We start from the raw sequence: 56,820 nt of genomic DNA on the forward strand, positions 1-56,820 counted from the left end.
GGGCTTGTCGCACGGTTCCCCGCGCCCCCGGGGTGGTGCGGTCCGTCCGCACACGACGGCGGGTGGCGGGTTGCTCGCGCCGTTCCCCGCGCCGCTGTATGGCGCCGCCCTACGCGGCAAGTAACCCCGGCCCCGCGGCAGCGGAGGCGTACCCGCCGACGCCACGGCGCCCCGGCCCCGCGGCAGCGGAGGCGCAGGGCGGCCCGGGCGCTGCGCACCGACCTGGATCGCGGGTACAGGCGGAAGCCCAGATTCGGAACTTCCGCCAAGTCGGCGCCAATACCCGGGGGAACCCCTACGCTTTTCCCACAGCGCCGGTGGGGGCCGGCGTTCATCAGGGGGCGAGACGCACGGGATTCGGCACCCGTGCCCGGGGCGGCGGCCCCGTCACGGGTGCCGGATCCCACGCGGTGGCGCCCCGCCACTGGGGGAGTGCCGTACACCGGGAGTGGTGTCCGTGGGACGAATTCGCGTTCTCGTCGTCGATGACCATCGCATCTTCGCCGAGTCGCTCGCCGCCGCACTGGCGGCGGAACCCGACGTCGACGTGTCGGCGGCCGGCAGCGGCCCCGCCGCCCAGCGCTGCCTGGACCGCGCGGCGGTCGACGGCCGGCGTTACGACGTACTGCTGGTCGACGCCGACCTGGGCACAGGTCCGCGGGACCGGCCGCAACTGGCCGCCGTACCACCGCTGTCGGAGCAGCGGCCGGCCGAGCCGCGCGACCCCGTCATCGACGGCCTCGCGCTGGTCGAACGGGTTCGCGCCGAGCACGCCGGCACCCGTACGGTCGTGCTGGCCGAGCGGGACGATCCGGTGCGGGCGGCCGGCGCGCTGCAGGCCGGGGCGTCCGGCTGGGTCGCCAAGGACTGCTCGCTGTCCCGGCTGCTCGCCGTCGTGCGCGGGGTGCTGCGGGACGAGACGCATCTGCCGCCCGCGCTGCTGACCGGCGTCCTGCGGGAGCTGACCGCGGCCCGCAGGCACCGCACCGAGAGCGAGCAGCTGGTCGAGTCGCTGACGCCGCGAGAGCAGGAGGTGCTGCGCTGTATGGTCGCCGGGCTCGGCCGCAAGGCGGTCGCGGAGCGGCTGTTCCTGTCGCCGCACACGGTGCGTACCCATATGCAGAACGTGCTGGGCAAGCTCGGAGTGCACTCGACGCTCGCGGCCGTGGCGCTGGCCCGGCGGGCGGGGGTGGGGCCGGTGGAGCTGGTCCCGTCAGGTGGGGACGTTGTCGAAAGGCGCGGTCAGCTGTCGTAGCAGCGCCGCCAGCTCGGCCCGCTGGGCCCGGCTCAGCTCGCCCAGGATGGCGCGTTCCTGGGCGAGCAGGCCGGCCAGTGCCCGGTCGGCGCGGTCCTGGCCCGCCGGGGTGAGCCTGACCAGCACCCCGCGCCGGTCGAAGGGGTCCGGGAGCCGCTCGACCAGCCGCTTCTCGGCGAGCCTGTCGATCCGGTTGGTCATCGTGCCCGAGGTGACCAGGGTCTGGGTGAGCAGCTGCCCGGGAGAGAGCTGATACGGGGTGCCCGCCCGCCGCAGCGCGGTGAGCACGTCGAATTCCCACGGCTCCAGGCTGTGCTCCGCGAAGGCCAGGCGCCGGGCCCTGTCCAGGTGCCTGGCCAGCCTGCTGACCCGGCTGAGCACCTCAAGCGGTTCGACGTCGAGGTCGGGGCGCTCTCGGCGCCATGCAGCGACCAGCCGGTCGACCTCGTCCTCCATGGAGATCAGTGTAATAGGTCTGTCGATATGAAGTCTCTTGACATCAAGATATCCACAGGAGGAGCCTGGAAAGGGGGCAGAATCCCGCCCTCCGATTCCGGCAGCGGTTCCGTACCACCAGGGAGTACGAACGATGCACGCAGCACCGACGTGGGACCCTCACCAGTATCTCCGGCACGCCACCCACCGCACGCGCCCGTTCCTCGACCTGCTGGCCCGGGTGCCCGGGCTGCCCGGCGGGGACGCCCCGCATATCGCGGACATCGGCTGCGGTCCCGGCAATGTCACCGCGCTGCTCGCCGACCGCTGGCCCGCCGCCCGTATCACCGGCTTCGACAGCTCCCGCGAGATGCTGGCCTCGGCGGCGGACCGCGCGGGAGCCACCGCGGGAGGCGGCTCCCTGGACTTCCGCCTCGCCGACGCCGCCGTGTGGACCCCCGGCGAGCCGTACGACCTGATCGTCTCCAATGCCGCGCTCCAGTGGGTGCCCGGCCACGCCGACCGCTTCGGCGACTGGCTCGGCCACCTCACCCCCGGCGGCACCCTCGCCTTCCAGGTCCCGGGCAATTTCACCGCCCCGAGCCACGCGCTGCTGGCCGAGCTGTGCGACACCCCGCAGTGGCGCGCCCGGCTCGACGGCCACGGCCGCCGCTATGTGCACATCCTCAGCCCGGCCGACTATCTGGAGCGCCTGACGGTGCTCGGCTGCGAGGTGGTGGACGTCTGGGAGTCCACCTATGTGCAACTGCTGGAGGGCGAGGACCCGGTGCTGGAATGGACCAAGGGCACCGCTCTGCGCCCGGTCCTGACAGCCCTGGAGGGCGACCCCGCCGCGGCGCGGGAATTCGTCGGGCAATACCGCGACCTGCTGCGCAAGGCGTATCCGCCGGGGCTGCACGGCACGGTCTTCCCCTTCCGCCGGATCTTCGCCGTCGCCCGCACCGCCGGGAGCGCCCGCTGACCGCCTGACGCGCCCCTTGCGCCCGGCTACAGGGTGAGGAAGGCGCCGGCCAGCAGCGCCGCGCCGCAGGCGGCGAGGGTCCAGGCGGTGCGGCGCATCCGCAGGCCGCCGGCGAGGACGACGGCCGCCAGCAGCAGGGCGCCGCCGAAGGGCACCCAGGCGAAGAGGACACCACCCCAGCCGGCCCTGACGACCTTGTCGGTGCCCGGCTGGACGGCGACCGGGATCCTGGCGCCCGGGGTGTGCCGGATCGGCAGGCTGATGGTGACCCGCGGGCGCGCCACTGCGGTGCCCTTCGGGGCGAAGGGTCCGGTGCATATGGTGTCGCCGCAGTCTGCCAGCGTCATCGTGCCGTGCTCGTGGCCCTTGGTGAGCATCACGTGCTGCGCGGTCCGCCAGGAGTCCCAGGCGCCCGACACCAGCAGCAGCGCCGCCACGGCGGTCACACCGACCACCCGGGCCAGCAGCACAAGTCCCCAAGCGCCCTCCGCCAGGCGGCGGGAACGGCTCCGTTTGACCATGCGGGCGATCTTTGGCCATGGCATGCCGTCCGGTCAACCTGGCGGCACCGCGCTGCCGTGCTCAGCTGTTGTACGTGCTCTGCGCGCGCTCCAGCCCGTCGGCGATCAGCGCCTCGACGGCGTCGGCGGCCCGGTCCACGAACCAGTCCAGCTCTTTGCGCTCGGCCGCCGAGAAGTCCTTGAGCACGAAGGCGGCCACGTCCATCCGCCCGGGCGGGCGGCCGATCCCGGCCCGTACCCGCAGATAGTCCGCGCCGAGCGACTTGGTGATCGACTTGAGCCCGTTGTGGCCGTTGTCGCCGCCGCCGAGCTTGAGCCGCAAGGCGGCGTAGGGGATGTCCAGTTCGTCGTGGACGGCGATGATCCGCTCGGTCGGCACCTTGTAGAAGTCCTTGAGCGCGGTCACCGGGCCGCCGGACAGGTTCATGAACGTCATGGGCTTGGCCAGCACCACCCGGCGGCTCAGGGGTCCCGGCGGGCCGAGCCGGCCCTCCACGACCTGGGCCTGCGCCTTGCCCGACCGCTTGAAGTGCCCGCCGATCCGCTCGGCCAGCAGGTCGGCGACCATGAAGCCGATGTTGTGCCGGTTCGCCGCGTATTCCGGTCCCGGATTGCCCAGGCCGGCCACCAGCCAGGGCGCTGTGCTGTCGGTCATCCACGTCTCCAGGTGTCGGGGCGGGGTCCGGCCCGCCGCGGTTCCCGCGGCGGCGGAACGCACGGCCGCCGCCGCACCCCGCAGGGTGCGGCGGCGGCCGGGAGTCGCCTGGCCGGCGACGCCGGATCAGGCCTCTTCCGAGGCGGCTTCCTCGGCGGGAGCGGCGTCCTCGACGCCCGCCTCGTCCTCGGTCTCGTCGGCGGCCTCGGCCTGCGCGGACACGACCTGGATCACGACGGCGTCCTCGTCGACGGCCAGCGTGGTGCCCTTCGGCAGCGCGATGTCCTTGGCGAGGATGGAGGCGCCGGCCTCCAGGCCCTCGACGCTGACCGTGACGCCCTCGGGAATGTGGGTGGCCTCGGCCTCGACCGGCAGGGTGTTGAGCACGTGCTCCAGCAGGTTGCCGCCCGGGGCCAGCTCGCCCTCGGCGGTGACCGGGATCTCGACGGTGACCTTCTCGCCGCGCTTGACCGACAGCAGGTCGACGTGCTCGATGAAGCCGCGCAGCGGGTCGCGCTGCACCGCCTTGGGGATGACCAGCTCGGCCTTGCCGTCGATGTCCAGCGAGATCAGGACGTTCGCGGTACGCAGCGCGAGCAGCAGCTCGTGGCCGGGGACCGAGACGTGCTGGGGGTCGGCGCCGTGGCCGTAGATGACGGCGGGGACCTGGTTGGCACGGCGGATCCGGCGGGCGGCGCCCTTGCCGAACTCGGTGCGCTGCTGAGCGGCGATCTTGACCTCGGACATGAGGTTCACTCCTCGTGGTGGCAGACGGTACGGTCGCCCGGCCCCGACGGGCCGATCCACAGTTACGAGGAGCGCGTCGATAACGGAGCCGGGTCCGGACCGACAGACGTCCGGGGCCTCCCTCGCCGAGCAACGCGGACAGCGTAACCGGCGGGAAGGCCCCGGACGAAATCGATCTCCCGGTACATCCTGTGATGTACCGATTCTGCGGCGTCGTGCCCCGGCGGGGTGGGAACAGGCCGAGGACGGGCCGAGGTCAGGCCGAGGTCAGTGCGAGTCCTCGAACAGGCTGGTCACCGAGCCGTCCTCGAAGACCTCGCGCACGGCGTTGGCGATGGTCGGCGCCATCGACAGCACGGTGATCTTGTCGAGTTTCAGCTCGTTGGGGGTCGGCAGGGTGTCGGTGAGGATGAACTCGCTGACCCGGGAGTTCTTCAGCCGGTCGGCGGCCGGCCCGGACAGCACGCCGTGGGTGGCGGTGACGATGACGTCCTCGGCGCCATTGGCGAACAGCGCGTCCGCGGCGGCGCAGATCGTACCGCCGGTGTCGATCATGTCGTCGACCAGGACGCAGACCCGGCCCTTGACGTCACCGACGACCTCGTGGACCTTCACCTGGTTGGCGACGTCCGGGTCGCGGCGCTTGTGCACGATGGCCAGCGGCGCGCCCAGCCGGTCGCACCAGCGGTCGGCGACCCTGACCCGGCCGGCGTCCGGCGAGACCACGGTCAGCTTGTCGCGGTCCACCTTGGCGCCGACGTAGTCCGCCAGGATCGGCAGGGCGAAGAGATGGTCGACAGGGCCGTCGAAGAAGCCCTGGATCTGGTCGGTGTGCAGGTCGACGGTCAGGATGCGGTCGGCGCCCGCGGTCTTGAACAGGTCGGCGATCAGCCGGGCCGAGATCGGCTCGCGGCCGCGGTGCTTCTTGTCCTGCCGTGCGTAGCCGTAGAAGGGGACGATCACGGTGATGCTGCGTGCGGAAGCCCTCTTCAGGGCGTCCAGCATGATCAGCTGCTCCATGATCCACTGGTTGATGGGGCGGGTGTGGCTCTGGATCAAAAAGCAGTCGGCGCCGCGCGCCGACTCCTGGAACCGCACATAGATCTCGCCGTTGGCGAAGTCGAAAGCCTTGGTCGGCACCAGCTCGACTCCGAGTTCCCGTGCCACCGCCTCCGCCAGATCGGGGTGGGCGCGGCCGGAGAAGAGCATCAACTTCTTCTCACCGGTCGTCTTGATCCCGGTCACTGCACCGTCTCCTTGGTGTTCGACTGGTGTTCGACACAGCGACGCCCCGAAGAGGGCGTGCTGGCGGAATTGTGTGCACCCCACACGGTACGCCCCCTCCGGCGCATCTGTGCACCTCGGAAGGGCTGATGAGACGGCCCTCACTCACCCGTTCGGCAACGCGTGCGGGACTCGGGGAAAGGCGCGGCTCACTCGTTCGAAGACCTGCCGCGCCGAACGCCGCCAGGTGCTATTCGTCCCGCTTGGCGCGTTCCGCGGCATGCGCGGCGGCGCTGCCCGGGCGCTTGCGGGCGACCCAGCCCTCGATGTTGCGCTGCTGCCCGCGGGCCACCGCGAGCGACCCGGCGGGCACGTCCTTGGTGATCACCGAGCCGGCCGCCGTGTAGGCGCCGTCGCCGACCACCACCGGTGCGACGAACATGTTGTCGGAGCCGGTCTTGCAGTAACTGCCGATCGTGGTGTGGTGCTTGGCCTCGCCGTCGTAGTTGACGAAGACGCTGGCCGCGCCGATGTTGGTGTGCTCGCCGATGGTGGCGTCACCCACATAGCTCAGGTGCGGCACCTTGGTGCCGTCGCCGATCGAGGCGTTCTTCATCTCGACGTACGTGCCCGCCTTGGCGCCCCGGCCGAGCTTGGCGCCGGGCCGCAGGTACGCGTACGGGCCGACGCTCGCCTCGGGGCCGATCTCCGCCTCCTGCGCCACGGTGTTCGACACCCGGGCGCCCGCGCCGACCACTGTGTCGGTGAGCGTGCAGTTCGGGCCGACCTCGGCGCCCTCGGCCACCCTGGTGGCGCCGAGCAGTTGCGTGTTGGGGTGGATCAGGGTGTCGGGCTCCAGCACCACGTCGGCGTCCAGCCAGGTGGACGCCGGGTCCACCACGGTGGCGCCGTCCAGCATGGCGCGGTGCAGCAGCCGGTCGTTGAGGACCCGGCGGGCCTCGGCGAGCTGCACCCGGTTGTTCACCCCGGCGATCTCCTGGTGGTCGGCCGCCGTGTACGCGCCTACCCGGTGCCCGGCCTCGCGCAGGATCGCCAGAGTGTCGGTCAGATACTCCTCGGCCTGCGCGTTGTCCGTGGTGATCCTGCCGAGCGCCTCGGCGAGCAGGGCGGCGTCGTAGGCGTAGACCCCGGAGTTGATCTCGGTGATGGCCTGCTGGTCGGGCGAGGCGTCCTTCTGCTCGACGATCGCGGTGACCTGGCCGTCGGTCAGGTCCCGCACGATCCGCCCGTAGCCGTTCGGGTCGGGCACCTTCGCGGTGAGCACCGTCACCGCGTTGCCGTCGGCCTGGTGCGCGGACACCAGGGTGGCCAGGGTCTGCGCGGTCAGCAGCGGCGTGTCGCCGTAGGTCACCACGACGGTCCCGTCCGGGGTGACGCCCTGCTCGGCCAGCTCGCCGAGGCCGACGCGGACCGCGTGCCCCGTGCCGTTCTGCTCGTCCTGCACGGCGGTCAGCGCCGCCGGGTCGGCCGCCGCCAGGTGCTCGGTGACCTGCTCGCGCCCGTGTCCGACGACCACGACCAGCTGCTCCGGGTCCAGGGCGCGGGCGGCGGCGACCACATGGCCGAGCAGCGTACGGCCGCAGATCGGGTGCAGGACCTTCGGGGTGGCCGACTTCATGCGTGTGCCCTCACCCGCGGCGAGGACGACGACGGCAGCCGGGCGTGTGGGGCTCACGGGGGAGACTCCTGGGCTTTCGAGTGCAGGACAACCCGCAGGATACCGAGGGCTTCCCCGATACGACCGCGTACAGCTCCGCCGCCAGGATTCGAACCCGGACTTAAGGCACCAAAAGCCCCAGTGCTGCCATTACACCACGGCGGATCAACTCGGCCCTCCCGTTGTCGCGTCGGGATGGCCGGGCAGTCGGTCCCATCATGCCGTACCCGGCGGGGTGGACGCGACGGAGATCCGGGTAGAGATCGTTCGGCGGGCGACGGCCACGGTCCTGTCGTCCGCCGTGCACCGCTGCAATACTTACGGCGGCGTAGGTTACGGACGTAACCCTAGATACAGCCCCCCACTTCCACATCCGCAAGGGACACACATGACCACACAGACGGACGTGATCACCGAGTCCCGGGAACCGGACCCCGGGACGCCAGGACAGGAGTCGCCGTATCTCGGCACCCTCGGTGGCGAGAGCAAGCGCTCGATCGAGCAGATCGCGCTCCTGCTCTTCATCTGCATTCCCTTCGTCGCGCTGGCCGCCGCGGTGCCGCTGGCCTGGGGCCGCGGCATGAGCTGGCTCGATGTCGGCCTGATGGTGGGTATGTACTACCTGGGCTGCCACGGCATCACCATCGGCTTCCACCGGCACTTCACCCACGGCTCGTTCAAGGCCAACAGGCCGCTGAAGATCGCGCTGGCCATCGCCGGCTCGATGGCCGTCGAGGGCCCGATCGTGCGCTGGGTCGCCGACCACCGCAGGCACCACAAGTTCAGCGACGCGGAAGGCGACCCGCACAGCCCGTGGCGGTACGGCGAGACGCTGCCCGCGCTGATGAAGGGCCTGTGGTGGGCGCACATGGGCTGGCTCTTCGACGAGGAGCAGACCTCGCAGGGCAAATACGCCCCCGACCTGGTCAAGGACCCGGCGATCCGGCGGATCTCCCGCGACTTCTGGCTGTGGACGGTGATCTCCCTGATGCTGCCGCCGCTGGTGGGCGGCCTGGTCACGATGTCCTGGTACGGCGCCTTCACCGCGTTCTTCTGGGGGTCGCTCGTTCGGGTGGCCCTGCTGCACCATGTGACGTGGTCCATCAACTCCATCTGCCACGCGGTCGGCAAGCGCCCGTTCAAGTCGCGGGACCGCTCGGGCAACGTGTGGTGGCTCGCGGTGCTGTCCTGCGGCGAGTCGTGGCACAACCTCCACCACGCCGACCCCACCTCCGCCCGGCACGGCGTCCTGCGCGGCCAGGTCGACTCAAGCGCCCGCCTCATCCGCTGGTTCGAACTCGCCGGCTGGGCGACCGACGTGCGCTGGCCGTCCGCCGAACGGATCGCCGCCCGGCGTAAAGAAGGCATCAGTGAAGCGGCATGATTGAGCAGTGAGCGACGGCAGAGACGACAGGGCGACGACGACCCCCCCGGCCCCACCGGTCCCACCCGATCCGGCCGCCTCTGGCCAGGCCAGGCCTGACACCGCCCCCGCACCCGCCGTGCGCCGCGCTCGCCGGGTCCGTATGACCGGCAAGGAGCGCCGCGAGCAACTGCTCGACATCGGTCGGACGCTGATCGCGGAACGCGGCTTCGAGGGCACGTCGGTCGAGGAGATCGCCCACAAGGCCGGCGTGTCCAAGCCGGTGGTCTACGAGCACTTCGGCGGCAAGGAGGGCCTGTACGCCGTCGTGGTCGACCGGGAGATGCGCCGGCTGCTCGACATGGTCACCGGCGCCCTCACCGGCGGCCATCCGCGTGAACTCCTCGAACAGGCCGCCTTCGCGCTCCTCGACTACATCGAGCAGTACACCGACGGCTTCCGCATCCTGGTGCGCGACTCGCCTGTCGCCCAGTCCACCGGCACTTTCGCGTCGCTGATCAGCGACATCGCCACCCAGGTCGAGGACATCCTCGGCCACGAGTTCAAGCAGCGCGGCTTCGACCCCAAGCTCGCCCCGATGTACGCGCAGGCCCTGGTCGGCATGGTCGCGCTGACCGGCCAGTGGTGGCTGGACGCCCAGCGCCCCGACAAGTCCGAGGTGGCCGCCCACCTGGTCAACCTGTCCTGGAACGGCCTGTCCGGCCTCGAACCGCGCCCACGGCTGATCGGCCACCGCAAGAACTGACAGGTCCGCCCCCGGCCCGGACGGGCACGGGGGCGGACCTGCCGGTGCGGGGCCGGGCTCAGCCGGTGTTGCGCAGGCCCGCCGCCACGCCGTTGACCGTCAGCAGCAGCGCGCGGGACAGCAGCGGGTCGGGGGTCTCGCCGCGTGCGGCGGCTTCCCGCTGGCGGGCCAGCAGGGTGACCTGGAGGTAGGAGATCGGGTCGAGGTACTGGTCGCGGATGTGGAAGGTCTGCGCCAGGACCGGGCTGGCGGCGAGCAGCTCCGACTCGCCGGTCAGCCGCAACACCTCACGCACGGTCAGCTCGTGCTCGGCCTCGATCGTTTCGAAGACGTGCTTGAGCTCGTCGGGCACCAGGCTGTCGACGTAGTGGCGGGCGATCCGCAGGTCGGTCTTGGCCAGCGTCATCTCGACGTTGGACAGGAAGTTGCGGAAGAAGTGCCACTGCCCGTGCGCCTCCTCCAGGACCGAGTCAAGGCCCGCCTCGCGGGCCGCCTTCAGGCCCGTCCCGACGCCGAACCAGCCGGGGACGATCTGCCGGGACTGCGTCCAGCCGAAGACCCATGGGATGGCGCGCAGCCCGTCCAGGCCCGCCCCCGAGTCGGGGCGGCGCGACGGGCGCGAGCCCAGGTGCAGCTCGCCGAGCTGGTCGACGGGGGTGGAGGCGAAGAAGTACGGCGGCAGGTCGGGGTCCTCGACCAGCGTGCGGTAGGCGCCGTGGGCGGCCTCCGAGACGATGTCCATCGCCGCGTCCCAGCGGGCCAGCGCCTCGTCGGACTGCCGGGGCGCGGTGTGCAGGGCGGACGCCTGGAGCGTGGCGGCGACCGTCAGCTCCAGGTTCTCCCTGGCCAGCGACGGGATCAGATACTTGTCGGAGATGACCTCGCCCTGCTCGGTCACCTTGATCTCGCCCTCCAGAGTGCCCCACGGCTGGGCGAGGATCGCGGTGTGCGAGGGGCCGCCGCCGCGGCCGACGGTGCCGCCGCGGCCGTGGAAGAGCCGCAGCCGCACCCCGTGCCGGTGCGCCACGTCGCGCAGCCGGCGCTGGGCCCGGTGGATCTCCCACTGCGAGGTGGTGATGCCGCCGAACTTCGAGGAGTCGGAGTAGCCGAGCATCACCTCCTGCACATCGCCGCGCAGCGACACCAGCCGCCGGTAGGACGGGTCGGACAGCATCTCGTCCAGCAGCTTGTCGGCGATCTTCAGCTCGTCGGTGGTCTCCAGCAGCGGCACGATGCCGATCTTCGCGACCCCGGTGTGCAGGTCGATCAGCCCCGCCTCGCGGGCGAGCACGGCGGCGGCGAAGACGTCGTCGGAGCCCAGGCACATCGAGATGATGTACGACTCCACGACCTCCGGGCCGAAGCGCACGAAGGCCTCGCTGATGGTGTGGAAGACGCCGAGCGTCTTGGCGCCCGCCTCGTCCAGCGGCGCCGGGGTCGGCGCCAGCGGGCGGCGCGAGCGCAGCTCCTTGGCGAGCAGCTTGCGGCGGTAGTCGCGCGGCATGTCCGCGTACCGCCAGGACTCCTCGCCGAGCCGGTCGAAGAGCTGGCCCAGCGCGTGGTGGTGGGCCTCGGCGTGCTCGCGGACGTCCATCGTGGCCAGTTGCAGGCCGAAGGCCGACAGGGTGCGGATCGTCCGGTCCATCCGGCCGTCGGCGATCAGGCCGCCGCGGTGGGCGCGCAGCGAGTCCTGGATCTGCTGGAGGTCCTCCAGCAGGCCCGCGGTGCCCAGGTAGTCGCGGCCCGGGACGTGCGGGGTGCCGCCTGCCAGCCGCTCGCGGGTGTTGATCAGCTTCTGCCGGATGCAGGTGGCCTTGAGCCGGTAGGGCTCCTCGGCGTTGAGCCGCTTGTAGCGCGGGCTGATCTCGGGCAGCGCCACCAGGTCGGTGGCGAGCGAGTCGAGCAGCTCGCTGCTCGCGCCGGAGTTGCGGATCGAGTTGGACAGCGCGCCGCGCAGGAAGTCGACCAGCTCGAGCGCGTCGGTGATGCCGTGCTCGTGCTGGAGGATCAGCACGTCCCAGGTGACCTCGGGGGTCACATTGGGATTGCCGTCCCGGTCGCCGCCGATCCAGGTGCCGAAGGTCAGCGGGCGGGTCCCTGGCGGCAGCGGCACGCCGACCCGCTCCAGCTCGGCGGCCAGGTCCTCCAAAACGTCGCCGACCGCGACCGCGTGCAGCTCGTCGAGGTAGTAGATCGCGTTGCGCGCCTCGTCGGCGGGCTCGGGGCGTACCACCCGCAGCTCGTCGGTCTGCCACAGCAGGTCGATGTTCTCGGCCAGCCGCAGATCGGCGCGCCGCCGGTCGCCGGTGCTGCCCTCGCCGGCGCCGTGGCCGTCCTCCAGCAGCTCGGCGATCCGCCGCAGCTTGTTCAGCACCGAGCGGCGGGCCGCCTCGGTGGGGTGCGCGGTGAAGACCGGCCGCACGTTGAGATTGCGCACGGACTCGCGCACGTGCTCGGGGTCGCCGTCCTTGAGCAGGTCGGCGGTCTGGGCGAGCAGGCCGCCCTCGAGCGCCCGGCGGGCCCGCAGGTCCCGGCCGCGGTGCACCTGCTCGGTGACGTTCGCCAGGTGGAAGTAGGTGGAGAAGGCGCGGACCAGCTTCGCGGCGGTCTCCAGGTCGGTGTCGCCCAGAAGCGCGGCGGCGGCCTCGCCGTCGCTGCGGGTCAGGGCACGGACCTTCTCGACCAGGTCGAGCAGTTCCTGGCCCTCCTGCCGCACCAGGGTGCCGCCCAGCAGCTCCCCCAGGCGTCGGATGTCGGCACGCAGGGCGGTACTGCTGGCGGTACTGCTGTCCGGGGCGGTGTCGGCGCTGCTCACAGGTGCGGCTCCTTGTGCAGGGGAAGTGGACGGCGTACTCGCGGACCGCGCTGTCCGGCCGTTCAAGGATAGGTCGCGGCCCGTCCGGCGAGACGGCCAGCCCATCTGGCGGACAGCGCGGCGGCGCCGGGCGGCGCGGGGATGGACAGCGGGAGACCCGCCGGTGACGCTGCGGCACCCGGCCGGTATGCGGCCGGTGCACCGGTGCGGGCACCGCCTACGCTGGACGCCATGAGTACGACGGGGGCGCACGTACCGGATGACGGCGCCGGAGGAGGTGCGGCAGCCGCCATCGCGGCGGTGGTGCCGCCCCGTGCCGGCTGGTGGTGGTGGCAGCGGCGGCGCAGCTTCGTCCTGGACCTGGTGCTGGCCGCGGTCTCCGCAATCGAGTGCGCCTTCGAGGGTGCGACCTTCGCCGACCGCACCGGCATCCTGCCGAGCGCGGGGGCGCTGCTCGGGGTGTGCGTCGGCTCGGTCCTGGTGCTGCGGCGCCGCTGGCCGGTCACGGTGGTGCTGGTCGGCATCGCCATGACGCCGGCCCAGATGGGCTTCCTGCTGTCCCTGGTCGGCCTCTACACGCTGGCCGCCTCCGAGGTGCCGCGGCGGATCACCGCCGCGCTCGCCGGGATGAACGGCTTCGGCACCCTGCTAGTCGCCTTCCTCCAATTCCAGGACAATCTGCGCAACTCCGACGACGGCACCTCCATGGGGATGCCGCTGACGCTGATCGTCTCCGCCCTCATGGCGCTCGGCCTGACCGGTCCTCCGGTGCTGCTCGGCCTCTACGTACGCGCCAGGCGCCGGCTGGTGGAGAGCCTGCGGGAGCGCGCCGACGGACTGGAACGGGAACTGGAGCTGCTCGCGGAGAAGGCCGTCGAGCGGGCGGAGCGGGCCAGGGCGGAGGAGCGGACGCGCATCGCCCGCGACATGCACGACGTCGTCGCCCACCGGGTGAGCCTGATGGTCGTGCACGCCGCCGCGCTCAAGGCGGTCGCGCTCAAGGACCCGCAGAAGGCGTCGGCCAGCGCGGAACTGCTCGGCGACATGGGACGGCAGGCGCTCACCGAACTGCGCCAGATGCTGGGGGTCCTGCGGACGGCCGCCGCGCCCGTACAGGTCGCCGCCGTGCGGGCGGACGCGGTGCGGGCGGAGGCCGCGGCGGACGGTCCCAGCCTCGCGCGGCTCGCCGCGCTCATCGAGGAGTCGCAGGCGGCGGGAATGGGCGTCGAGTTGACCGTCGAGGGCGCGGAGCGGCCGTGCGGGGCGCGGATCGAGGCCACGGTCTACCGCGTCGTGCAGGAAGCGCTCACCAATGTGCACAAGCACGCGGCAGGCGCGAAGGCGGTCGTCCTGCTGGCCTACCGCGAGGCGGAGGTCGCGGTCCTCATCACCAACGGCCCCTCCGACGGCTCCGCGCAGGCCGCGCTGCCAAGCGGCGGCCACGGACTGCTCGGCATGAAGGAGCGGGTCACCGCGCATGGCGGCGGCTTCGCCGCGGGACCGACCGCGGACGGCGGCTTCCGCGTCTCGGCCATGGTGCCGTTGCGCAGCGCCTGACCCCGCGGGTGCGCCGAGGCGGGCGCGGTCCATGGCGGCGGCTTCCCGCGGCGACGGCGCGGTCCATGGCGGCGGCTTCGCTTCATGCGCGGGCTGCGGCTTCGTCAGTGGTGACGCCTCGTGCAGGGCTGCGGCTCCGTGCAGGGTGGCGCATCCGTGCAGGGTGACGGCGTCGTGCATGGCCGCGGCGACGGGCCGGAACTACTGCTCGTCGGGGGGCGGGGCGTGGCGGCCGGTGAGGGCGGCCAGTGTGGTGCGGACATGGGCGAGGTGGGAGCGGATCTCGTCACGGTGCTCCTCGTGGGTACGCAGCGCACGCTCGCTCTCGCGCCGGACGCGGTCCTCGTGCAGCCGTGCCTGCGCGAGCGTCGAGGAGGCGCGCTGCTCGGCCTCCTCCTGCTCGGTGCGCAGCGCCTCCTCGGCGGCGGCCCGCTCCTTGTGCGCCGCGTCGAGCTGCCGCTCCGCGTCGGCGAGGACATCGGCCAGCCGGCTGTCGACGCCGGCCTCGCGCTCGGCGAGTTCGTGTTCGAGGGTGTCGACGCGTTCCTGCCGCTCCTTGTCGGCCTCGGCCGTACTGCGGTCGACGTCCGCCTGCATGGCGTCGAGCGTCCGCTCGGCCTCGCCGCGTACGGCGTCCGCCTCGGCGCGGGCCTGGCCGAGGATTTCGGCGGCGTGGCCGCACGCCTGGTCGAGCGTCCGCTGGGCCTGGTCCTCGGCGGCGGCAAGCCGGGCTGAGGCGGCGGCACGGGCCTCGTCCTGGAGGGCGCGGCGGGCGGTCTCGGCGGCGTCCCTGGCGTACTGCGCCTCGGCCTCGGCGCGTTCCCGCACGGCCGCGGCCTCTTCCTCGACCAGCTGCATCAGCTCCTGGGCGCCGGGGCCGAGAGCCGCGAAGGTCTCCGGCGGGAGGGCGCCGACCTGTTCGCGCAGGGCGACGCATTCCGCGTCCATCTCATTGGCGAGGACGGTGAGCCGGGCGGCGCGTTCCCAGGCGGCGTCGCGGTCCTCCGACAGCTCTTCGAGGAAGCGGTCCACCTGGTCGGGGCGATAGCCGTGGGCGCGCCCGCGCGTCTGCTCGAAGCCTGTTGACGATGCGGTCGTGTTGCTGCTCATCCGTCTGCCCCTCTTCCCCGCTGGCGTACCGCTGGTGACCTCGCCGTTCCTTCGTCTCCATTTATGACTTATGACCGAATTGTACGAGCTACGACACTCCGACTGCTCTCCTACCCGGAAAACGCCGGAGGGGGGGGGGGGGGGGGGGGGGGGGGGGGGGGGGGGGGGGGGGGGGGGGGGGGGGGGGGGGGGGGGGGGGGGGGNCCCCCCCCCCCCCCCCCCCCCCCCCCCCCCCCCCCCCCCCCCCCCCCCCGCGGCCTGCCGCGGTGAACCGTCCGCCTGTTACAGCAGCCCGTCCCACATCTGCTCTATCAGCACCGACCACCAGTTGTCGGGCGATGCGATCGCCGCCGGGTCCTGGGCGGCCAGCTGCGCCTGGAAGTCCACCGTCCAGTGCCCCGCCTGCTCGGGCGTGAGCCCGATCCGCAGCCGCCACATCCGGCCCAGCAGCGCCAGGCTGCGGGCGAATTCGGGCAGGCTGGAGTTCACGAACTGCGGCGCCGCGGGAGGCGAACCCGCGGGTCCCCCCTCCAGCGGCAGCGCCACAATGTGCGCGGTGCCGTACTGCACGCACAGCTGACGGCCGAAGTCGTTGCCCATCACCAGGTACGAGCCCGCGTCCGCGGCCGGCTGCACACCGCGGGAGGCGGCCAGCTCCGCCAGCGTCGGCACCGGCTGGCCGGGCTGGGCCTGTGCCCAGAAGAACGGCCCGAAGTCCACCGGCAGTCCGGCCCACACCAGGGTCTGCGCCACGATGTCGGGCACCCCCTGCCGGGAGACGGCCCGCTGGTCGAACCGGAAGATCCCGGGCGGCCCGAAGGCGCCCGCCAGTTCCTGCCCGATGACGTCCAGACCGACCGGCGGCACCCGCAGCACGGTGTGCGGGTCGGGCATCGGCACCCGCTGCGGCTGCGGGCGGGCGGGGGCGCCCGCCACCTGGTGCAGTTCGCCCTGGTGCGTCAGCAGGTGCTGTACGCCCTGCCGGCGGCTCGCGTGGTCCCTGCCGTAGGGGGCGGTGTGGCTGATCCGCACCTGCGGCCAGGTCTCCCGGATCATCCGGGTGCAGTAACCGCCGGGCAGGTCGCAGGACTCCAGCTCCGTGTGCAGTTCGAGCACCTGCTCCGGGCGCACCCCGGCCGACCGCAGTTCGTGCAGGATCTGCCACTCGGGATGCGGGGTGCCGGGCGCCGACCGGCGGATCAGCTGCTGCTCGCTGCCGTCCTGGCCGCGGTAGCGCAGCACCGCCATGTAGCCGGGTCCCACGGTCGGCACACCGGCGGGCGGCTGCGGATAGCCGTACGCGGGTGCGGGCGGCGGCGCGGCCGGTCCCGCACCGGCGAAGGGCCCGGGCGGCGGGGGCGGCGGTGTGCCGCCCAGAGCCGGCCCGGTGACCGCGGGTCCGGCGAGCATGGTGGCGGCGTAGTGCGGGTCGCTGTTCGGCGGCGGCGGCGGACCCGCGTACGAGGTGATCTACCTGCTGGAGGCGCCGCCCGCCGCGATCCCGCCGCTGCGCGCCCGGCTCGACGCGCTCGGCGACTCCCTGGTCGTGGTCGGCGGCGACGGCCTGTGGAACGTCCATGTGCACGTCGACGACGTGGGCGCCGCCATCGAGGCGGGCATCGAGGCCGGCCGGCCGTACCGCATCCGCGTCACGCACTTCGGCGAGCAGGTCCGCAGCACCGCGGGGCGCCACGAGCGGGCCGTCGTGGCGCTGGTGCGCGGCGACGGCATGGCCGAACTGTGCGCGCAGGCCGGGGCCGTGGTGGTCGCCGTACGCCCCGGGGACCCGCCCGCCAGCGGTGAGATCGCCGCCGCGATCCGCGCGGCGCACGCCCGCGAGGTGATACTGCTGCCGAACGACAGCGACCTGCGGCCCGCGGCCGGCGCCGCCGTCGAGCAGGCCCGCGCGGACGGCGTGCGCGTCGCCCTGATCCCCACCCGCTCCGCGGTCCAGGGCATCGCCGCGCTCGCCGTCCACGAGCCGTCCCGCCGTTTCGACGAGGACGTCGTCGCGATGACGTCCGCGGCCGGCGCGACCCGCTACGCGGAACTCGCCGTCGCCGAGCGCGAGTCGTGGACCATGGCGGGCGTCTGCCAGGCCGGCGACGTCCTCGGCCTGATCGACGGCGACGTCGCCGTGATCGGCCCGGGCGTCGTGGACACCGCTGTCCGCGTCCTGGACCGGATGCTCGCGGCCGGCGGCGAGATGGTCACCCTCGTGCTGGGCGCCACCGCGCCCGCGGGCCTCGCCGCCCGCCTGGAGTCCCACGTCCGCGACACCCACATGGCGGTGGACACCGTGACGTACGAGGGCGGGCAGGCGTCGTGCCCGCTGCTGATCGGCGTCGAGTAGCGGCGGGCGGCGCGGGGGAGCCGCCGGTTTGTCAGGGGGGTGCGCCAAGATGGTGGTGATGACTGGCAACCCGTTGGACGAACCGCTGCGCAAGCTCGTCGGCGACCGCACCGCCAAGGTGCTCGGCGAGCATCTCGGCCTGCACACCACAGGGGACCTGCTGCACCACTACCCGCGGCGGTATGCCGAGCGCGGGGAGCTGACACGGCTGGCCGACCTGCCGGTGGACGAGTACGTGACCGTGGTGGCGCAGATCTCCAAGGCGGACAAGCGGACGTACGGCGGCGGGTCCGGCGTACGGCTCGAAGTCGTGGTCAGCGACGGCAGCGGGTCGCTGACGCTGGTGTTCTTCAGCAAGGCCGCCCACGCGCACGCGCACCGGCTGATCCCCGGTCGGCGGGGGATGTTCTCCGGGAAGGTGTCGGTCTTCAACCGGACGCGGCAGCTCGCGCACCCCGACTACCAGCTGCTGGACGCGGACGAGGGCGAGGCGGAGGTCGACGCCTTCGCGAACCGGCTGATCCCGCTGTATCCGGCGTGCAAGCAGATCACCTCGTGGAAGATCGCGCAGGCCGTCGAGACCGCGCTCAACTCGCTGGCCGGCACCGGCTGGGCGGGCGTCGGCGAGCCGCTGCCCGCCCAGCTGCGCGAGACCCGCGGTCTCGCCCCGCTGCCCGAGGCGCTGGAGAAGGTGCACCGGCCGCGTACGAAGGCCGACATCGCCGCGGCCAGGGACCGGCTGCGCTGGGACGAGGCGTTCGTGCTCCAGGTCGCGCTGGCGCGCCGCCGGGCCGCGGAGTCGGCGCTGCCCGCGGTGCCCCGCCGGCCGGCCGCCGACGGGCTGCTCGCGGCCTTCGACGCGAAGCTGCCGTTCACGCTCACCGAGGGCCAGCGCAGCGTGTCAGCCGAGGTCTTCGCGGACCTGGCCACCGACCACCCGATGCACCGGCTGCTCCAGGGCGAGGTCGGCTCGGGCAAGACCCTGGTGGCGCTGCGGGCGATGCTCGGCGTGGTGGACGCGGGCGGGCAGGCGGCGATGCTGGCGCCGACCGAGGTGCTGGCGCAGCAGCACCACCGCTCGATCACCGAGATGATGGGCGGCCTCGCGGAGTCCGCGGGAATGCTCGGCGGGTCCGAGCTGGGCACGAAGGTGGTGCTGCTGACCGGTTCGATGGGCACTCCCGCCCGCCGGCAGGCGCTGCTGGACCTGGTGACGGGCGAGGCCGGGATCGTGGTGGGCACCCACGCGCTGATCGAGGACAAGGTCAAATTCCGCGACCTGGGGCTCGTCGTGGTCGACGAGCAGCACCGCTTCGGGGTCGAGCAGCGCGACGCGCTGCGGGCCAAGGCGCCGCAGCCGCCGCATCTGCTGGTGATGACCGCCACCCCGATCCCGCGGACGGTGGCGATGACGGTCTTCGGCGACCTGGAGACCTCGGTGCTCGACCAGCTGCCGGCCGGGCGCTCGCCGATCGCGACCCATGTCGTACCGGCGGCGGAGAAGCCGCACTTCCTCAGCCGGGCCTGGGAGCGGGTGCGCGAGGAGGCCGAGGGCGGGCACCAGGCGTATGTGGTGTGCCCGCGGATCGGCGACGACGAGGACGGCGGGGCCGCGGCGAAGAAGGCCGACGACGCCGAGCGCAGGCCGCCGCTCGCCGTGCTGGAGGTCGCCGAGCAGATCGCCGCGGGACCGCTGCGCGGCCTGCGGGTCGAGGTGCTGCACGGGCGGATGGCGCCGGACGCCAAGGACGACGTGATGCGGCGCTTCGCGGCCGGCGAGGTCGACGTGCTGGTGGCGACCACGGTGATCGAGGTCGGGGTGAACGTGCCGAATGCCACCGCCATGGTGATCATGGACGCGGACCGCTTCGGCGTCTCGCAGCTGCACCAGTTGCGCGGCCGGGTCGGCCGGGGGTCAGCGCCCGGCCTGTGCCTGCTGGTCTCCGAGGCGCCCGAGGCGAGCCCGGCGCGCGGCCGGCTCGACGCGGTGGCCGCCACCCTGGACGGCTTCGAGCTGTCCGAGATCGACCTCCAGCAGCGCCGCGAGGGCGATGTGCTGGGCCAGGCGCAGTCCGGGTCCCGCTCGTCGCTGCGGATGCTGACGGTCATCGAGGACCGGGACGTGATCGAGCAGGCCAGGCAGGAGGCCGTCGAGGTGGTCGCGGCCGACCCGGAGCTGACCGGCCACCCCGACCTGCGCAGCGCGCTCGACAGCCTGCTGGACGCCGACCGCGAGCAGTATCTCGACAAGGGCTGACCGGCCGGGCCGGATAGGGTGCGGAGGGTGAGCAGCACATGACGCGCGTGATCGCCGGAGCGGCCGGCGGCCGGCGCCTTGCCGTACCCCCGGGCACCGGCACCCGGCCCACCTCGGACCGGGCCAAGGAAGGCCTCTTCTCGACCCTGCTGTCGCTGCGCGGCACCCTGGCCGGGGCGAGGGTCATGGACCTCTACGGCGGTTCCGGCGCGGTCGGGCTGGAAGCGCTGTCGCGGGGCGCCGCCCATGTGCTGCTGGCCGAGGCCGACCCGCTCGCGGCCCGTACGATCCGCGAGAACGCCGCGGCGATCGGCCTGCCGGGCGCCGAGGTGCGGGCCGGGAAGGCCGAGAAGGTGGTGGCGGGACCACCGCCCGCGGAGCCGTACGACGTGGTCTTCCTCGACCCGCCCTACGACGTCGCCTGCGACGCTCTGCGGGAGATTCTGCTCACACTCCTGGCCGGTGGCTGGCTCGCGGCCGACACACTGGTCACCGTGGAACGCAGGACCCGGGGCGGTGACTTCGACTGGCCGGCCGGCTTCGAGGGGCTGCGCTCCCGGCGGTACGGCGAGGCGACACTTTGGTACGGTCGCGCCGCCCAAGTTACCGCAGGGTCATGAGCCCGCGGAGCAGCCGGAAGCCCGTCGCGGGCCCCGGCGTCCGACGTACCGGTAACGCCCGTTCGCAGAGCGAGGAGCCAGTCATGCGCCGCGCAGTCTGTCCCGGGTCCTTCGACCCGGTCACCAACGGACACCTCGACATCATCGCCCGCGCCTCCCGGCTGTACGACGTCGTGCACGTCGCGGTGATGATCAACCAGTCCAAGAAGGGTCTGTTCGACGTCGACGAGCGGATCGCGCTCATCGAACAGGTCACCTCCGAGCTCGGCAATGTGCAGGTGGAGTCCTTCCACGGCCTTCTGGTGGACTTCTGCAAGCAGCGCGACATCCCGGCCATCGTCAAGGGCCTGCGGGCGGTCAGCGACTTCGACTACGAGTTGCAGATGGCCCAGATGAACATCGGGCTTTCCGGCGTGGAGACGCTGTTCGTGCCCACCAACCCCGCCTACAGCTTCCTGTCCTCCAGCCTTGTGAAAGAAGTCGCCCAATGGGGCGGCGACATCTCGCACTTGGTGCCCGCCCCGGTCCTCCAGGCGCTGAACACCAAGCTGCGGCAGCGCTAGAGTCTTGGACGTGGACGTCCAGAAGAAGCTCGATGAGATCGCGGCCGCGCTGACGAACGCCCGGTCGATGCCGATGTCGGCCTCCTGCGTGGTGAACCGGGCCGAGCTGCTTGCCATGCTCGACGAGGTGTCCGCCGCGCTGCCCGACTCCCTCGCCCAGGCCGAGGGTCTGCTCGGCGACCGCGAGCAGATGGTCGAACAGGCCAGGGCCGAGGCCCAGCGGATCATCGAGTCGGCGCACGCCGAACGCGGCTCGCTGGTCTCCGACACGAACATCGCCCGGCAGTCCAAGGACGAGGCCGACCGGATCGTCGCCGAGGCCCGCCGCGAGGCCGACGAGATCCGCGCCGAGGCCGACGACTACGTCGACAGCAAGCTCGCCAACTTCGAGGTGGTCCTCACCAAGACCATCGGCTCGGTCGACCGCGGCCGCGAGAAGCTGCTCGGCCGCCACCCCGACTTCGACGAGCAGGGCTTCCCGGCCGAGGACGACCCGGACGCCCCCGAGCGCAGCGCCGACCCCGAGACGCTGCGCCGCCGCGCCGACGACTACGTCGACACCAAGCTCGGCGCCTTCGAGGCGGTGCTTACCAAGACCCTGGAGGCGGTCGGCCGCGGCCGGCTCAAGCTCACCGGGCACAACCCGATCGACGACCTGGCCGCGCAGATCGCCGCCGCGGACGGCACCGACGGCGACCTGCAGCAGATCCACCGCCAGTCCGACGCCGACTACCTGGCGGGCCTCGCGGCCCCCGCGCCCGAGCAGGCCGACCTGGCGCAGTACGGCTACGACCCGCAGCCGGCCGTCGGCGAGCCCCGGCAGGACCCCGGCTACGGCTACCAGCAGCAGGAGACGTACCAGCAGCAGGGCTACGGCCAGGAGTCCGGCGACGGCTACCAGCAGCAGGAGTACGCCCAGCAGGCCGGCTACGCGGACCCGTACGCCCCGCAGCCGGGCTACGGCCAGGACGCCGGCTACGACTACGGCCGGCAGCAGGGCTACGAGCAGCAGCCCGGCTACGACCAGCAGCAGTACCCGCCGCAGCTCCCGTACCAGCAGCAGGGGCAGCAGCAGGGACAGCAGTACGCGCAGCCGGCCGCCGCGCTGGACGAGACCAGCTTCTTCGACACCGGGATGATCGACCTCAACCGGCTGCGGGAGCTGGAGCAGGGCCGCTGACCGGTCCGCGCCGCCGGCCCCCGTACTGGTCCGTTTGGGCGGGGGCGGCGCGTCCAGTATCCTGTCACTTCCAGCCGTGTGAATCGCCGGCGCTTCTGCCTGCCCGCCCGCAAGGGACGCGCAGGCCGTGAACCGAGGAAAGCAGGAGCCCTGAACACCCGCCTTGACCACCGCAACCCGCTCGTGTTCGACACACACGAGCTGGGCAGGCGTCCGGGCGCGATGAGGAAGGTCTCCCGCTCGGTGCCGGCCCCCGACGACCTCGGCATCATCGATGTCATCGGGGTGCCCAAGGGCGCCACCGTCGAGCTGGACCTCCGCCTGGAGTCGGTCATGGAGGGTGTGCTGGTCACCGGCACCGCCCATGCGCCGGTCACGGGGGAGTGCGTAAGGTGTCTGGAGCCCGTCGAGCGCGAGCTGGACGCGGACTTCCAGGAGATGTTCTCCTACCCCGACGCCGACACCCGGACCGCCCGCAGGGACGAAGCCGGTGACGACGCCGAGGACGAGGACGCGTTCGAACTCGAGGACGATCTCTTCGACCTCGAACCGGTGCTGCGAGACGCGGTGGTGCTCGCACTGCCGATGCAGCCGGTGTGCCAGGACGACTGCGCGGGCCTGTGCTCCACCTGTGGAGCTCGGCTCGCCGACGACCCGGACCACCACCACGCGGTCACCGACATCCGGTGGGCGGCCCTGCAGGATCTCACCGTGGATCCGAAGACCCAGCAGAACGGTGCCGGAAACGGCTCCGACGACGATCAGGAGAAGTAGCCGTGGCTGTTCCCAAGCGGAAGATGTCGCGCAGCAACACGCGCCACCGCCGTTCGCAGTGGAAGGCTGCGCCCGTGAGCCTGGTGGCGTGCGAGCGCTGCCACGAGCCGAAGCTGCAGCACATCGCGTGCCCCAGCTGCGGCACGTACAACCGCCGTCAGGTAATCGACGTCTGATCGGCAGGTGACAGGCTTCATGTCAGACGCCTCAGCGCCGAAGCAGGCCGCGACGGACGCCGCGACGGAAACAGCCTCGTCCCACACGCTTCTGGAAGGGCGGCTCGGGTATCACCTTGAGCCCGCCCTTCTGGTGCGTGCGCTCACCCACCGCTCGTACGCGTACGAGAACGGCGGGCTGCCCACCAACGAGCGGCTGGAATTCCTCGGGGACTCCGTGCTCGGCCTGGTGGTCACCGACACCCTTTACCGCACCCACCCCGACCTGCCCGAGGGCCAACTGGCCAAGCTGCGGGCCGCGGTGGTCAACTCGCGAGCCCTCGCGGGCGTCAGCCGGGGCCTCGACCTCGGCGCGTTCATCAGCCTGGGCCGCGGCGAAGAGGGCACCGGCGGGCGGGACAAGGCCTCGATCCTCGCGGACACCCTCGAAGCGGTGATCGGTGCCGTCTATCTCGACCAGGGTCTCGACGCGGCGTCCGAGCTGGTCCACCGGCTCTTCGACCCGCTCATCGAGGAGTCCTCCAACCTCGGTGCCGGCCTGGACTGGAAGACCAGCCTCCAGGAGCTCACCGCGAGCGAGAGCCTGGGTGTACCGGAGTACGTCGTCTCCGAGTCGGGCCCCGATCACGAGAAGACCTTCACGGCTGCCGCCCGCGTCGGTGGTGTCGAGTACGGCACCGGCACCGGCCGCAGCAAGAAGGAAGCGGAGCAGCAGGCGGCTGAGGCCGCCTGGCGCTCCATCCGCAAGACCTCCGCCGCCGCGAGCTGACCCCTCCGGGGGGCGCGCGCGTTCCGGCGGTCCCCCTCCGGCAGGGGGGTGCCGCACCAGGGGTGCGGGGAACTGCGCGAGCAGCCCACTACCGGCCGGTGGTCCGGATCGAACCGATCCGCCCCTCCGGTCCGGTGACGACCCGCACGCGGTCGGTGGGCTGACCGCGCAGGGCCCGCGCCCCTGGGGCAGCGGCGGCCCGTCGCACGACGGCGGTGGGGTGGGCCGGCCGCGCAGCTCGCCGCCCCCTGGCGGGGCACCCCCCGGCAGGGGAACCGCCCGGCCGGTCACCCTCCGCGGCAGGGGCGCCGCACAGACACCCGCACCCCCCTGGAAGGGATTGGCATGCCCGAACTCCCAGAAGTGGAAGTCGTGCGCCGCGGTCTCGACCGCTGGGCGGCGGGCCGCACCGTCGCGTCGGTGAGCGTCCTGCACCCCCGCGCCGTCAGGCGCCACATGGCCGGGGCCGAGGATTTCACCGTCCGCCTGACCGGCCAGAAGCTCGGCACGCCCCACCGCAGGGGCAAATACCTGTGGCTGCCGGTCACGCAGGAGGCAGCCCTGCTCGCCCACCTCGGCATGAGCGGCCAGTTCCTGGTCCGCCCCGCCTCGGCACCGTACGAAACCCACCTGCGGGTCCGCTTCACCTTCGCCGACGGCGACGGCACGGACCTGCGGTTCGTGGACCAGCGCACCTTCGGCGGGCTGTCGCTCCAGGACACCGTCCCCGGCGACCCCGAGAGCCTGCCGCAGCCGCTCACCCACATCGCGCGCGACCCGCTGGACCCGGCATTCGACGAGGACGCCTTCCACGCGGCCCTGCGCCGCAAGCGCACCACCATCAAGCGGGCGCTGCTCGACCAGAGCCTGGTCAGCGGGGTCGGCAACATCTACGCCGACGAGGCGCTGTGGCGTACCAAGCTGCACTACGAGCGCCCGACCGCCGGCCTGACCCGCCCCCTGACCGCGGAGCTGATCCTGCACATCCGCGAGGTGATGGGCGACGCGCTGGCCGCCGGCGGCACCAGCTTCGACAGCATGTACGTCAACGTGAACGGCGAGTCCGGCTATTTCGACCGCTCGCTGGACGCGTACGGCCGGGAGGACCGGCCCTGCCGCCGCTGCGGCACGCCGATCCGCCGCCGGGCGTGGATGAACAGGTCGAGCTACTTCTGCCCGCGCTGCCAGCCCGCGCCGCGCGCCTCGTCATAGGCCCGCTGGGCGGCGAGCACGTCCGGCATCCGCTCCTCGACCAGCTCGATCAGGGCGAGCAGGCGGTCCGCGGTCTGCGCGCCGAGCGGGGTGAGGCGGTATTCGACGTGCGGCGGATTCGTCGGCCGGGCATCCCTGACGACCAGCCCGTCGCGTTCCAGCGCGTGCAGCGTCTGGGAGAGCATCTTCTCGCTGACCCCGTCGACCCGGCGCCGCAGTTCGTTGAACCGCAGCGTGTCCTCGCGCAGCGCCCCCAGTGTGAGGCTGCCCCAGCGCCCGGTGACGTGCGCCAGGGTGAAGCGTGACGGGCAGTCCCGCGCGAAGACGTCGAAGGCCGCGCCGTCCCCGGCTTCGCCGCGCACCCCCGCGCCCTGCTCGATCGTCTCGGCCATGACCCCAGGGTACCGGCCGCGGTGCTGCCCAGCGGGTTGCGCTTTCCTTTGGTCAGCGCATCAGAAGCCGAAGTCCTGGGTCCACCACGGGCCGCCGCTGCCGAAGTGGATGCCGACGCCGAGGGTCGTGTAGTCGCAGTTGAGGATGTTCGCCCGGTGGCCGGGGCTGTTCATCCAGGCGGTCATCACCGCCTGGGCGGTGGCCTGGCCGCGGGCTATGTTCTCGCCGCCCAGGTTGCCGATGCCGCGGGCCTTGGCCCGGTCCCAGGGGGTGTGGCCGTCGGGGTCGGTGTGGTCGAAGAAGCCGCGGGCCGCCATGTCGTCGCTGAACGCCTGGGCCAGCCCGTCCAGCGGGGAACTGGCGGTGAGCGGCTTGCAGCCTGCGGTGGCCCGCTCGTCGTTCACCAGCGACAGGATCGCCGCCCGGGCGGCGGAAAGCGTGTCGCTGCTCGGGCTCGCGGCGGGCTTTTTGACGGCCGGCGTGGTCCGTACCGGGGTGGTGGGCGCGCTGGTGGTACGGGTCGGCGTCGCCGTCGGGCTCGCGGGCGGCCGGGTGGCGGTCGGCGCGGCCGAGGCGGTGGGCGCGGCGGGCTTCGCCGGGGACGCCGAGGGCGTGCCCGACGCCGATGAGCCGGGCGAGCCGGGTATCGCGGTGGTCGTACCGCCCTGCGGCGAGGGCTGGTCGCTGCCGGTCCGCGACGGGTCCGCGGGGCCGTCGGCCTGGGCGCTGCCCCGGCCGTCGCCGTCCTGGTCGAGCCCGCCGGTGACGCCGGACAGCAGCCCGGACGACGCGGCGACCGCGCCGACCGCCATCACGGCGGACGTGGCCAGCAGCCCGGTGCGCACCGGGTGGTGCTTGCGCCGCCCGCGATGCCCGTGCGGGCCGGGCTGCGGCGCGGCCGGCTGCGCCTGGCGGCTGTGTCGGCCCATCGAGTGCGCTCCTCAATGCTTCACGGTGCTTCACCCGTTCGGGTGAAGTCCTGCTGGGGGGCGACTGTAGCGAATCACGCCCGCCGGTGCGGTGGTCCGGTCCTCACGGGTACCCCGCGGACCGGATAACGTGCCCGCATGAACGAAAATGTCCGGCTCACCGCGTGGGTGCGCGGCCGGGTGCAGGGCGTCGGCTTCCGGTGGTGGACCCGGGCCACCGCGCTGGGGATCGGCGGCCTGCGCGGCTACGCGGGCAACCTCGGCGACGGCCGGGTGCAGGTGGTGGCCGAGGGCGCCCGCGAGCGGTGCGAGCAACTGCTCGACTGGCTCCGGCACGGCGACACGCCCGGCCGCGCCGACGGGGTCACCGAGATCTGGTCCGAGCCGCGCGGCGGCTACGACGGGTTCGAGATCCGCTGACCCGCGCACGAAACGTGCGCCCGTCGCGGCGGGTGATCGCCCGGGTGGCGGAGCTTTTACGATTCGATGGGGACGACCGGTTGCCATACGACGGATGTCGTGTCAGGCTGCCCCCATCGAGAATGATCTCGACGCCACGCGGGCAGCCCGCGGCGCCTTTTGCGCCGTGTTTTCTGAGGCGGACCCGACGACTGGGCTGTGATCGTGTTGACCGTCCACTTATTTGGTGAGACGCTGGAAGCCCCGCGCATCGTGACTCCAGGAAATGTTTCAGCGGCGGTCACATCATCCACCCCGCGCGGGTGCGTACCCCTCACCCACGACCCAAACCGCTCTCGGTCGGTCACTCAGCGTGGAGGACCATCTATCATGGCAAAGGCGCTTCTCGGTTACGTCGGCGGTCCCGACCCGCGACTCCTCGCCGAGATGCGAAGGCTGCAGCAGCGTGTTCAGGACCTGGAATCCGAGCTGATCAGGATGCAGGCCCAGAACGACGCGCTGACTGTCGCGTCGCACGAAGAGTCGCTGCTCAGCATCGACATCGCTCACGCGGAGCCCGTACTCGCCTGATCCGCCGCTGTCGCCGGATCCCGTGTGCAGGAAGCCGCCTGGGCTGTGCCGCAGCTCACAGGCTGATTTCGCAGAACCGCAGAAACCGCAAGGGACGCTTCGGCGTCCCTTCGTCGTGGCGCCCTCCCCCTCCAGACCGGCCCCTTGCCGCTCCTACGTCTGGTGTGCCCTGCACATTCCCTGGTGAAACCGCAGGCGGCTAGTAGAGTCGGCGGGCGTGCATCTCAAGAGCCTCACGCTGCGCGGCTTCAAGTCCTTCGCCTCGGCGACGACGCTGCGCTTCGAACCCGGAATCACCTGCGTCGTCGGCCCCAACGGATCGGGCAAATCCAATGTGGTCGACGCGCTGTCCTGGGTCATGGGCGAACAGGGCGCCAAGTCGCTGCGCGGCGGCAAGATGGAGGACGTCATCTTCGCCGGCACCACCGGGCGGCCCCCGCTGGGCCGCGCCGAGGTGTCGCTGACCATCGACAACAGCGACGGCGTGCTGCCCATCGAGTACGCCGAGGTCACCATCACGCGGATCATGTTCCGCAACGGCGGCAGCGAGTACCAGATCAACGGCGACACCTGCCGGCTGCTGGACATCCAGGAGCTGCTCTCCGACTCCGGCATCGGCCGCGAGATGCACGTCATCGTCGGCCAGGGCCAGCTGGACTCGGTGCTGCACGCCGACCCGATGGGACGCCGCGCCTTCATCGAGGAGGCGGCCGGCGTGCTCAAGCACCGCAAGCGCAAGGAGAAGGCGCTGCGGAAGCTGGACGCGATGCAGGCCAACCTCGCCCGGGTCACCGACCTCACCGGCGAACTGCGCCGCCAGCTCAAACCGCTCGGCCGGCAGGCCCAGGTCGCCCGCAGGGCCGCCGTCATCCAGGCCGACCTGCGGGACGCCCGGCTGCGGCTGCTCGCCGACGACCTGGTCACCCTGCGTGACGCACTGCGGGCCGAAGTCGCGGACGAGGCCGCGCTCAAGGAGCGCAAGGACGCCGTCGAGGCGGAGCTCGCCGACGCCGTCCGGCACGAGGCCCGCCTTGAGGAGCAGGTGCGCGCCCTGACCCCGCGGCTCAACGAGGCCCAGGCCACCTGGTACGCGCTGTCGCAGCTGACCGAACGGGTCCGCGGCACCATCGGCCTGGCCGAGCAGCGGCACCGGCACGCCACGGGCCAGCCCGCGGAGGAGCGGCGCGGCCGCGACCCCGAGGACATGGAGCGCGAGGCCGCCCGCATCCGCGAGCAGGAGGCCGAGCTGACGGAGGCTCTGGACGCCGCGCAGCGCGCCCTGGACGACACCGTCGGCCACCGGGCGCGGCTGGAGCACCGGCTCGCCGAGGAGGAGGGCAGGCTGCGCAGCGCCGCCCGCGCCATCGCCGACCGCCGCGAGGGCCTGGCCCGGCTCAGCGGCCAGGTCAACGCGGCCCGCTCCAAAACCGCTTCCGCCGAGGCCGAGATCGGCCGGCTCACCGCCGCTCGCGACGAGGCCCGCGACCGCGCGGAATCCGCCCAGGCCGAGTACGAGGAGCTGCGCGCCGAGGTCGAGGGACTCGACGCCGACGACTCCGAGCTGGAGGCGCGCTTCGAGGCCGCCCGCGCCGAGCAGGCCGCCGCCGACGAGGACTTCACCGCCGCCCGGGAGGCCGCGACCGCCGCCGAGCGCCGCAGGGCGGCCGTCGCCGCCCGCCGTGACGCGCTGGCCCCGGCGCTGCGCCGCAAGGACGGCAGCGGCGCGCTGCTGGCCGGCGGCGACGGGGCGGGCGGTCCGCTCGCCGGGGTGCTCGGCCCGGCCGCCACCTTGCTGCGGGTCGCCCCAGGCTACGAGGTCCCGGTCGCCGCGGCCCTCGGCGCCTCCGCCGACGCGGTCGCCGTCAGCGGACTGTCGGCGGCGGCCGACGCCCTGCGCCTGCTGCGCAAGGAGGACGCCGGACGCGCGGCACTCCTGCTCGGCGGAACGCCCGACCCGGACGTACGCGCCGCCGCGGCGCCGCTCCCGGCCGGCGCGCGCCGTGCCGTGGACCTGGTGAGCGCGAGCGGCGAGCTGACGGCCGCGGTCGGGCTGCTGCTGCGGGCGGTGGTGGTCGTGGACTCGCTGGAGGACGCCGAGGCGCTCGTGACCGCGCACCCGGACCTGACCGCGGTGACCGCGGAGGGCGACGTGCTGGCCGCGCACACCGCGGTCGGCGGCAGCGCGAAGGCGCCCAGCCTGCTGGAGGTGCAGGCCCAGGTGGACGAGGCGACCGCCGAGCTGGCCCGCCTCGAAGAGCAGTGCGCGGAGCTGGCGGACCGCCAGCGGCGCGCCAGGGAGCGGCGTTCGGCCGCGGCCGGCACGGTGGACGAACTGGGGCAGCGTCGCAGGGCCGCGGAGAAGGCCAAGTCGTCGGTCGCCCAGCAGCTGGGCAGGTTCGGCGGCCAGGCCCGCGCCGCGGCCGGCGAGGCGGACCGCGCCGCCACTGCGGTCGGCCGCAGCCAGGAGTCGCTCGCCGCGGCCCGCGAGGAGTTCGAGGAGCTGTCCTACCGGCTGAGCGAGGCCCAGGAGGAGCCGGGCGAGGAGGAGCCCGACACCTCGGTACGCGACCGGCTCGCCGCGGACGGCGCCAACGCCCGGCAGACCGAGATGGAGGCGCGGCTCCAGCTGCGTACCCACGAGGAGCGCGTCAAGGGGCTGGCGGGCCGAGCCGACGGCCTGGACCGGGCCGCCCGCGCCGAGCGCGAGACCAGGGTGCGGGCCGAGCGGCGCAGGCTCCGGCTCGCGTACGAGGCGTCGGTGGCCGCCGCAGTGTGCGACGGCGCCCGCGGCCTGCTGGACTGTGTCCAGGTGTCGCTGGCCCGGGCGGAGGCCGAACGCGCCGCCGCCGAGCAGGCCAGGGCCGAGCGCGAGGCGGAGCTGGGCCAGGAGCGCCGCCGCGGCAGGGAGCTGAAGGGCGAACTGGACCGGCTCACCGGCGACGTCCACAAGGGTGAGGTGCTGGGCGCCGAGAAGCGGCTGCGGATCGAGCAGCTGGAGTCCAGGGCGCTGGAGGAGCACGGCATGGAGCCGGCCGGGCTGGTCGCCGAGTACGGCCCGGACCAGCTCGTGCCGCCGTCACTGCCGGCCGAGGGGGAGATCCTGCCCGAGGACCCGGAGGACCCGCGCAACATGCCGCGCCCCTACGTCCGCCCGGAGCAGGAGAAGCGGCTCAAGGCGGCGGAGAAGGCGTACGCGCAGCTCGGCAAGGTCAACCCGCTGGCCCTTGAGGAGTTCGCGGCCTTGGAGGAGCGGCACAAGTTCCTCACCGAGCAGCTGGAGGACCTGCGCAGGACCAGGGCCGATCTGCTCCAGGTGATCAAGGACGTCGACGAGCGGGTCGAGCAGGTCTTCACCGCCGCCTTCCACGACACCGCCCGCCAGTTCGAGGGTGTCTTTTCCCGTCTTTTCCCTGGTGGCGAGGGGCGGCTGCTGCTCACCGACCCCGACAACATGCTCACTACAGGTGTCGAGGTTGAGGCACGGCCGCCTGGGAAGAAGGTGAAGCGGTTGTCGCTCCTGTCGGGCGGTGAGCGCTCGCTGACCGCAGTGGCGATGCTGGTGTCGATCTTCAAGGCACGGCCGAGTCCGTTCTATGTGATGGACGAGGTCGAGGCCGCGCTGGACGACACCAATCTGCAGCGACTGATCCGGATCATGGAAGAGCTTCAGGAGAGCTCCCAGCTCATCGTCATCACGCACCAGAAGCGGACGATGGAGGTCGCCGACGCCCTGTACGGCGTGTCCATGCAGGGCGACGGCGTGTCCAAGGTGATCAGCCAGCGGCTGCGGAACGGCAAGCAACGCACCGCCTGACGGCCCACTCCAAGTGGTGGCCACCTCCGGGTCGGCCAAGACTTGAGGATCCAGTCCTCTACCGAGGGCTCACCGCCGGGCAAGAGGAGATCTGACCTTGACCAGCACCGCACGAGCCTCCGGGATGAGTGAGAAGGCGCCGCGGCCGGACCACCTCGGCCACATCGTCTTCATCACCGCCGCAGCCGCCATGGGCGGCTTCCTCTTCGGCTACGACAGCTCCGTCATCAACGGCGCCGTCGAAGCCATCCGCGACAAGTACAACATCGGTTCCGGCACCCTCGCGCAGGTCATCGCCATCGCCCTGATCGGCTGCGCCATCGGCGCCGCCACCGCGGGCCGGATCGCCGACCGGATCGGCCGTATCCGCTGCATGCAGATCGCCTCGGTGATGTTCACCATCAGCGCGGTCGGCTCGGCCCTGCCCTTCGCCCTGTGGGACCTGGCCTTCTGGCGGATCATCGGCGGCTTCGCCATCGGTATGGCGTCGGTCATCGGTCCGGCGTACATTGCCGAGGTTTCGCCGCCCGCCATCCGCGGCCGGCTCGCCTCGTTCCAGCAGGCCGCGATCGTGCTCGGCATCGCGGTGTCGCAGCTGGTGAACTACGGCATCCTGCAAGGCGCGAACGGTGACCAGCGCGGGAAGATCATCGGACTTGAGGCCTGGCAGCTGATGCTCGGCGTGATGGTCATCCCCGCGGTGATCTACGGGCTGCTGTCCTTCACCATCCCCGAGTCGCCGCGCTTCCTGCTCTCGGTCGGCCGCGACAGTGATGCCAAGGCGGTGCTCGCCGACGTCGAGGGCAAGGAGGTCGACCTCGACGCGCGCGTCACCGAGATCAAGACCGCCATGCACCGCGAGCACAAGTCGGTCTTCTCCGACCTGCTCGGCGGGCGCTTCGGCTTCCTGCCCATCGTCTGGATCGGCATCGGCCTGTCGGTCTTCCAGCAACTGGTCGGCATCAACGTCGCCTTCTACTACTCCGCGACGCTGTGGCAGTCCGTCGGCATCAACCCGAGCAGCTCGTTCTTCTACTCCTTCACCACCTCCATCGTGAACATCATCGGCACGGTGATCGCGATGGTCTTCGTGGACCGGATCGGCCGCCGCCCGCTCGCCCTGATCGGCTCCTGCGGCATGGCCGTCTCCCTTGCACTCGAAGCGTGGGCCTTCTCCTCCAAGCACGGCGACACCCTGCCCAATACACAGGGCACCGTCGCGCTGGTCGCCGCCCACACCTTCGTGCTGTTCTTCGCGCTGTCCTGGGGCGTCGTGGTGTGGGTCTTCCTCGGCGAGATGTTCCCGAACAAGATCCGCGCCGCCGCCCTCGGCGTGGCCGCCTCGGCCCAGTGGATCGCCAACTGGGCGATCACGGCCAGCTTCCCGACCCTCGCGGACTGGAACCTGTCGGGCACCTACGTGATCTACACGTGCTTCGCGGCGCTCTCCATCCCCTTCGTGGTGTTCTTCGTCAAGGAGACGAAGGGCAAGACCCTGGAAGAGATGGGCTGACCGCCTCTTTGCCGCGGCTTCGCCCCGGGCCGGCCCGGAGAGGCGAAGCCGCGGCAATAGGGCAGCGTGGATACTGGGTGGGTTATGGAAATCGTCATCCTTGTCGTAGTCATCGCCCTGGTCGTGATCCTCGCGGCCGGTGGACTGGTGGTGGGCAGCCGCCGTAAGAAGAAGCAGCTGCCGCCGACCGCGCCGCCGAGCACCCCGAAGATCACCGCGCCCCCCGCGGAACCGCACGTCGGGGATGAGGCCGAGGCCCCGCGGGAGGAACCCCGCAGGACCATCGAAGAGGTCCCCCTGCCGGGGGCGACCGCCGCGCCCGAGGCCCTGGAGGAGGTGCAGGTCCCGCCGGCGCCGGTCATCGAGCAGCCCGAGCCGGCCGCCGGACGGCTGATCCGGCTGCGCTCCCGGCTCTCCCGCTCGCAGAACACCCTGGGCAAGGGCCTGCTGACGCTGCTGTCCAGGGAGCGCCTCGACGACGACACCTGGGAGGAGATCGAGGACATCCTCATCACCGCCGACGTCGGCGTCACCCCGACCCAGGAGCTGGTCGAGCGGCTGCGCACCCGGGTGCGGGTGCTCGGTACCAGGACCCCGGCCGAGCTGCGCGCGCTGCTCCGCGAGGAGCTGCTGACCCTGGTCGACCCCGGCCTCGACCGGGTCCTGCGCACCGAGAGCCACGAGGAGTCCCCCGCGGTCGTCCTGGTCGTCGGCGTCAACGGCACCGGCAAGACCACCACCACCGGCAAGCTGGCCCGGGTGCTGGTCGCCGACGGCCGCAGCGTCGTGCTCGGCGCCGCCGACACCTTCCGCGCCGCCGCCGCCGACCAGCTGCAGACCTGGGGCGAGCGGGTCGGCGCGCGTACAGTGCGCGGCCCTGAGGGCGGCGACCCGGCGTCGATCGCCTTCGACGCGGTCAAGGAGGGCATCGCCGAGGGCGCCGACACCGTCCTGATCGACACCGCCGGCCGGCTGCACACCAAGACCGGCCTGATGGACGAGCTGGGCAAGGTCAAGCGGGTGGTCGAGAAGCACGGCCCGGTCGACGAGGTGCTGCTCGTGCTCGACGCCACCACCGGCCAGAACGGCCTGGTCCAGGCACGGGTCTTCGCCGAGGTCGTGGACATCACCGGCATCGTGCTGACCAAGCTCGACGGCACCGCCAAGGGCGGCATCGTGATCGCCGTCCAGCGCGAGCTGGGCGTCCCGGTCAAGCTGGTCGGCCTCGGCGAGGGCGCCGACGACCTGGCACCGTTCGAGCCCGAGGCGTTCGTGGACGCGCTGATCGGCGAGTAGGCCGCCGTCCTGCACGCGTAAGGGGCACCCGCCCAGGCGGGTGCCCCTTACGCGTGCACATGGTGCGCGGCCCTACGCGTACGCCCGGCCGCGGTGGCAGACATAGGCGAGCGTGCCGAGCAGCAGCCTGGCCTCGGGCGGCTGCGGCACGCTGTCCGGCAGCGGTTCGCGCAGCCAGCGCACCGGGCCGAGGCCGCCGAGGTCGGACGGGGGAGCGGTGACGTGGTCGCCGGGGCCCAGGCAGCGCAGATCCAGCTCCGCGTCGTCCCAGCCCATCCGGTAGAGCAGGTGCGGCAGCTCCGCGGCGGCGCCCGGCGCGACGAAGAACTGCGCGCGGCCCGCGGGCGTCACCATGACGGGCCCGAGCGGCAGGCCCATCCGCTCCAGCCGCACCAGCGCCTGCCGGCCCGGCGCCTCGGCGACCTCGATCACGTCGAAGGACCGCCCGGCCGGCAGCAGCACCGCCGCGCCCGGTACCCGCGCCCACGCCTCGGCCGCGCCGGCCGGCGGCGCGCCGGCCGGGATCTCGTCGGCGAAGGGCAGCGGATGCGCCCCCGGCTCCGTGCATCCGGCGTCCCCGCAGGAGCAGGGCCCGCCGGCGCGGGCGACCCGGGCGCCCGGCACGACCGCCCAGCCACAATGCCCGGCGTACTCGCCAACGGTGGCACACACCCCGGCGTGCGTCCGGCGGCGCACGCCGCCGCGCGCTCCGGGCTGCGCCCCCGGCCGGGAGACCTCCCGCGCGCCGGTCCGCTGCTGCCGCGACTCCCGCATGCTGCCGATTGTGAACACCATGACACCTCCAACGGATCGTCGCCGCGATGGTTACGCGCCCGTCCGACCTGGTGCGACGGGCATGTGTCAAGTGAATCGCCTGGAGTCGCAACCGAGTTCATTCGAAGGGGTGGCGAATGGTGGCGTTTCCCCACGCATACTCCCCGGATGAGTAACCGTAGGACTACGTTCAGTTCATGAGTTCATGACTGTGAACCGTCCGCGCCCCTGTGCAGGCCGCAGGCGGCTCCGTGCGGCGCATCGCCACCGGCCCGGACGCCGGCACTTTCGGCAACCGGCGGACAAAACCCGACGGACCCTGGTAATCACTGGGTTGATGGGGTCGAGCGAGACCGGGATGGGGGCTTGGCCGTGGGCGGCACACCAGACAAGCAGCCCAATGTGCAGCTGAACTCGTGGTTCGTGCGCAGCGGCTGGTCCAAGGGCGAACTGGCCCGTCAGGTCAACCGCAGGGCACGGCAGTTGGGCGCGCACCACGTCAGCACCGACACCTCACGGGTGCGCCGCTGGCTCGACGGCGAGCAGCCGCGCGAACCGATACCACGCATCCTGTCCGAGCTGTTCTCGGAGCGCTTCGGCTGTGTCGTCCCCGTCGAGGACCTGGGGCTGCGTTCCGCGCACCAGCCGCCGGCCGGCGGGGAAGTGGACCTGCCCTGGGCGGGACCGCAGACCGTCGAGATGATCAGCGAGTTCTCCCGCAGCGACCTGATGCTGGGCCGCCGCGGCTTCCTCGGCGCCTCCCTGGCACTGTCGGCGGGGCCCGCCCTGGTCGAGCCCATGCAGCGCTGGTTGGCGCCGACCCCGCCGGCCGGCTTCGCGCCGCCCGTGATCCCGGCCCCCCGCGACGGCGGCCGGCCGTCCCGGCTGTCCGAGCAGGAGCTGCAGCTGCTGGAGTCCACCACCGTGATGTTCCGGGAGTGGGACAACCAGTGCGGCGGCGGCCTGCGCCGCAAGGCGGTGGTCGGCCAGCTGCACGAGGTCACCGACCTGCTCCAGGAGTCGCACCCGGAAGGCGTCGCCGGCCGCCTCTACCGCGTCACCGCCGATCTCGCGGCGCTGGCCGGCTGGATGAGCTACGACGTGGGGCTGCAGCCCACCGCCCAGAAGTACCTGGTGCTGGCGCTGCACGCGGCCAAGGAGGCCGGCGACCGCCCGCTCGGCGCCTTCATCCTGTCCTCGATGAGCCGCCAGATGATCCACCTGGACCGCCCCGACGACGCCCTGGAGCTCATCCACCTCGCCCAGTACGGCAGCCGCGACTCCGCCAGCACCACCACCCAGGCCATGCTGCACGCGCTGGAGGCCAGGGCCTACGCCAACATGGGCCAGGTCAACAAGTGCCACCGGGCAGTCCGCGCCGCCGAGGACGCTTTCGCCGAGGCCCGCCCGGCCGAGGACCCGAGCTGGATCAGCTTCTTCAACGAGGCCGAGCTGCACGCGGAGAACGCCCACTCTTACCGCGACCTGGCCTATGTCGCGGGCCGCAGTCCCACCTACGCCTCGCTCGCCCACCCGGTGATGGAGAAGGCCGTCGCGGGCTTCAGCAACGACACCGTCCACCAGCGGGCCTACGCGCTCAACCTGGTCGGCCTCGCCACCGTCCACCTGCTCCAGCGCGAGCCGGAACAGGCCGCGCATTTCACCGAACAGGCCATGACGGTCGCAAAGCGCGTCAGGTCGGAACGCGTCAACACGCGTATCCGCAAAACCACCCGCACCGCGGCCCGCGACTTCGGTGACGTGCCCGCGGTCGGCAGGCTCGCCGACCGGCTCTCGGTGGAACTGCCCGAGGTCGCGGAGACCGCTTAGCGTACCGCCGCGGGGCCGGTACGACGCGACCCCCGACGATCTCTTTCCCCACCCGTATACATCTTTCACCGAACCGGGGGACGGTTCATCTCCACGTAACACACACGACTTCTTCGTCACGGCGGCGAAACACCCTGCGGCATCGGCGGAAACCCGGCTCAGCCAATCTCATGGCGAAAACCGGCCCACCCTGCACCGCCCGCACGGGCCGTTCGGATGACGAGGAGACGCCGATGGCACCAGCCATCTTCACACTGGCCGCAGATGCGCCCAAGCTCGACTCCGGCAATACCGCGTTTCTGCTTCTGAGCTCCGCGCTGGTGATGCTGATGACACCGGGGCTGGCGTTCTTCTACGGCGGTATGGTCCGAGTGAAGAGTGCCCTCAACATGCTGATGATGAGCTTCATCAGCCTGGGGATCATCACACTGCTGTGGACCGGCTACGGATTCAGTTTCGCCTTCGACGGCGATCACGGCGGATTCATCGGCGGCACCAACTGGCTCGGCCTGCGCGACATCGCCCCCGATGACCTGTGGGGGGCCACCGGGACGCCGATATTCGCGTTCGCCGCATTCCAGCTGATGTTCGCGATCATCACTCCCGCACTGATCAGCGGCGCGCTCGCCGACCGCGTCAAGTTCGTCGCCTGGTCGGTCTTCATCGCCCTGTGGGCGACGGTCGTCTACTTCCCCGTGGCCCACTGGGTCTGGGGCGGCGGCTGGCTGATGAAGAAGGGCGTCATCGACTTCGCCGGCGGAACCGCGGTCCACATCAACGCGGGTGCGGCCGCCCTCGGCGTGATCCTGGTGATCGGCAAGCGGGTCGGCTTCAAGCGCGACCCCATGCGCCCGCACAGCATGCCGTGGGTCATGCTCGGCGCCGGTCTGCTGTGGTTCGGCTGGTTCGGCTTCAACGCCGGCTCCGAGATCACCTCCGACGGCGTCGCGTCCACGGTGTTCATCAACACCCAGATCGCCACCGCCGCCGCCATGATCGGCTGGCTGCTCTACGAGCGGGCCAGGCACGGCTCCTTCACCACCCTGGGTGCCGCGTCCGGCGCCGTCGCCGGCCTCGTCGCGATCACCCCGTCCTGCGCCTCGGTCAGCCCGCTGGGCGCCATCGCGGTCGGCGTCATCGCCGGTGTGATCTGCGCCGCGGCGGTCGGCCTGAAGTACCGCTTCAACTACGACGACTCGCTCGACGTGGTCGGCGTGCACATGGTCGGCGGCATCGTCGGCTCGCTGCTCATCGGCCTGCTGGCCACCGGCGGCGTCGGCCAGGACGTCAAGGGCGTGTTCTACGGCGGCGGATGGCACCAGTTCGGCGTCCAGGCCATCGGTGTCTTCTCCGTCCTCGGCTACTCCCTGGTGGTCTCGGCGATCCTCGCGAAGGCCATCGACCTGGTGATGGGCTTCCGGGTCCCCGAGGACATCGAGGTCAGCGGCATCGACCAGGCCGAGCACGCGGAGACCGCGTACGACTTCGCCGGCATCGGCAGCACAGGACACGCGGCGGCACCGGCGGGTGCCGGGACCGCGGCGAGCAAGAAGGTGGACGCGTGAAGCTCATCACCGCGGTCGTGAAGCCACACCGCCTGGACGAGATCAAGGAAGCCCTGCAGGCCTTCGGAGTGCACGGTCTGACCGTCACCGAGGCCAGCGGCTACGGCAGGCAGCGCGGCCACACCGAGGTCTACCGCGGCGCCGAGTACACCGTCGACCTGGTGCCGAAGATACGCATCGAGGTCCTGGTCGAGGACTCCGACGCCGATCAGCTGATCGATGTCGTGGTGAAAGCGGCCAGAACCGGCAAGATCGGAGACGGCAAGGTGTGGAGTCTCCCGGTCGACACGGCTGTGCGGGTCCGCACAGGCGAGCGCGGACCCGACGCGCTCTGATCCCGAACCCAGCGCTGGAGAACGAGTGACCGACAGCGTCGAAGCGCAGGACGACAGTTACGCGGCGGCCCGGCTGCGCCTCCTGACCGAGGAGGCGCGGTCCGGGCCGCCGCGCCGCGCGGCACTGGCCGCGCTCACCGACCGCTGGCTCAGCGGACTCGCCACCTCGGCCGCCGAGGCCGCCGGCACGGGCGGCTGGGCCCTGCTCGCCGTCGGCGGCTACGGCCGCGGCGAGCTGTCCCCGCGCAGCGACCTGGACCTGGTGCTGCTGCACGACTCGGAGAAGACCATCGGCGGGCTCGCCGACCGGCTCTGGTATCCGGTGTGGGACCTCGGCCTGGCCCTGGACCACTCCGTGCGCACCCCCGACGAAGCCCGCAAGGCCGCGGCCGACGACCTCAAGGTCCAGCTCGGCCTGCTCGACGCCCGCCACCTCGCGGGCGACCCCGCGCTCAGCTCCGCCCTGCGCACCGCCGTGCTGGCCGACTGGCGCAACCAGGCGCCCAACCGGCTGCCCGCCCTGCTGGAGCTGTGCCAGGAGCGGGCCGAGCGCCAGGGCGAGCTGTCCTACCTGCTCGAACCCGACCTCAAGGAGGCCCGCGGCGGCCTGCGCGACGCCACCGCGCTCCGTGCCGTGGCCGCCTCCTGGCTGGCCGACGCGCCCCGCGAGGGCCTGGAGGAGGCCCGCACCCGGCTGCTCGACACCCGCGACGCCCTGCACCTGGCCACCGGGCGGGCCACCGACCGGCTCGCCCTCCAGGAACAGGACCAGGTCGCCGCGGCCCTCGGCCTGCTCGACGCCGACACCCTGCTGCGGCAGGTCTACGAGGCCGCCCGGCGGATCTCCTACGCCTCCGACGTCACCTGGCGCGAGGTCGGCCGGGTGCTGCGGGCCCGCGGCTCCCGGCCCCGCCGCCGGCTGCTCGGCCGCAGCAGAAGCGCCCCCACCGGCAGCGCGCCCGAGCGCGTACCGCTGGCCGAGGGCGTCGTGGAGCAGGAGGGCGAGGCGGTGCTCGCGCTCGCCGCGAAACCCGAGCGCGACCCCGTACTGCCGCTGCGGGCCGCCGCTGCCGCCGCCCAGGCGGGTCTGCCGCTGTCGCTGCACGCGGTGCGGAGGCTGGCCGCCGCGGCGCGCCCGCTGCCCGTACCGTGGCCCGCGGAGGCCCGTGAGCAGCTGCTCACGCTGCTGGGCGCCGGGGAGTCCACCGTGCAGGTGTGGGAGGCGCTGGAGGCCGAGGGCCTGATCACCCGGCTGCTGCCGGACTGGGAGCGGGTCCGCTGCCGCCCGCAGCGCAACGCGGTGCACCGCTTCACCGTCGACCGCCACCTGGTGGAGACCGCCGTGCAGGCCGCGGGCCTCACCCGCCGGGTCGGCCGGCCCGACCTGCTGCTGACCGCGGCGCTGCTGCACGACATCGGCAAGGGCTGGCCGGGCGACCACAGCGAGGCGGGCGAGGTCATCGCCCGGGACGTCGCCACCAGGATCGGCTTCTCCACCGAGGACGCCGACACCCTGGCGCTGCTCGTACGCCACCACCTGCTGCTCATCGACACCGCCACCCGGCGCGACCTGGACGACCCGGAGACCGTACGCGCGGTCGCCGGCACCGTACGGGACACCTCGACGCTGGAACTGCTGGCCGCGCTCACCGAGGCCGACGCCCTGGCCACGGGTCCCGCGGCCTGGAGCACCTGGCGGGCCTCGCTGCTGGCCGAACTCGTCGGGCGGGTCGCGGGGGCGCTGGACACCGGCGCCCTGCCCGAGGCGGCGGAGCGCGACTCCACCGCGGAGGAGGAACGCCTCGCCATCGAGGCCGCCCGCACCCGCGGCCCGGTGCTGGCGCTGCACGCCCACGCCGAACCCGACGGCGAGGGCGACGCCCTGGACGAGGCGCTGGGCGTGGAACTGCTGCTCGCCGTCCCCGACCGGCCCGCGCTGCTCGCCCAGGCCGCCGGTGTCCTGGCGCTGCACCGGCTCGCGGTCAGGGCCGCCGACCTGCGGGCCGTCGACCCGATCGGCGAGGGCCCGGTCGCCCTGCTCAGCTGGCGGGTCTCGGCGGAATACGGCGCCCTGCCCGAGGCCGCCAGGCTGCGGGCCGACCTGGCGCGGGCCTTCGAGGGCACCCTCGACATCGAGGCCAGGCTCGCGGAGCGGGAGGCGGCCTATCCGCGGCGGCGCGGCATCACCCCGCCGCCGCCCCGGGTGACGGTCGCCCCCGGCCACACCTCGCAGACGGCCACGGTGATAGAGGTCCGCGCCCATGACGCGCCGGGGCTGCTGCACCGGATCGGGCTGGCCCTGACCGCGACCGGCGTCACCGTACGCTCGGCGCGTATCTCCACCCTGGGCGCCAACGCGGTCGACGCCTTCTACGTCGTCGGCAAGGACGGCAGGGCGCTGTCCCCGTCGCGGGCGGCGGAAGTGGCCCGCCAGGTGGAGGCGGCGCTGCGCTAGTTCCGACAGTGAGCCGTCCTCGCCCGCCGAATCCGGTGGGCGAGGACGTTTCGCCGTCCGAGCCGGATACTCTGGAAAGCGATTGTGTCCGCCCCCCGACCCGAGGATCTGCAGCCACCGTGTTCGATACGCTCTCAGACCGCCTTGCAGCCACCTTCAAAAGCCTCCGGGGCAAAGGCCGTCTGTCCGAGGCGGACATCGACGCCACCGCGCGCGAGATCCGGATCGCCCTGCTGGAGGCCGACGTCGCCCTGCCCGCGGTGCGGGCCTTCATCGCGAACGTCAAGCAGCGCGCCGCCGGCGCCGAGGTCTCGCAGGCGCTGAATCCCGCGCAGCAGGTCATCAAGATCGTCAACGACGAGCTGATCACCATCCTCGGCGGCGAGACCCGCCGGCTGCGCTTCGCCAAGCAGCCGCCGACCGTGATCATGCTGGCCGGCCTCCAGGGCGCGGGCAAGACCACCCTGGCGGGCAAGCTCGGCAAGTGGCTCCAGGGCCAGGGCCACACCCCGCTGCTGGTCGCCTGCGACCTCCAGCGGCCGAACGCCGTCAACCAGCTCAGCGTCGTCGCCGAGCGGGCGGGCGTCGCGGTCTACGCGCCCGAGCCCGGCAACGGCGTCGGCGACCCGGTCAAGGTCGCCAAGGACTCCATCGACTTCGCCACGTCCCGGCAGTACGACATCGTGATCGTCGACACCGCGGGCCGCCTCGGCGTCGACCAGGAGCTGATGCGGCAGGCCGCGGACATCCGCGACGCCACCCGCCCCGACGAGATCCTCTTCGTGGTCGACGCGATGATCGGCCAGGACGCGGTCAACACCGCGGAGGCCTTCCGCGACGGCGTCGGCTTCGACGGCGTGGTGCTCTCCAAGCTCGACGGCGACGCCCGCGGCGGCGCGGCCCTGTCGATCGCGCATGTCACCGGCAAGCAGATCATGTTCGCGTCGAACGGCGAGAAGCTGGACGACTTCGACGCGTTCCACCCGGACCGGATGGCGTCCCGCATCCTGGGCATGGGCGACATGCTGTCGCTGATCGAGAAGGCCGAGCAGACCTTCAGCCAGGCCGAGGCCGAGAAGATGGCGGCCAAGCTGGCGAAGGGCCCCAAGGAATTCACGCTGGACGACTTCCTGGCCCAGATGGAGCAGGTCCGCAAGATGGGCTCGATCTCCAAGCTGCTCGGGATGCTGCCGGGCATGGGCCAGATCAAGGACCAGATCAACAACCTCGACGAGAAGGACGTGGACCGCACCGCGGCGATCATCAAGTCGATGACGCCGGGCGAGCGCGCCGACCCGCACCTGATCAACGGCTCCCGCAGGGCGCGTATCGCCAAGGGCTCCGGCGTCGAGGTCAGCGCGGTCAAGAGCCTGGTGGAGCGGTTCTTCGAGGCGCGCAAGATGATGTCGCGGATGGCCCAGGGCGGCGGCATGCCGGGGATGCCCGGGATGCCGGGCATGGGCGGCGGCGCCGGCCGGCAGAAGAAGCAGCAGAAGCAGGCCAAGGGCAAGCGCCAGTCGGGCAACCCGATGAAGCGCAAGGCGGACGCCGCCGCGGCTGCGGCCCGCCGCGAGGAGCAGCAGGTCCAGGGCGACGGGCAGGGCGGCAGCCCGTTCGGCCTGCCGTCCGGTGGCCAGGAGTTCGAGCTGCCCGACGAGTTCAAGAAGTTCATGGGCTGAGGCGGACGCCCCGGCGTGTCGCGGGATGATGGGTCCATGCGCGTATCGATCAGAGAACCCAGGTCCACGGACGCCGAGGCCCACCACGACGCGGTCATGCGGTCGGTGGAGCACCTTTCGCCGTGGAATCCGGTGGAGCCCGACGTCCTGCCCGAACTGCTGCGGCGGCAGGGCGCCGGGCTGCGGACCTTCCTGATCATCAACGACGAGGACGGCGGCCTCGTCGGCAAGTGCAACGTCGCCAACATCGTGCTGGCCCGCTTCCGCAACGGCGCGCTCGGCTACGACAGCTATGTGCCGTACAACGGCACCGGGCGGATGACCGAGGGCCTGCGGCTGGTGGTGGACCGCTGCTTCGCCGCCGAGCCGCGCGGCCTCGGGCTGCACCGGCTGGAGATCAGCGTCCAGCCGGACAACCTCCGCTCGGTCGCGATGGCCAAGCGGCTCGGCTTCCGGCACGAGGGCTTCTCCCCGCGCATGCTCTACATCAACGACGCCTGGCGCGACCACGAGCGCTTCGCCATGACCGCGGAGGAGTGGCCGGGAGTGTAGGCAGCGCCCCGCGTCAGTCCAGCAGCGGCGCCAGGCCGCCGTCGCGGCGGGCCAGCGCCTCCAGCTCGTCCAGCGCGCTCACCGCCCGCCCGGCCGCCTCCGGGTCGCGCTGCGCCAGACCGCTGTCGGCGAACTCGTCCTCGTCCAGCCGCAGCACCGCGCTGCCGTCGGCCGACACCCACAGGTCCAGGTCCAGGTCCTCCGAGGTCAGCACACCGCCCGTGACCAGCACCGGGCGGGTGATGTCGCAGTACCAGCCCTTGCGCACACCGCGGGCATCGCACACCTCCTTGACGGCATACCACCGGTCGCGCCAGTAGCGCTCGGTGAAGACGTCGCCGGGCTCGAAGCGTACGAAGCCGAAGTCGCGGACATGCGGCAGCGACCAGGGCGCGGCCACGGTCACGCGGACGCCGTCGTCGGCGACCACGGTGGCGGGGTAGCTGACCTTCTCGCGGCCGGCCTTGACCAGGCGTACGGACGCCGGGGCGCCGGGCGGCAGGGGGGTGGTGGGCATGCCCTCACCCTCGCGGATGCCGCGCCCGGCGGCCACCGGGTTTCCGTACCGTCAGGTCTCCTTCCGCCGGGTTTCCGTACCGTCCGGGCCGCCCTGCCGCCGCGGGTCAGACGCGGGCGACCAGATAGCGGAAGACGTTCTCCATCCGGACCGTGCCGTCGGGGCGCTGGTGGGGGTGCAGGGCCTCGGTGATCTCCTTCTCCACCTGATGCTGGTCGGTGGCGGCCACCGCCGGGTCGAACAGTCCGGTCGACAGCAGGCCGCGTACGGCGCTCGCCCGGTCCTGGTAGCCGAACGGACAGGACACCCGCCCCGAGCCGTCCGGCCGCAGCCCGGCGCCCGAGGCCAGGTCCTCCAGGTCGTCCCTGCCGCTGAGCCGGGGCGCCGGCACGGCGGGGCCGCGTGGCTCCGCGAGCCGCGCGGCGACGCGCAGCACCCGGGAGGCCGAGCAGCGCTCCGGCGGCCCCCAGCCGGCGAGCACCACCGCGCTGCCCGGACGGGCCGCGTCGGCGATCGCGGCCAGCGCGGGCCGCAGCTCGCCGGCGGGGGCGGACGGCTCGAAAGCCGTGACGACGCTGTAGCCGCCGTCGCGTATGTCCGCGGCGTCCGGTGCGCCGGGGCGCAGCCCGGCCGCCGGCGCAATATGCGGTGGTGCGGCGAGTCTTTCCGCGGCCAGCCGCAGCCGGGCGCGGTCGGCGTCGTAACCGGTGACGGCCGCGCCCCTTGCCGCGGCGAGCAGCAGGGCAAGGCCCGAGCCGCAGTTGAGGGCCAGTAACCGGGTGCCGGGGCCGACGTCGAGCCGGTCGTGGACGGTGTCGTAGAGCGGTACGAGCATGCGTTCCTGGATCTCGGCCCAGTCCCGTGCCCGGGCCCGGTGCGCCGTCGCCGGCCTGCATCCGCGATAGAGGGTAGGTGCCATCGAAGCCCCAATCAGCCACGCTTCGCGATGTGCCCCCGTGGGTATGTGCGCCGCATTCGTCCCCGACAGCCAGACAACTGCTCTTTGCCCGCGCCGTCCAGGGGCCGGGGGAGCCGTTTTTCGCACGTTCCGCCGCCCGTCCCCGGGACGTAATCGATTCACACCCGGGCGGCCCCGGCACGTACCATCGCCTGCATGGCAAAGGCTCCCGTTCTCACCCCCCAGGCGGACGACTTCCCGCGCTGGTACCAGGACCTGATCAACAAGGCCGAACTGGCCGACAACGGACCGGTCCGCGGCACCATGGTCATCAGGCCGTACGGCTACGGCCTGTGGGAGCGGATGCAGCAGGACATGGATCTGCGGATCAAGGAAGCGGGCGCGCAGAACGCGTATTTCCCGCTCTTCATCCCGCAGTCCTACCTGACCCGGGAGGCCGAGCACGTCGAGGGCTTCGCGCCAGAACTGGCCGTGGTCACGCACGCGGGCGGCAAGGAGCTGGAAGAGCCGATCGTGGTGCGGCCCACCTCCGAGACGATCATCAACGAGTATTTCTCCAAGTGGGTGCAGAGCTACCGCGACCTGCCGCTGCTGATCAACCAGTGGGCGAACGTGGTCCGGTGGGAGCTGCGCCCGCGGCTCTTCCTGCGCACCACCGAATTCCTCTGGCAGGAGGGCCACACCGCCCACGCCACGTACGAGGACGCGCGGGACTACGCCTCGCGGATCCAGCGCGAGGTCTACGCCGACTTCATGACCAATGTGCTGGCGATGGACGTGGTGCTGGGCCGCAAGACCGCCAAGGAGCGCTTCGCCGGGGCGATCAACACCCTGACGCTCGAAGGCATGATGGGCGACGGCAAGGCGCTCCAGCTGGGCACCAGCCATGAGCTGGGCCAGAATTTCGCGAAGGCCTTCCACACCCAGTACCTGTCCAAGGACGGCGCGCAGGAGCACGTCTGGCAGACCTCCTGGGGCAGCACCACCCGCATGATCGGCGCGCTGGTGATGATGCACGGCGACGACAACGGGCTGCGGGTGCCCCCGCGGCTGGCCCATGTGCAGGTCGTGGTGCTGGCGATCAAGGGCGACGACGAGGTCGTGGCCAAGGTGCGGGAGATCGGCGACCGGCTCAAGGCCGCGGGGCTGCGGGTCGTGGTCGACGACCGTACGGACACGCCGTTCGGGCGCCGCGCGGTCGACTGGGAGCTCAAGGGCGTGCCGGTGCGGGTCGAGATCGGCCCGCGCGACCTGGAGGCCGGCACCGCGATGCTGGCCCGGCGCATTCCCGGGGGCAAGTCGCCGGTCGCGCTGGACAGCCTCGCAGCGCTGCTGCCCGCGGTGCTGGAGGAGGACCAGGCGCAGCTGCTGCGCGAGTCCCGCGAACGCCGGGAATCCCGCACCGTGGACGTCGCGACCCTGGAGGAGGCGGCCGAGGCCGCGGCCACCGGCTGGGCCCGCATCCCGTGGGCCGACCTCGGCCCCGAGGGCGAGGCGAAGCTCGCCGAGCAGGGCGTTTCCGTGCGCTGCCTGGTCGGCAAGGACGGCGGGGTGCCGGACGCGGACGACGCTCCTGGCACGCTCGCGATCGTCGCGCGGGCGTACTAGCGTCCGCTGACCGAAAACCGCTGTACGTAATACGAGGTTCGTCCGTCGATGGGGCGGGTGCGCGGGTTCTCCACTGTCCTCCGCACCCGCCCTGCGTCGTGCCCATCCAGACGCATCCACGGCGCATCATCCAGAACTGACCGATCAGTGCAAATTAATTGGGCTGGCCCGGAATCGGAACACCGGGAGCGCCCGGCTCGTTGTCACGGCGTGAGCACGACACCACCTGTTCTCGCCGCCGAGCTGGCAGTCGCATGGGCCGATATTCAACGGCACCACCCCGAGCTGCCCGATCTGGCCGCCCCCGAGTCCCTGATCGGAGAGTCGTCGTCCGCCTGCGGAAACGCGCTCTCCTTCGAAAGGCTTCTGCACGAGGCCGTGCACGGGATCGCCGCAGCCCGCGGCATCCGTGACACCTCGCGCGCCGGCCGCTACCACAACCGCCGTTTCCTGGCCATTGCCGACGAGATGGGCCTCGACCATGCCGAGGAGCCGCATCCGAGCAGCGGATTCTCGCTCGTGGTGATGCGCCCGGACACCCGGAAGCGATATCGGGTGACCATCGACCGGCTGCAGCGCGCCCTCAAGGCGCACACCGTGGCCACCACCGCGGACACCGCTAGCTCCTTCCGCGGGCCCGCCGCACGGCACGGCTCGTCGGGCGGCGGTGTGCGGGTCAAGGCGGTCTGCGACTGCGGGCGCAATGTGCGCGTCGTGCCGTCCGTGCTGGCCCAGGCTCCGATCATGTGCGGCGCCTGCGGGCAGCCGTTCCGAATCCCGGAGGTCGTGGGCGCCGCCTGAGTGTGGCAGAATGTCCAGCTGAGAACTCGACAGCCGTGCAGGAACCCTCTCTCCTTCGGCTGACGCGTCCATCGGGCGCACGACTCCCACAACCCCACGTGGAAGTCCGCTGTGCCCAAACACGTCAACACCAGGAGAACCCACTCCCGTGGCAGTCAAGATCAAGCTGAAGCGTCTGGGCAAGATCCGTTCGCCTCACTACCGCATCGTCGTCGCCGACTCCCGTACCCGCCGTGACGGCCGGGCCATCGAGGAGATCGGCCTGTACCACCCGGTGCAGAACCCGTCGCGCATCGAGGTCGACTCGGACCGCGCCCAGTACTGGCTCTCCGTCGGCGCCCAGCCGACCGAGCCGGTGCTCGCCATCCTCAAGCTCACCGGTGACTGGCAGAAGTACAAGGGCCTTGAGGCCCCTGCGCCGCTGCTCGTCGCCGAGCCGAAGGCCGACAAGCGCGTCCTGTTCGAGGCCGCAGCCAAGGACAGCGCCGACGAGCCCAAGGGTGAGGCGATCACCCCGAAGGCGAAGAAGGCCGACAAGAAGGCCGACGACACCGCCGAGGCTCCGGCCGCGGCCGAGTCCACCGAGGCCTGAGCGTGCTTGAGGAGGCTCTTGAGCACCTCGTGAAGGGCATCGTCGACAATCCCGACGATGTGCAGGTGGACATGCGCACACTGCGCCGTGGCAGCGTGCTGGAGGTCCGGGTGCATCCCGACGACCTCGGCAAGGTGATCGGCCGCAACGGCCGTACCGCCCGCGCGCTGCGTACGGTGGTGGGCGCGCTCGGCGGCCGCGGTATCCGCGTCGACCTGGTCGACGTCGACCAGGTGCGCTGAGCACCGGCCGTACCGCAGAGAACACCGGCTCGGGCCGGGGGTGGCGATGCCGCCCCCGGCCCGAGCCGTATGACGTACGCCGCAGACCCGGATGACGTACGAACCGCATGACGTACGAGAGGTGAAGCGCTCCATGCAGCTGGTAGTGGGCAGGATCGGCCGCGCCCATGGCATCAAGGGCGAGGTGAGCATCGAGGTGCGCACCGACGAGCCGGAACTGCGGCTCGCGCCGGGCGCCGTCCTGGCCACGGACCCGGCCGCCACCGGGCCGCTGACCATTGCCACGGGCCGGGTGCACAGCGGGCGCCTCATGCTGCGCTTCGAGGGCGTCAGCGACCGCACCGGTGCCGAGGCGCTGCGCAATACGCTGCTGATCGCCGAGGTGGACCCGGCGGAGACTCCCGAGGACCCCGAGGAGTTCTACGACCATCAGCTGATCGACCTGGACGTGGTCACCGTCGACGGCCGCGAGATCGGCCGGATCGCCGAGATCAGCCACCTGCCGTACCAGGACCTGCTGGTCGTCAGGCGGCCGGACGAGACCGAGGTGCTGATCCCCTTCGTCGCCGAATTCGTGCCCGAGATCGACCTGGAGGAGCAGCGCGCGGTGATCGACCCGCCGCCGGGGCTGCTGGACGAGCCGGCTCCCGACGATGAGCCGGCTCCCGAAGACGACGCGGCGCAAGCCGCCGGCGGCACGGTGGACGGCGACTGAGATGCGGATCGACGTCGTCACGATCTTCCCCGACTATCTGGAGCCGCTGAAGGTCTCGCTGGTCGGCAAGGCCCGCGCGGCGGGCCGGCTGGACGTCCAGGTGCACGACCTGCGCGACTGGGCCCACGACCGGCACAACACCGTCGACGACACCCCGTACGGCGGCGGCCCCGGCATGGTCATGATGACCGGGCCGTGGGGCGAGGCGCTGGACGACACCATGGCCGCGGGCTACGAGGCGGGCGCGTCCCGCCCCGCGCTGGTCGTGCCCACCCCGAGCGGGCGGCCCTTCACCCAGGAGCTCGCCGCGGAATTGGCCGCGCACCCCTGGCTGATCTTCGCGCCCGCCCGCTACGAGGGCATCGACACCCGGGTCACCGCCGAATACCGCACCAGGATGCCGGTCCACGAGATCTCCATCGGCGACTACGTCCTGGCGGGCGGCGAGGCGGCCGTCCTGGTCATCACGGAGGCGGTGGCGCGGCTGCTGCCCGGGGTCCTCGGCAATGCGCAGTCGCACCGCGACGACTCCTTCGCGCCGGGCGCGATGGCAAACCTGCTGGAGGGCCCGGTCTTCACCAAGCCCCCGCAGTGGCGCGGCCGGGGCATCCCCGAGGTGCTGCTCAGCGGCCACCACGGCAGGATCGCCCGCTGGCGGCGCGACGAGGCCCTGCGGCGTACGGTCGCCAACCGGCCCGACCTGGTGCGGCGTTGCGACCCGTCCGTCTTCGACCGGCGCGACCGGGAGATGCTGAGCATCCTCGGCTGGCAGCCGGGCCCGGACGGACGATTTGGGCCGAGCCCCTACGCCGTGGAAGAATGAGCGGCTGCTGCCCGTCCGGTGCGCGCCCCTGCCACAGGGGGAACGACGCCCGCCGGGAGCGGCGGCGAACCCCATGACGAGACACCATGTTCCGTCGATGACCTGTGGCATCGGCGAGGAAGCAGACACCATGACCAATCTGATCGAGGGCCTCAACAGCGCCTCGCTGCGCACCGACATCCCGGCCTTCCGCCCCGGCGACACCGTCAACGTCCACGTGCGCGTCATCGAGGGCACCCGCTCCCGTGTGCAGCAGTTCAAGGGCGTCGTCATCCGCCGCCAGGGCGCGGGCATCAGCGAGACCTTCACGGTCCGCAAGGTCAGCTTCTCGGTCGGTGTCGAGCGCACCTTCCCGGTGCACACCCCGATCGTCGAGAAGATCGAGGTCGTCACCCGCGGCGACGTCCGCCGCGCGAAGCTGTACTACCTCCGTGAGCTGCGCGGCAAGGCCGCGAAGATCAAGGAGAAGCGCGACAACTGAGCGCCTGGCGCGATCCCCGGAGCGGCCGGATAAGCTCTGGCCTCGATGGACAGCGAAGCAGTATCGCCGGAACGCGACCGTTCCTCTCCCGCCGATGAGGCGGAGCCGGAGGAGCGGTCGCGTTCCGTTGTGCTGCGCGAGCGGTTGACGCGGTCGGCGCCCCTGTGGTGGGCCGAGTGGCGGCGTACGATCCTGGTCGCGCTCGCCGGTGTGGCCGCGCTGCTGCTGGTCAGTACCTTCGTGGTGCAGCCCTTCCAGGTGCCCAGCGGCTCGATGGAGGGCACGCTGCGGATCGGGGACCGGGTGCTGGTGGACAAGCTGGCGTACCGCTTCGGCGGTGCTCCGCGGCGGGGGGACGTGATCGTGTTCGACGGCGACGGCTCGTTCACGCAGCAGCGCGGCACGGACTTCGTGAAGCGGGTGATCGGCGTCGGCGGCGACCGGGTCACCTGCTGCGACGCCCGGGGGCGGCTGATGGTCAACGGCCACCCGCTGGACGAGACCTACCTTTATCCCGGGGACACGCCGTCCCGGGTACCGTTCGACATCGTGGTGCAGGACGGAAGACTGTGGGTGATGGGCGACCATCGCGACGACTCGCGCGACTCGCGCGACCACCTCGGCGATCCCGGCGGCGGCACCGTCCCGGTCGGCCGGGTGATCGGCCGCGCCGACTGGATCGGCTGGCCGGTCGGCCACTGGACCCGGCTGCGCCGCCCCGCGACCTTCGCCGCCGTTCCCGCCCCGGCCGGCCCGCATGGGTAACCGCGGCAGGGCGCAGCGCCCGGCGGACCACGGCGAGCCCCAGGACCTCGGTCCCGCCGGCGAACCGGTGGACGGTGCGGGCAGTGGCGTGGGCAGTGGCGTTGGCGGCGCCGCCGACGGCCCGGGCGACCTCGCCCCCGAGACGCCCCGGCTGCCAGGCAACACCAGGATCGAGAGGCGCAGGCTGGCCCGCAAGGTCCGCCGCAAGCGGCGGCGGTCGCTGGCCAGGGAAGTGCCGCTGCTGGTCATGGTGGCGCTGCTGATCGCGCTGGTGCTCAAGACCTTCCTGCTCCAGGCGTTCGTGATCCCGTCCGGATCGATGGAGCAGACCATCAAGATCGGCGACCGGGTGCTGGTGGACAAGCTCACCCCGTGGTTCGGCGCCGAACCGCACCGTGGTGACGTGGTCGTCTTCAAGGACCCGGGCGGCTGGCTGAAGGGCGAGCCCGCGCCCGCGCCCGACCCGGTGGTCGTCAAGCAGGTGAAGCAGTTCTTCACCTTCATCGGGCTGCTGCCCGCCACCGGTGAGCAGGACCTGATCAAGCGGGTGATCGGGGTCGGCGGCGACACCGTGCAGTGCTGCGACGCCCAGGGCCGGCTGCTCGTCAACGGGAAGCCGCTGGACGAGCCCTATCTGTTCCCGGGCAATCCACCCTCAATGATGAAATTCCTCGTCCATGTACCGCCGGGACGGCTGTGGGTCATGGGCGATCACCGCTCGGACTCGGCCGACTCGCGGTATCACACCGACCAGCCGGGCACCGGCACCATCCCGGAGAGTCTGGTGGTCGGACGGGCTTTCGTGATCGGCTGGCCGATCGGTCACTGGCAGCGGCTCAGGGAACCCGCGGCCTTCGACACGGTGCCGGCACCGGAGTCGGCCGCGGCGGGGGCCACAGGTGAGCCCACTAAGGTGGGCTCGGCCAACAACAGTCAAAGGACGAACCGGCTACCGACTCCTGCGGAACTCCCGCTCGTTATGGGAGTGGCGGGCCTGCGCCGGATGCGGCGCGGGCGGCGGTCTGGAGTGAGGAGTGGATGTGGGGGACCTGGTGGTCGGCGCACGGTCTGGACCCGGCGAGCCCGAGAAGCGGGATGCCGAGGTGCCCCCGGCCGACGAATCGGCGGCAGACGCCGCGGTCCCCGGACAGCCCGCGCCCGGGCCGTCGCACGACGGTGGAGCGGGCGGGACACCGGCGGAAGGTGACCCGGCGGCCGGCGGCGGTCCTGTGCACGGAGCGTCGCCCAACGGCGCCCCGAAGCACCGCGCCCCGGCTCCTGGCGGCTGGGCCGGGGACCCGGCGCCCGGCGCGGGCATTCCGGCGATGGCCGGCGGTGCCCCCGGCGACCCGGTGGGCCCGGTGGGCCCTGCGGCGCCGGACCCCGACGGCGACGAGGACGCCGAGCGGCACTCCCACGCGGGCAACCGCAAGCAGCGGTCGTTCTTGAAGGAACTGCCGCTGCTGATCGGCATCGCCCTGGTGCTGGCGCTGCTGATCAAGACGTTCCTGGTGCAGGCCTTCTCGATCCCGTCCGACTCGATGAACAACACCCTGCTCAAGGGCGACCGGGTGCTGGTCGACAAGCTCACCCCCTGGTTCGGCTCCGAGCCGAGCCGCGGCGAGGTCGTGGTCTTCCACGACCCGGGCGGCTGGCTGCCGGAGAATCCCACGCCCAGCAGCAATGTGGTGGTCAGGGGCCTGCAAAAGGGTCTGAGCTTCATCGGCCTGATGCCCTCGGCCGATGAGAAGGACCTGATCAAGCGGGTCATCGGGGTCGGCGGCGACACGGTGTCGTGCAAGGGCACGGGACCGCTGATGGTCAACGGCAAGGCGCTGGACGAGCCGTACATCTTCCCGGGCAACACGGCGTGCAGCCCCGAGGTGCCGTTCACGGTGCACGTGCCCAAGGGCCGGATCTGGGTGATGGGCGACCACCGGCAGGACTCGCTCGACTCCCGCTTCCACACCACGCTCCCGGGCGGCGGTACCGTCCCGAACGGCGACGTGGTCGGCCGCGCCATCGTGGTGGCCTGGCCGGTCAACCGCTGGGACGTGCTGTCCATCCCCGGTACGTTCTCGCAGCCCGGCATCAATGCCGCGGGCACGGCCGTCCCCGCGGTGGCCGGCGTCGCGGGCGCGCTGCCGCTGGTGCTGTGGCGCAGGCGGCGGCTGCTGTCCAGGCCCGATCCGGTCCAGCAGAGCGCGGAAGACTGCTGACCTGGGGCGTACCGCCGGGTAGGGTTCCGGTCCATGAGCAGCAGCAGCGGTGCGATAACCGGCACCACAGGGAGCACCGCACGACGTGGCACAGCCGGTGGCGCCGGCCGGACCGGACACCGGCTGTCCGGGGTGGCCATCGCCATCGGCTGTGTGCTGTTCCTGGGTGCGACGGTCTGGGCCGCCCTGGTCTACCGGCCCTACACGGTGCCGACCGACTCGATGGTGCCCACCGTTCAGCCGGGCGACCGGCTGCTGGCGCAGAAGGTGTCGGGCTCCGAGGTGCGCCGCGGTGACGTCGTCGTCTTCAAGGACAAGCTGTGGGGCGACGAACCGCTGGTCAAGCGGGTCGTCGGGGTCGGTGGCGACGTGGTCGCCTGCTGCGACGCCCAGGGCCGCCTGACGGTGAACGGCAAGCCGATCGACGAGACCTACCTCAAGGGCGGCGGCCCGGCCTCGATCGACCCGTTCAGCACCCGCGTACCGGCCGGTCAGCTCTTCCTGCTCGGGGACAACCGCGCGGTCTCCGAGGACTCCCGTCTCCACCTGTCCGACGCCCAGGGCGGCTCGGTCCCGGCGGGCGACGTGCGCGCCCGGGTGGACGGTGTGGCCTGGCCCGCCTCCCGGATCGGCCTGCTGTCGCGCACCTCGGCCTTCGGCGTCGTCCCGGGCGGCGGGTCCCCGGGCCGGGGGCCGCTCGGCCTGCTGCTGATCGCGATCGCCGCCGGGGTGGTGCTGATCCTGGGCGGGGCGGCCTACGACCCGGTCGCCAAACTGCTGAGGCGCAGGTGATCAGCGCGGACGTGCGAGGTGCGGGGAAGTTCCGCGCGGTCGTGAGACCGTGTGACGCACAATGGGGGCACGCACGGCTGAAGGGGAACACACGATGAGCGCCGAGGACCTCGAAAAGTACGAGACCGAGATGGAGCTGAAGCTCTACAGGGAGTACCGCGACGTCGTCGGCCTGTTCAAGTACGTGATCGAGACCGAGCGGCGGTTCTACCTCACCAACGACTACGAGATGCAGGTGCACTCGGTTCAGGGTGAGGTGTTCTTCGAGGTCTCGATGGCCGATGCCTGGGTATGGGACATGTACCGGCCGGCCCGCTTCGTGAAGCAGGTGCGGGTGCTCACGTTCAAGGACGTGAATGTCGAGGAGCTGAACAAGGCGGATCTGGACCTTCCGTCGGACGATTCGGGCTTCAACAACTGAGGTGGCGGGCCTGCGGGGGCCGCGGGGGCTTCGCGGCCGGTCCGGCGGGAGCGCCGGGGTGCCCCGGGTCTCGGCGTCCGGGTGCGCGGCCGTTTGTGCGGTGGGTGCCAGGCTGGGGCCGGGCAGGTCCGATGGGCGCGAGGCCGTGCGCCGGCCGGGCTCGGATCGGGCTCCGGGGGGGGCGCCCCCGGCGGGCTTCGGGTGGCCTGCCGAAAGTTATCCACAGACTGAGAGCAAGATCATCTTGAGCGTTTCCAGCTCTGTCACAGTGAGTGACGGAGGTGGTACTCATGAACGCACGAGGTGCGCTGGGGCGCTACGGCGAGGAGGTCGCGGTCCGCGCCCTGCAGGCCGCGGGCCTGACGGTGCTCGGCCGCAACTGGCGGTACGGCCGCCGCGGGGAGATCGACATTCTGGCGTCCGAGGGTGACGCCCTGGTGGTCTGCGAGGTCAAGACCCGGCGGGCCGGGCCCTTCCAGCACCCGATGGAGGCGGTGCCCCCGGCGAAGCTGGACCGGCTGCGGTCGCTGGCCGAGCGATGGACCGCCGAGCACGGCGGGGCGCCGCCGGGCGGGATCAGGATCGACCTGGTCGGGGTGATCCTGCCCGAGCGCGGCGGCCCCGCGGTCGAGCATGTGCGGGGGGTGGCGTGATGGGCTTCGCCCGTACGTGTTCGGTCGCGCTGATCGGCGTCGAGGGCGTCGTGGTCGAGGTCCAGGCCGACCTGGAACCCGGCCTCGCGGCCTTCACCCTGGTCGGCCTGCCCGACAAGAGCCTGGTCGAGAGCCGGGACCGGGTGCGCGCCGCGATCGTGAACAGCGGCGAGACCTGGCCGCAGAAGAAGCTCACCGTCGGCCTGAGCCCGGCGTCCGTGCCGAAGGGCGGCTCGGGGTTCGACCTGGCCGTGGCCTGCGCGCTGCTCGCCGCGAACGAGCGGATCGCCCCCGAGTCCATCGCCGACCTGATGATGATCGGCGAGCTGGGCCTGGACGGCCGGGTCCGCCCGGTGCGGGGCGTGCTGCCCGCGGTGCTCGCGGCGGCCGACGCGGGGTACCGCCATGTGGTGGTCCCCGAGCGCACCACCGCGGAGGCGTCGCTGGTGCCGGGTGTCGCGGTGCTGGGTGTGCGCAGCCTGCGCCAGCTGGTGGCGGTGCTCAATGACGAGCCGGTCCCGGAGGAGGACGACGAGGCGCCCTGCCGCGAGGGCCGGCCCGATCCGATACTGGCCGGGCTGACCGTGCCCGGCGGGGGAGTGGGCGCGGGGCTGGCCACCAGCCTGGGCGGCAGCGCGTCGGGCGGCGGCCTGGCGCTCGGCCCCGACCTGGCCGACGTGGCGGGGCAGTCCGCCGCCCGGCTCGCCCTGGAGGTCGCCGCGGCCGGCGCCCACCACCTCTATCTCAAGGGTCCGCCGGGCGCGGGCAAGACCATGCTGGCCGAGCGGCTGCCCGGCATCCTGCCCGCGCTGACCCGGCAGGAGTCCCTGGAGGTCACCGCGGTCCACTCGGTCGCCGGGATCCTCCCCGCGGGCCGCCCGCTGGTGGACGCGCCGCCCTTCTGCGCGCCGCACCACTCGGCCACGATGCCGTCCCTGGTCGGCGGCGGCAGCGGGCTGCCCCGGCCGGGAGCGGTCTCGCTCGCACACCGCGGAGTGCTCTTTCTGGACGAGGCGCCGGAATTCACCGTGAAATCCCTCGAAGCGCTGCGCCAGCCGCTGGAGTCGGGGCACGTGGTGGTGGCCCGCTCGGCGGGGGTGATGCGGCTGCCGGCCCGCTTCATGCTGGTGCTCGCCGCGAATCCGTGCCCCTGCGGGCGCCATTCACTGCTGGGGGCGGGCTGCGAGTGCTCACCGACGGCGGTTCGGCGCTACCAGGCCAGGCTGTCGGGGCCGCTGCTCGACCGGGTGGACCTGCGGGTGGAGGTCGAGGCAGTCAGTCGCTCCGAGCTGATCGGCCGCGGGCCGGGGGAGAGCACCGCCGTGGTCGCCGCCCGGGTGCGGGAGGCCAGGGAGCGGGCCGCCGTGCGGTACGCCGACACCCCCTGGCGGGCCAACGGCGACATCCCCGGCCACGAGCTGCGCACCCGCTGGCCGGTCGCCCCCGGTGCGATGCACCCGGCCGAGCGCGACATGGAGCGCGGGCTGCTCACCGCCCGGGGCCTCGACCGGGTGCTGCGGGTCGCCTGGACACTGGCCGACCTGGCCGGGCACTCCCGCCCGGACGCCGAGGACGTCAGGGCGGCCCTGCAACTGCGCACCGGTGTGAGCCGGGGTCCCGCGACGGCCGGGAGCCGGTGATGGCGGCCGAGCCGCAGGACCCGGCCGGCCTGGCGGAGGCGATGCGGCAGCTCTACGAGGCCGGGGGAGACGGCGGGCCGGCGGCTCGGGGGCCGGCCGGGCGCAGCGGGTGGCAGGAACGGCTGGCAAGAGCGGCACTGACCCGGATCGCCGACCCCGGGGACGAGGTGATGGGGCGGGCACTGCGGAACCGCGGGGCGCAGGGGGCGCTGGCGGCCGCGCGCTGCGGGCGGGCGCTGCCGGGGGCGAGCCCGCGCCGAACGGCGGGTTACGCCCGGCGGGCGGTCCGCGCCGACCCGGTGGCCGATCTGGCCGCCGCCTGCCGGGCAGGGGCTCGCTTCGTCTGCCCGGGGGACGGCGACTGGCCGGGGCAGCTCGACGACCTCGGGGCGCAGCGCCCCTACGGGCTGTGGGTGCGCGGGCGGCCGTCACTGCGGCTGTGGGCGCTGCGGTCGGTCGCGGTGGTCGGCTCGCGGGCGTGCACGGACTACGGAG

Annotated in this window: 52 protein-coding genes, 1 tRNA gene and 2 pseudogenes (1 of these 55 only partly in view); 40 read left to right on the forward strand and 15 right to left on the reverse strand. The window is 72.4% G+C overall.

The window, feature by feature from the left end:
* The first annotated feature begins 457 nt into the window (after positions 1-457).
* Positions 458-1,255, forward strand: a complete 798-nt coding sequence (locus V7E46_RS05615) for a response regulator transcription factor (protein WP_329178386.1) — start codon at positions 458-460, stop codon at positions 1,253-1,255.
* Here the strand turns inward: V7E46_RS05615 and V7E46_RS05620 are convergent.
* Positions 1,214-1,711, reverse strand: a complete 498-nt coding sequence (locus V7E46_RS05620; protein WP_329178388.1) for a MarR family winged helix-turn-helix transcriptional regulator — start codon at positions 1,709-1,711, stop codon at positions 1,214-1,216. The genes V7E46_RS05615 and V7E46_RS05620 overlap by 42 nt on opposite strands.
* Positions 1,712-1,844: 133 nt before the next feature.
* Between V7E46_RS05620 and V7E46_RS05625 the strand changes: the two genes are divergently transcribed.
* The gene (locus V7E46_RS05625) at positions 1,845-2,672 is read left to right on the forward strand and encodes a trans-aconitate 2-methyltransferase (protein ID WP_333767370.1); all 828 of its coding nucleotides are present in this window, start codon (positions 1,845-1,847) and stop codon (positions 2,670-2,672) included.
* 26 nt (positions 2,673-2,698) lie between these two features.
* Here V7E46_RS05625 and V7E46_RS05630 read toward each other — a convergent pair whose 3' ends face one another.
* The 6 genes from V7E46_RS05630 to V7E46_RS05655 form a co-directional block, all read right to left on the reverse strand.
* The gene (locus V7E46_RS05630; protein ID WP_333767371.1) at positions 2,699-3,193 is read right to left on the reverse strand and encodes a hypothetical protein; all 495 of its coding nucleotides are present in this window, start codon (positions 3,191-3,193) and stop codon (positions 2,699-2,701) included.
* A gap of 61 nt (positions 3,194-3,254) precedes the next feature.
* Positions 3,255-3,848, reverse strand: coding sequence for an aminoacyl-tRNA hydrolase (gene pth, locus V7E46_RS05635; RefSeq protein WP_333767372.1), 594 nt, complete (start codon positions 3,846-3,848; stop codon positions 3,255-3,257).
* A 126-nt stretch (positions 3,849-3,974) separates the two neighbouring features.
* Positions 3,975-4,595 carry a 50S ribosomal protein L25/general stress protein Ctc gene (locus V7E46_RS05640; RefSeq protein ID WP_329178393.1) on the reverse strand — a complete coding sequence of 207 codons (621 nt, stop codon included), beginning with the start codon at positions 4,593-4,595 and terminating at the stop codon, positions 3,975-3,977.
* Positions 4,596-4,862: 267 nt separating this feature from the next.
* On the reverse strand, positions 4,863-5,840 hold the full coding sequence (locus tag V7E46_RS05645; protein WP_329178395.1) for a ribose-phosphate diphosphokinase: 978 nt from the start codon (positions 5,838-5,840) through the stop codon (positions 4,863-4,865).
* Positions 5,841-6,069: 229 nt separating this feature from the next.
* Positions 6,070-7,515: a bifunctional UDP-N-acetylglucosamine diphosphorylase/glucosamine-1-phosphate N-acetyltransferase GlmU gene (gene glmU, locus V7E46_RS05650; RefSeq protein ID WP_333767373.1), complete on the reverse strand. Its 1,446-nt coding sequence runs from the start codon at positions 7,513-7,515 to the stop codon at positions 6,070-6,072.
* 76 nt (positions 7,516-7,591) lie between these two features.
* Positions 7,592-7,662: transfer RNA gene (locus V7E46_RS05655), tRNA-Gln, on the reverse strand.
* Positions 7,663-7,885: 223 nt separating this feature from the next.
* On the opposite strand from V7E46_RS05655, the gene V7E46_RS05660 reads away from it, so the two are divergent.
* Both V7E46_RS05660 and V7E46_RS05665 read left to right on the forward strand, forming a co-directional pair.
* On the forward strand, positions 7,886-8,881 hold the full coding sequence (locus V7E46_RS05660; RefSeq protein WP_333767374.1) for an acyl-CoA desaturase: 996 nt from the start codon (positions 7,886-7,888) through the stop codon (positions 8,879-8,881).
* A 142-nt stretch (positions 8,882-9,023) separates the two neighbouring features.
* Positions 9,024-9,626, forward strand: a complete 603-nt coding sequence (locus V7E46_RS05665) for a TetR family transcriptional regulator (RefSeq protein ID WP_443054001.1) — start codon at positions 9,024-9,026, stop codon at positions 9,624-9,626.
* Positions 9,627-9,684: 58 nt separating this feature from the next.
* Here V7E46_RS05665 and ppc read toward each other — a convergent pair whose 3' ends face one another.
* Complete coding sequence (ppc, locus tag V7E46_RS05670; protein WP_329178399.1) at positions 9,685-12,441, reverse strand: phosphoenolpyruvate carboxylase; 2,757 nt, start codon at positions 12,439-12,441, stop codon at positions 9,685-9,687.
* A 231-nt stretch (positions 12,442-12,672) separates the two neighbouring features.
* On the opposite strand from ppc, the gene V7E46_RS05675 reads away from it, so the two are divergent.
* Entirely contained in the window at positions 12,673-13,998 is a 1,326-nt protein-coding gene (locus V7E46_RS05675) for a sensor histidine kinase (protein ID WP_333767375.1), read from the forward strand.
* 201 nt (positions 13,999-14,199) lie between these two features.
* Here V7E46_RS05675 and V7E46_RS05680 read toward each other — a convergent pair whose 3' ends face one another.
* Positions 14,200-15,108: a cellulose-binding protein gene (locus tag V7E46_RS05680; RefSeq protein WP_333767376.1), complete on the reverse strand. Its 909-nt coding sequence runs from the start codon at positions 15,106-15,108 to the stop codon at positions 14,200-14,202.
* 282 nt (positions 15,109-15,390) lie between these two features.
* Positions 15,391-16,563 (reverse strand): annotated as a pseudogene (locus tag V7E46_RS05685) (SUKH-4 family immunity protein); the annotation flags it as partial.
* On the opposite strand from V7E46_RS05685, the pseudogene V7E46_RS05690 reads away from it, so the two are divergent.
* The 9 genes and pseudogenes from V7E46_RS05690 to mutM form a co-directional block, all read left to right on the forward strand.
* A pseudogene (locus tag V7E46_RS05690) lies at positions 16,550-17,461 on the forward strand (DAK2 domain-containing protein); the annotation flags it as partial. The pseudogenes V7E46_RS05685 and V7E46_RS05690 overlap by 14 nt on opposite strands.
* A gap of 58 nt (positions 17,462-17,519) precedes the next feature.
* Positions 17,520-19,718 carry an ATP-dependent DNA helicase RecG gene (recG, locus tag V7E46_RS05695; protein ID WP_333767377.1) on the forward strand — a complete coding sequence of 733 codons (2,199 nt, stop codon included), beginning with the start codon at positions 17,520-17,522 and terminating at the stop codon, positions 19,716-19,718.
* 38 nt (positions 19,719-19,756) lie between these two features.
* Positions 19,757-20,338 (forward strand): 16S rRNA (guanine(966)-N(2))-methyltransferase RsmD, encoded by a 582-nt coding sequence (gene rsmD / locus V7E46_RS05700; RefSeq protein ID WP_333767378.1) that lies wholly within the window; start codon positions 19,757-19,759, stop codon positions 20,336-20,338.
* 83 nt (positions 20,339-20,421) lie between these two features.
* Entirely contained in the window at positions 20,422-20,901 is a 480-nt protein-coding gene (gene coaD / locus V7E46_RS05705; protein ID WP_333767379.1) for a pantetheine-phosphate adenylyltransferase, read from the forward strand.
* Between the two features lie 10 nt (positions 20,902-20,911).
* Complete coding sequence (locus tag V7E46_RS05710) at positions 20,912-22,081, forward strand: ATP synthase F0 subunit B (protein WP_333767380.1); 1,170 nt, start codon at positions 20,912-20,914, stop codon at positions 22,079-22,081.
* A gap of 150 nt (positions 22,082-22,231) precedes the next feature.
* Positions 22,232-22,855, forward strand: a complete 624-nt coding sequence (locus V7E46_RS05715; protein ID WP_329182346.1) for a YceD family protein — start codon at positions 22,232-22,234, stop codon at positions 22,853-22,855.
* A gap of 2 nt (positions 22,856-22,857) precedes the next feature.
* Positions 22,858-23,031, forward strand: coding sequence for a 50S ribosomal protein L32 (gene rpmF, locus V7E46_RS05720; protein WP_188281855.1), 174 nt, complete (start codon positions 22,858-22,860; stop codon positions 23,029-23,031).
* 19 nt (positions 23,032-23,050) lie between these two features.
* Positions 23,051-23,800, forward strand: a complete 750-nt coding sequence (rnc, locus tag V7E46_RS05725) for a ribonuclease III (protein ID WP_329174251.1) — start codon at positions 23,051-23,053, stop codon at positions 23,798-23,800.
* A gap of 345 nt (positions 23,801-24,145) precedes the next feature.
* Positions 24,146-25,012 carry a bifunctional DNA-formamidopyrimidine glycosylase/DNA-(apurinic or apyrimidinic site) lyase gene (gene mutM / locus V7E46_RS05730; protein WP_333767381.1) on the forward strand — a complete coding sequence of 289 codons (867 nt, stop codon included), beginning with the start codon at positions 24,146-24,148 and terminating at the stop codon, positions 25,010-25,012.
* On the opposite strand, the gene V7E46_RS05735 is transcribed toward mutM, so the two are convergent.
* Entirely contained in the window at positions 24,967-25,404 is a 438-nt protein-coding gene (locus tag V7E46_RS05735) for a winged helix-turn-helix transcriptional regulator (protein ID WP_333767382.1), read from the reverse strand. The genes mutM and V7E46_RS05735 overlap by 46 nt on opposite strands.
* A 60-nt stretch (positions 25,405-25,464) precedes the next feature.
* Positions 25,465-26,334, reverse strand: coding sequence for a CAP domain-containing protein (locus tag V7E46_RS05740; protein WP_333767383.1), 870 nt, complete (start codon positions 26,332-26,334; stop codon positions 25,465-25,467).
* Between the two features lie 138 nt (positions 26,335-26,472).
* Between V7E46_RS05740 and V7E46_RS05745 the strand changes: the two genes are divergently transcribed.
* From V7E46_RS05745 to ftsY, 5 genes are all read left to right on the forward strand, one after another.
* Positions 26,473-26,754 carry an acylphosphatase gene (locus V7E46_RS05745; protein WP_333767384.1) on the forward strand — a complete coding sequence of 94 codons (282 nt, stop codon included), beginning with the start codon at positions 26,473-26,475 and terminating at the stop codon, positions 26,752-26,754.
* 369 nt (positions 26,755-27,123) lie between these two features.
* On the forward strand, positions 27,124-27,324 hold the full coding sequence (locus V7E46_RS05750; RefSeq protein ID WP_329174245.1) for a hypothetical protein: 201 nt from the start codon (positions 27,124-27,126) through the stop codon (positions 27,322-27,324).
* A gap of 217 nt (positions 27,325-27,541) precedes the next feature.
* Positions 27,542-31,138, forward strand: coding sequence for a chromosome segregation protein SMC (gene smc, locus V7E46_RS05755; protein ID WP_333767385.1), 3,597 nt, complete (start codon positions 27,542-27,544; stop codon positions 31,136-31,138).
* Positions 31,139-31,262: 124 nt separating this feature from the next.
* Entirely contained in the window at positions 31,263-32,651 is a 1,389-nt protein-coding gene (locus tag V7E46_RS05760; protein ID WP_333767405.1) for a sugar porter family MFS transporter, read from the forward strand.
* 84 nt (positions 32,652-32,735) lie between these two features.
* Positions 32,736-33,947, forward strand: coding sequence for a signal recognition particle-docking protein FtsY (gene ftsY, locus V7E46_RS05765; protein WP_333767386.1), 1,212 nt, complete (start codon positions 32,736-32,738; stop codon positions 33,945-33,947).
* A 72-nt stretch (positions 33,948-34,019) separates the two neighbouring features.
* Here ftsY and V7E46_RS05770 read toward each other — a convergent pair whose 3' ends face one another.
* A complete protein-coding gene (locus V7E46_RS05770) occupies positions 34,020-34,742 on the reverse strand; it encodes a bifunctional DNA primase/polymerase (RefSeq protein ID WP_333767387.1) in 723 nt (240 codons plus the stop codon).
* 351 nt (positions 34,743-35,093) lie between these two features.
* On the opposite strand from V7E46_RS05770, the gene nsdA reads away from it, so the two are divergent.
* The 6 genes from nsdA to V7E46_RS05800 all read left to right on the forward strand — a co-directional run bounded on the left by nsdA (position 35,094) and on the right by V7E46_RS05800 (position 43,137).
* Positions 35,094-36,551, forward strand: a complete 1,458-nt coding sequence (gene nsdA, locus V7E46_RS05775; RefSeq protein ID WP_333767388.1) for a transcriptional repressor NsdA — start codon at positions 35,094-35,096, stop codon at positions 36,549-36,551.
* Between the two features lie 233 nt (positions 36,552-36,784).
* Positions 36,785-38,116 carry an ammonium transporter gene (locus tag V7E46_RS05780; protein ID WP_333767389.1) on the forward strand — a complete coding sequence of 444 codons (1,332 nt, stop codon included), beginning with the start codon at positions 36,785-36,787 and terminating at the stop codon, positions 38,114-38,116.
* On the forward strand, positions 38,113-38,451 hold the full coding sequence (locus tag V7E46_RS05785) for a P-II family nitrogen regulator (RefSeq protein WP_033173073.1): 339 nt from the start codon (positions 38,113-38,115) through the stop codon (positions 38,449-38,451). Before V7E46_RS05780 ends, V7E46_RS05785 begins: the two co-directional genes overlap by 4 nt.
* A gap of 25 nt (positions 38,452-38,476) precedes the next feature.
* A complete protein-coding gene (locus V7E46_RS05790) occupies positions 38,477-40,906 on the forward strand; it encodes a [protein-PII] uridylyltransferase (protein WP_333767390.1) in 2,430 nt (809 codons plus the stop codon).
* Positions 40,907-41,025: 119 nt separating this feature from the next.
* A complete protein-coding gene (gene ffh, locus V7E46_RS05795) occupies positions 41,026-42,585 on the forward strand; it encodes a signal recognition particle protein (RefSeq protein WP_333767391.1) in 1,560 nt (519 codons plus the stop codon).
* Positions 42,586-42,621: 36 nt separating this feature from the next.
* Entirely contained in the window at positions 42,622-43,137 is a 516-nt protein-coding gene (locus V7E46_RS05800; RefSeq protein ID WP_333767392.1) for a GNAT family N-acetyltransferase, read from the forward strand.
* A gap of 13 nt (positions 43,138-43,150) precedes the next feature.
* On the opposite strand, the gene V7E46_RS05805 is transcribed toward V7E46_RS05800, so the two are convergent.
* Both V7E46_RS05805 and V7E46_RS05810 read right to left on the reverse strand, forming a co-directional pair.
* Entirely contained in the window at positions 43,151-43,654 is a 504-nt protein-coding gene (locus tag V7E46_RS05805) for a DUF402 domain-containing protein (protein WP_333767393.1), read from the reverse strand.
* A 106-nt stretch (positions 43,655-43,760) separates the two neighbouring features.
* Complete coding sequence (locus V7E46_RS05810) at positions 43,761-44,573, reverse strand: SAM-dependent methyltransferase (RefSeq protein WP_333767394.1); 813 nt, start codon at positions 44,571-44,573, stop codon at positions 43,761-43,763.
* 195 nt (positions 44,574-44,768) lie between these two features.
* Between V7E46_RS05810 and proS the strand changes: the two genes are divergently transcribed.
* The 15 genes from proS to dprA all read left to right on the forward strand — a co-directional run.
* A complete protein-coding gene (gene proS, locus V7E46_RS05815; protein ID WP_333767395.1) occupies positions 44,769-46,181 on the forward strand; it encodes a proline--tRNA ligase in 1,413 nt (470 codons plus the stop codon).
* 210 nt (positions 46,182-46,391) lie between these two features.
* Positions 46,392-46,982: a hypothetical protein gene (locus V7E46_RS05820; RefSeq protein WP_073500400.1), complete on the forward strand. Its 591-nt coding sequence runs from the start codon at positions 46,392-46,394 to the stop codon at positions 46,980-46,982.
* A gap of 148 nt (positions 46,983-47,130) precedes the next feature.
* Entirely contained in the window at positions 47,131-47,574 is a 444-nt protein-coding gene (gene rpsP / locus V7E46_RS05825; protein WP_251485458.1) for a 30S ribosomal protein S16, read from the forward strand.
* Positions 47,575-47,576: 2 nt separating this feature from the next.
* On the forward strand, positions 47,577-47,816 hold the full coding sequence (locus tag V7E46_RS05830) for an RNA-binding protein (RefSeq protein ID WP_033173065.1): 240 nt from the start codon (positions 47,577-47,579) through the stop codon (positions 47,814-47,816).
* Positions 47,817-47,949: 133 nt separating this feature from the next.
* Positions 47,950-48,531, forward strand: a complete 582-nt coding sequence (gene rimM / locus V7E46_RS05835; protein WP_333767396.1) for a ribosome maturation factor RimM — start codon at positions 47,950-47,952, stop codon at positions 48,529-48,531.
* Position 48,532: 1 nt separating this feature from the next.
* Positions 48,533-49,354: a tRNA (guanosine(37)-N1)-methyltransferase TrmD gene (gene trmD / locus V7E46_RS05840; protein ID WP_329174214.1), complete on the forward strand. Its 822-nt coding sequence runs from the start codon at positions 48,533-48,535 to the stop codon at positions 49,352-49,354.
* A 130-nt stretch (positions 49,355-49,484) separates the two neighbouring features.
* Complete coding sequence (rplS, locus tag V7E46_RS05845; protein ID WP_329174212.1) at positions 49,485-49,835, forward strand: 50S ribosomal protein L19; 351 nt, start codon at positions 49,485-49,487, stop codon at positions 49,833-49,835.
* Positions 49,836-49,880: 45 nt separating this feature from the next.
* A complete protein-coding gene (lepB, locus tag V7E46_RS05850) occupies positions 49,881-50,600 on the forward strand; it encodes a signal peptidase I (protein WP_329174210.1) in 720 nt (239 codons plus the stop codon).
* Positions 50,593-51,807, forward strand: coding sequence for a signal peptidase I (gene lepB / locus V7E46_RS05855; RefSeq protein WP_443054002.1), 1,215 nt, complete (start codon positions 50,593-50,595; stop codon positions 51,805-51,807). The genes lepB (V7E46_RS05850) and lepB (V7E46_RS05855) overlap by 8 nt, the downstream gene beginning before the upstream one ends.
* Positions 51,808-51,829: 22 nt before the next feature.
* Positions 51,830-52,819 carry a signal peptidase I gene (gene lepB, locus V7E46_RS05860; protein WP_443054003.1) on the forward strand — a complete coding sequence of 330 codons (990 nt, stop codon included), beginning with the start codon at positions 51,830-51,832 and terminating at the stop codon, positions 52,817-52,819.
* 33 nt (positions 52,820-52,852) lie between these two features.
* Positions 52,853-53,611: a signal peptidase I gene (lepB, locus tag V7E46_RS05865; protein ID WP_333767398.1), complete on the forward strand. Its 759-nt coding sequence runs from the start codon at positions 52,853-52,855 to the stop codon at positions 53,609-53,611.
* A gap of 94 nt (positions 53,612-53,705) precedes the next feature.
* Entirely contained in the window at positions 53,706-54,032 is a 327-nt protein-coding gene (locus V7E46_RS05870) for a DUF2469 domain-containing protein (RefSeq protein ID WP_329174202.1), read from the forward strand.
* Positions 54,033-54,322: 290 nt separating this feature from the next.
* A complete protein-coding gene (locus V7E46_RS05875) occupies positions 54,323-54,685 on the forward strand; it encodes a YraN family protein (protein ID WP_333767399.1) in 363 nt (120 codons plus the stop codon).
* The gene (locus tag V7E46_RS05880; protein WP_333767400.1) at positions 54,685-56,325 is read left to right on the forward strand and encodes a YifB family Mg chelatase-like AAA ATPase; all 1,641 of its coding nucleotides are present in this window, start codon (positions 54,685-54,687) and stop codon (positions 56,323-56,325) included. Before V7E46_RS05875 ends, V7E46_RS05880 begins: the two co-directional genes overlap by 1 nt.
* Positions 56,325-56,820, forward strand: the 5' portion of a protein-coding gene (dprA, locus tag V7E46_RS05885; protein WP_333767401.1) for a DNA-processing protein DprA. 749 nt of this gene lie beyond the right edge of the window; the window shows 496 of its 1,245 coding nt (coding positions 1-496); its start codon is at positions 56,325-56,327; the stop codon falls past the right edge of the window. The genes V7E46_RS05880 and dprA overlap by 1 nt, the downstream gene beginning before the upstream one ends.

Origin of the sequence: Streptomyces sp. IBSBF 2435, assembly GCF_036815005.1 — a bacterium.
Taxonomy (GTDB): Bacteria; Actinomycetota; Actinomycetes; order Streptomycetales; family Streptomycetaceae; genus Actinacidiphila.

Excerpts from the sequence above, each read along its gene's own strand:
- V7E46_RS05620 (WP_329178388.1), bottom strand. The coding sequence starts at position 1,711 with ATGGAGGACGAGGTCGACCGGCTGGTCGCTGCATGGCGCCGAGAGCGC.
- V7E46_RS05625 (WP_333767370.1), top strand. The coding sequence starts at position 1,845 with ATGCACGCAGCACCGACGTGGGACCCTCACCAGTATCTCCGGCACGCC.
- V7E46_RS05630 (WP_333767371.1), bottom strand. The coding sequence starts at position 3,193 with ATGGTCAAACGGAGCCGTTCCCGCCGCCTGGCGGAGGGCGCTTGGGGA.
- pth (WP_333767372.1), bottom strand. The coding sequence starts at position 3,848 with ATGACCGACAGCACAGCGCCCTGGCTGGTGGCCGGCCTGGGCAATCCG.
- V7E46_RS05640 (WP_329178393.1), bottom strand. The coding sequence starts at position 4,595 with ATGTCCGAGGTCAAGATCGCCGCTCAGCAGCGCACCGAGTTCGGCAAG.
- V7E46_RS05660 (WP_333767374.1), top strand. The coding sequence starts at position 7,886 with ATGACCACACAGACGGACGTGATCACCGAGTCCCGGGAACCGGACCCC.
- V7E46_RS05665 (WP_443054001.1), top strand. The coding sequence starts at position 9,024 with ATGACCGGCAAGGAGCGCCGCGAGCAACTGCTCGACATCGGTCGGACG.
- V7E46_RS05675 (WP_333767375.1), top strand. The coding sequence starts at position 12,673 with ATGAGTACGACGGGGGCGCACGTACCGGATGACGGCGCCGGAGGAGGT.
- V7E46_RS05680 (WP_333767376.1), bottom strand. The coding sequence starts at position 15,108 with ATGAGCAGCAACACGACCGCATCGTCAACAGGCTTCGAGCAGACGCGC.
- recG (WP_333767377.1), top strand. The coding sequence starts at position 17,520 with ATGACTGGCAACCCGTTGGACGAACCGCTGCGCAAGCTCGTCGGCGAC.
- rsmD (WP_333767378.1), top strand. The coding sequence starts at position 19,757 with ATGACGCGCGTGATCGCCGGAGCGGCCGGCGGCCGGCGCCTTGCCGTA.
- coaD (WP_333767379.1), top strand. The coding sequence starts at position 20,422 with ATGCGCCGCGCAGTCTGTCCCGGGTCCTTCGACCCGGTCACCAACGGA.
- rnc (WP_329174251.1), top strand. The coding sequence starts at position 23,051 with ATGTCAGACGCCTCAGCGCCGAAGCAGGCCGCGACGGACGCCGCGACG.
- mutM (WP_333767381.1), top strand. The coding sequence starts at position 24,146 with ATGCCCGAACTCCCAGAAGTGGAAGTCGTGCGCCGCGGTCTCGACCGC.
- V7E46_RS05735 (WP_333767382.1), bottom strand. The coding sequence starts at position 25,404 with ATGGCCGAGACGATCGAGCAGGGCGCGGGGGTGCGCGGCGAAGCCGGG.
- V7E46_RS05740 (WP_333767383.1), bottom strand. The coding sequence starts at position 26,334 with ATGGGCCGACACAGCCGCCAGGCGCAGCCGGCCGCGCCGCAGCCCGGC.
- V7E46_RS05745 (WP_333767384.1), top strand. The coding sequence starts at position 26,473 with ATGAACGAAAATGTCCGGCTCACCGCGTGGGTGCGCGGCCGGGTGCAG.
- V7E46_RS05750 (WP_329174245.1), top strand. The coding sequence starts at position 27,124 with ATGGCAAAGGCGCTTCTCGGTTACGTCGGCGGTCCCGACCCGCGACTC.
- V7E46_RS05760 (WP_333767405.1), top strand. The coding sequence starts at position 31,263 with ATGAGTGAGAAGGCGCCGCGGCCGGACCACCTCGGCCACATCGTCTTC.
- ftsY (WP_333767386.1), top strand. The coding sequence starts at position 32,736 with ATGGAAATCGTCATCCTTGTCGTAGTCATCGCCCTGGTCGTGATCCTC.
- V7E46_RS05770 (WP_333767387.1), bottom strand. The coding sequence starts at position 34,742 with ATGGTGTTCACAATCGGCAGCATGCGGGAGTCGCGGCAGCAGCGGACC.
- V7E46_RS05780 (WP_333767389.1), top strand. The coding sequence starts at position 36,785 with ATGGCACCAGCCATCTTCACACTGGCCGCAGATGCGCCCAAGCTCGAC.
- V7E46_RS05800 (WP_333767392.1), top strand. The coding sequence starts at position 42,622 with ATGCGCGTATCGATCAGAGAACCCAGGTCCACGGACGCCGAGGCCCAC.
- V7E46_RS05805 (WP_333767393.1), bottom strand. The coding sequence starts at position 43,654 with ATGCCCACCACCCCCCTGCCGCCCGGCGCCCCGGCGTCCGTACGCCTG.
- V7E46_RS05810 (WP_333767394.1), bottom strand. The coding sequence starts at position 44,573 with ATGGCACCTACCCTCTATCGCGGATGCAGGCCGGCGACGGCGCACCGG.
- proS (WP_333767395.1), top strand. The coding sequence starts at position 44,769 with ATGGCAAAGGCTCCCGTTCTCACCCCCCAGGCGGACGACTTCCCGCGC.
- rimM (WP_333767396.1), top strand. The coding sequence starts at position 47,950 with ATGCAGCTGGTAGTGGGCAGGATCGGCCGCGCCCATGGCATCAAGGGC.
- trmD (WP_329174214.1), top strand. The coding sequence starts at position 48,533 with ATGCGGATCGACGTCGTCACGATCTTCCCCGACTATCTGGAGCCGCTG.
- rplS (WP_329174212.1), top strand. The coding sequence starts at position 49,485 with ATGACCAATCTGATCGAGGGCCTCAACAGCGCCTCGCTGCGCACCGAC.
- lepB (WP_329174210.1), top strand. The coding sequence starts at position 49,881 with ATGGACAGCGAAGCAGTATCGCCGGAACGCGACCGTTCCTCTCCCGCC.
- lepB (WP_443054002.1), top strand. The coding sequence starts at position 50,593 with ATGGGTAACCGCGGCAGGGCGCAGCGCCCGGCGGACCACGGCGAGCCC.
- lepB (WP_333767398.1), top strand. The coding sequence starts at position 52,853 with ATGAGCAGCAGCAGCGGTGCGATAACCGGCACCACAGGGAGCACCGCA.
- V7E46_RS05870 (WP_329174202.1), top strand. The coding sequence starts at position 53,706 with ATGAGCGCCGAGGACCTCGAAAAGTACGAGACCGAGATGGAGCTGAAG.
- V7E46_RS05875 (WP_333767399.1), top strand. The coding sequence starts at position 54,323 with ATGAACGCACGAGGTGCGCTGGGGCGCTACGGCGAGGAGGTCGCGGTC.
- V7E46_RS05880 (WP_333767400.1), top strand. The coding sequence starts at position 54,685 with ATGGGCTTCGCCCGTACGTGTTCGGTCGCGCTGATCGGCGTCGAGGGC.